This window comes from Pseudonocardia sp. MH-G8, from assembly GCF_002262885.1.
Taxonomy (GTDB): Bacteria; Actinomycetota; Actinomycetes; order Mycobacteriales; family Pseudonocardiaceae; genus Pseudonocardia.
Genome location: NZ_NKYF01000011.1, coordinates 1 through 57,040, shown reverse-complemented (window position 1 = coordinate 57,040; position 57,040 = coordinate 1). Strand labels below are relative to the sequence as shown.

The 57,040-nt window shown below is 72.3% G+C and carries 49 protein-coding genes and 1 pseudogene (1 of these 50 cut by a window edge); 22 read left to right on the top strand and 28 right to left on the bottom strand.

Annotation, left to right across the window (positions count from 1 at the left end):
* Positions 1-665, bottom strand: partial view of a DUF4352 domain-containing protein gene (locus CFP66_RS24090; protein WP_094927420.1) — the 5' portion only. It extends 121 nt beyond the left edge of the window; the window shows 665 of its 786 coding nt (coding positions 1-665); the start codon lies at positions 663-665; the stop codon falls past the left edge of the window.
* A gap of 171 nt (positions 666-836) precedes the next feature.
* Between CFP66_RS24090 and CFP66_RS24085 the strand changes: the two genes are divergently transcribed.
* Positions 837-3,047 carry a DEAD/DEAH box helicase gene (locus CFP66_RS24085; RefSeq protein WP_094927419.1) on the top strand — a complete coding sequence of 737 codons (2,211 nt, stop codon included), beginning with the start codon at positions 837-839 and terminating at the stop codon, positions 3,045-3,047.
* Positions 3,048-3,209: 162 nt separating this feature from the next.
* On the opposite strand, the gene CFP66_RS24080 is transcribed toward CFP66_RS24085, so the two are convergent.
* A complete protein-coding gene (locus CFP66_RS24080; protein WP_143517366.1) occupies positions 3,210-3,827 on the bottom strand; it encodes a hypothetical protein in 618 nt (205 codons plus the stop codon).
* Between the two features lie 1,251 nt (positions 3,828-5,078).
* Positions 5,079-5,507 (bottom strand): hypothetical protein, encoded by a 429-nt coding sequence (locus tag CFP66_RS24075; RefSeq protein WP_094927417.1) that lies wholly within the window; start codon positions 5,505-5,507, stop codon positions 5,079-5,081.
* A 70-nt stretch (positions 5,508-5,577) separates the two neighbouring features.
* Between CFP66_RS24075 and CFP66_RS24070 the strand changes: the two genes are divergently transcribed.
* From CFP66_RS24070 to CFP66_RS24060, 3 genes are all read left to right on the top strand, one after another.
* Positions 5,578-5,880: a hypothetical protein gene (locus tag CFP66_RS24070; protein ID WP_094927416.1), complete on the top strand. Its 303-nt coding sequence runs from the start codon at positions 5,578-5,580 to the stop codon at positions 5,878-5,880.
* Positions 5,881-5,981: 101 nt separating this feature from the next.
* On the top strand, positions 5,982-6,587 hold the full coding sequence (locus CFP66_RS24065) for a DUF3558 domain-containing protein (protein ID WP_094927415.1): 606 nt from the start codon (positions 5,982-5,984) through the stop codon (positions 6,585-6,587).
* Between the two features lie 109 nt (positions 6,588-6,696).
* Positions 6,697-7,038 (top strand): hypothetical protein, encoded by a 342-nt coding sequence (locus CFP66_RS24060; protein ID WP_094927414.1) that lies wholly within the window; start codon positions 6,697-6,699, stop codon positions 7,036-7,038.
* 31 nt (positions 7,039-7,069) lie between these two features.
* On the opposite strand, the gene CFP66_RS49990 is transcribed toward CFP66_RS24060, so the two are convergent.
* From CFP66_RS49990 to CFP66_RS24045, 4 genes are read right to left on the bottom strand one after another with little or no spacing between them, the layout of a single operon-like run.
* Positions 7,070-7,201, bottom strand: coding sequence for a hypothetical protein (locus CFP66_RS49990; RefSeq protein WP_255413894.1), 132 nt, complete (start codon positions 7,199-7,201; stop codon positions 7,070-7,072).
* Between the two features lie 40 nt (positions 7,202-7,241).
* Positions 7,242-7,754, bottom strand: a complete 513-nt coding sequence (locus CFP66_RS24055) for a histidine phosphatase family protein (RefSeq protein ID WP_233159670.1) — start codon at positions 7,752-7,754, stop codon at positions 7,242-7,244.
* Positions 7,738-8,673 carry an alpha/beta hydrolase gene (locus CFP66_RS24050; protein WP_094927551.1) on the bottom strand — a complete coding sequence of 312 codons (936 nt, stop codon included), beginning with the start codon at positions 8,671-8,673 and terminating at the stop codon, positions 7,738-7,740. Before CFP66_RS24050 ends, CFP66_RS24055 begins: the two co-directional genes overlap by 17 nt.
* A 5-nt stretch (positions 8,674-8,678) precedes the next feature.
* Positions 8,679-10,397 carry an NAD(P)/FAD-dependent oxidoreductase gene (locus tag CFP66_RS24045; protein WP_255413893.1) on the bottom strand — a complete coding sequence of 573 codons (1,719 nt, stop codon included), beginning with the start codon at positions 10,395-10,397 and terminating at the stop codon, positions 8,679-8,681.
* Positions 10,398-10,703: 306 nt separating this feature from the next.
* On the opposite strand from CFP66_RS24045, the gene CFP66_RS24040 reads away from it, so the two are divergent.
* The 4 genes from CFP66_RS24040 (at position 10,704) to CFP66_RS24025 (ending at position 13,752) form a co-directional block, all read left to right on the top strand.
* Positions 10,704-11,621 (top strand): HNH endonuclease, encoded by a 918-nt coding sequence (locus CFP66_RS24040; protein WP_094927412.1) that lies wholly within the window; start codon positions 10,704-10,706, stop codon positions 11,619-11,621.
* A 392-nt stretch (positions 11,622-12,013) separates the two neighbouring features.
* Positions 12,014-12,610 (top strand): DUF3558 domain-containing protein, encoded by a 597-nt coding sequence (locus CFP66_RS24035; RefSeq protein ID WP_158228192.1) that lies wholly within the window; start codon positions 12,014-12,016, stop codon positions 12,608-12,610.
* Between the two features lie 115 nt (positions 12,611-12,725).
* Entirely contained in the window at positions 12,726-13,061 is a 336-nt protein-coding gene (locus tag CFP66_RS24030; RefSeq protein WP_094927410.1) for a hypothetical protein, read from the top strand.
* A 55-nt stretch (positions 13,062-13,116) separates the two neighbouring features.
* The gene (locus CFP66_RS24025) at positions 13,117-13,752 is read left to right on the top strand and encodes a cytochrome P450 (RefSeq protein WP_233159668.1); all 636 of its coding nucleotides are present in this window, start codon (positions 13,117-13,119) and stop codon (positions 13,750-13,752) included.
* Between the two features lie 36 nt (positions 13,753-13,788).
* Here CFP66_RS24025 and CFP66_RS24020 read toward each other — a convergent pair whose 3' ends face one another.
* Entirely contained in the window at positions 13,789-14,418 is a 630-nt protein-coding gene (locus tag CFP66_RS24020) for a MerR family transcriptional regulator (RefSeq protein WP_233159691.1), read from the bottom strand.
* 175 nt (positions 14,419-14,593) lie between these two features.
* Between CFP66_RS24020 and CFP66_RS24015 the strand changes: the two genes are divergently transcribed.
* The 6 genes from CFP66_RS24015 (at position 14,594) to CFP66_RS23990 (ending at position 24,538) form a co-directional block, all read left to right on the top strand.
* Positions 14,594-16,231, top strand: coding sequence for an FAD-dependent monooxygenase (locus CFP66_RS24015; protein WP_158228191.1), 1,638 nt, complete (start codon positions 14,594-14,596; stop codon positions 16,229-16,231).
* Positions 16,232-16,299: 68 nt separating this feature from the next.
* Complete coding sequence (locus CFP66_RS24010; RefSeq protein ID WP_094927408.1) at positions 16,300-17,697, top strand: MFS transporter; 1,398 nt, start codon at positions 16,300-16,302, stop codon at positions 17,695-17,697.
* Between the two features lie 62 nt (positions 17,698-17,759).
* Entirely contained in the window at positions 17,760-20,099 is a 2,340-nt protein-coding gene (locus CFP66_RS24005; protein ID WP_094927407.1) for an MMPL family transporter, read from the top strand.
* Positions 20,100-20,112: 13 nt separating this feature from the next.
* A complete protein-coding gene (locus CFP66_RS24000; RefSeq protein WP_094927406.1) occupies positions 20,113-21,153 on the top strand; it encodes an NAD-dependent epimerase/dehydratase family protein in 1,041 nt (346 codons plus the stop codon).
* Positions 21,154-21,183: 30 nt separating this feature from the next.
* Positions 21,184-22,209: a cyclase family protein gene (locus tag CFP66_RS23995; protein WP_094927405.1), complete on the top strand. Its 1,026-nt coding sequence runs from the start codon at positions 21,184-21,186 to the stop codon at positions 22,207-22,209.
* 106 nt (positions 22,210-22,315) lie between these two features.
* The gene (locus CFP66_RS23990) at positions 22,316-24,538 is read left to right on the top strand and encodes an MMPL family transporter (protein WP_094927404.1); all 2,223 of its coding nucleotides are present in this window, start codon (positions 22,316-22,318) and stop codon (positions 24,536-24,538) included.
* Between the two features lie 151 nt (positions 24,539-24,689).
* On the opposite strand, the gene CFP66_RS23985 is transcribed toward CFP66_RS23990, so the two are convergent.
* From CFP66_RS23985 to CFP66_RS23975, 3 genes are read right to left on the bottom strand one after another with little or no spacing between them, the layout of a single operon-like run.
* The gene (locus CFP66_RS23985; protein WP_094927403.1) at positions 24,690-25,394 is read right to left on the bottom strand and encodes an SDR family NAD(P)-dependent oxidoreductase; all 705 of its coding nucleotides are present in this window, start codon (positions 25,392-25,394) and stop codon (positions 24,690-24,692) included.
* Positions 25,391-26,032 (bottom strand): HAD family phosphatase, encoded by a 642-nt coding sequence (locus CFP66_RS23980; protein WP_094927402.1) that lies wholly within the window; start codon positions 26,030-26,032, stop codon positions 25,391-25,393. Before CFP66_RS23980 ends, CFP66_RS23985 begins: the two co-directional genes overlap by 4 nt.
* Entirely contained in the window at positions 26,029-26,988 is a 960-nt protein-coding gene (locus CFP66_RS23975) for an AfsA-related hotdog domain-containing protein (protein WP_158228190.1), read from the bottom strand. The genes CFP66_RS23980 and CFP66_RS23975 overlap by 4 nt, the downstream gene beginning before the upstream one ends.
* A 207-nt stretch (positions 26,989-27,195) precedes the next feature.
* Between CFP66_RS23975 and CFP66_RS23970 the strand changes: the two genes are divergently transcribed.
* Genes CFP66_RS23970 through CFP66_RS23960 form a run of 3 tightly spaced genes read left to right on the top strand, consistent with a single transcriptional unit; the run spans position 27,196 to position 29,793 of the window.
* A complete protein-coding gene (locus tag CFP66_RS23970; RefSeq protein ID WP_094927549.1) occupies positions 27,196-27,483 on the top strand; it encodes an acyl carrier protein in 288 nt (95 codons plus the stop codon).
* On the top strand, positions 27,476-28,693 hold the full coding sequence (locus CFP66_RS23965; protein ID WP_094927400.1) for a beta-ketoacyl synthase: 1,218 nt from the start codon (positions 27,476-27,478) through the stop codon (positions 28,691-28,693). Before CFP66_RS23970 ends, CFP66_RS23965 begins: the two co-directional genes overlap by 8 nt.
* The gene (locus tag CFP66_RS23960) at positions 28,690-29,793 is read left to right on the top strand and encodes a beta-ketoacyl synthase N-terminal-like domain-containing protein (RefSeq protein ID WP_094927399.1); all 1,104 of its coding nucleotides are present in this window, start codon (positions 28,690-28,692) and stop codon (positions 29,791-29,793) included. Before CFP66_RS23965 ends, CFP66_RS23960 begins: the two co-directional genes overlap by 4 nt.
* Before the next feature lie 17 nt (positions 29,794-29,810).
* Here the strand turns inward: CFP66_RS23960 and CFP66_RS23955 are convergent, their stop codons facing one another.
* A complete protein-coding gene (locus CFP66_RS23955) occupies positions 29,811-32,558 on the bottom strand; it encodes an AAA family ATPase (protein ID WP_158228189.1) in 2,748 nt (915 codons plus the stop codon).
* 284 nt (positions 32,559-32,842) lie between these two features.
* Here CFP66_RS23955 and CFP66_RS23950 point away from each other — a divergent pair, with 284 nt between their 5' ends.
* Together CFP66_RS23950 and CFP66_RS23945 are read left to right on the top strand one after the other, a co-directional pair.
* Positions 32,843-33,754 carry a sensor histidine kinase gene (locus CFP66_RS23950; protein WP_158228188.1) on the top strand — a complete coding sequence of 304 codons (912 nt, stop codon included), beginning with the start codon at positions 32,843-32,845 and terminating at the stop codon, positions 33,752-33,754.
* Positions 33,751-34,437 carry a response regulator transcription factor gene (locus tag CFP66_RS23945; protein ID WP_094927397.1) on the top strand — a complete coding sequence of 229 codons (687 nt, stop codon included), beginning with the start codon at positions 33,751-33,753 and terminating at the stop codon, positions 34,435-34,437. The genes CFP66_RS23950 and CFP66_RS23945 overlap by 4 nt, the downstream gene beginning before the upstream one ends.
* Positions 34,438-34,488: 51 nt before the next feature.
* Here the strand turns inward: CFP66_RS23945 and CFP66_RS49315 are convergent.
* The 3 genes and pseudogenes from CFP66_RS49315 to CFP66_RS23930 form a co-directional block, all read right to left on the bottom strand.
* Positions 34,489-35,181, bottom strand: a pseudogene (locus CFP66_RS49315) (thioesterase II family protein); the annotation flags it as partial.
* A complete protein-coding gene (locus CFP66_RS23935; RefSeq protein WP_094927396.1) occupies positions 35,178-35,624 on the bottom strand; it encodes a MaoC/PaaZ C-terminal domain-containing protein in 447 nt (148 codons plus the stop codon). The gene CFP66_RS23935 and the pseudogene CFP66_RS49315, both read right to left, overlap by 4 nt.
* Positions 35,621-36,070 (bottom strand): MaoC family dehydratase N-terminal domain-containing protein, encoded by a 450-nt coding sequence (locus tag CFP66_RS23930; RefSeq protein ID WP_094927395.1) that lies wholly within the window; start codon positions 36,068-36,070, stop codon positions 35,621-35,623. Before CFP66_RS23930 ends, CFP66_RS23935 begins: the two co-directional genes overlap by 4 nt.
* Positions 36,071-36,280: 210 nt before the next feature.
* Between CFP66_RS23930 and CFP66_RS23925 the strand changes: the two genes are divergently transcribed.
* Positions 36,281-37,051 (top strand): BTAD domain-containing putative transcriptional regulator, encoded by a 771-nt coding sequence (locus tag CFP66_RS23925; RefSeq protein WP_094927394.1) that lies wholly within the window; start codon positions 36,281-36,283, stop codon positions 37,049-37,051.
* Positions 37,052-37,099: 48 nt separating this feature from the next.
* Here CFP66_RS23925 and CFP66_RS23920 read toward each other — a convergent pair whose 3' ends face one another.
* Positions 37,100-37,294, bottom strand: coding sequence for an acyl-CoA carboxylase epsilon subunit (locus tag CFP66_RS23920; protein ID WP_094927393.1), 195 nt, complete (start codon positions 37,292-37,294; stop codon positions 37,100-37,102).
* A gap of 5 nt (positions 37,295-37,299) precedes the next feature.
* Complete coding sequence (locus tag CFP66_RS23915) at positions 37,300-38,934, bottom strand: acyl-CoA carboxylase subunit beta (protein ID WP_094927392.1); 1,635 nt, start codon at positions 38,932-38,934, stop codon at positions 37,300-37,302.
* Positions 38,935-39,065: 131 nt separating this feature from the next.
* Here CFP66_RS23915 and CFP66_RS23910 point away from each other — a divergent pair, with 131 nt between their 5' ends.
* Positions 39,066-40,172 carry a TIGR03617 family F420-dependent LLM class oxidoreductase gene (locus CFP66_RS23910; RefSeq protein WP_094927391.1) on the top strand — a complete coding sequence of 369 codons (1,107 nt, stop codon included), beginning with the start codon at positions 39,066-39,068 and terminating at the stop codon, positions 40,170-40,172.
* On the opposite strand, the gene CFP66_RS23905 is transcribed toward CFP66_RS23910, so the two are convergent.
* Genes CFP66_RS23905 through CFP66_RS23880 form a run of 6 tightly spaced genes read right to left on the bottom strand, consistent with a single transcriptional unit; the run spans position 40,150 to position 46,549 of the window.
* On the bottom strand, positions 40,150-41,316 hold the full coding sequence (locus tag CFP66_RS23905; RefSeq protein WP_094927390.1) for a mandelate racemase/muconate lactonizing enzyme family protein: 1,167 nt from the start codon (positions 41,314-41,316) through the stop codon (positions 40,150-40,152). The genes CFP66_RS23910 and CFP66_RS23905 overlap by 23 nt on opposite strands.
* Positions 41,313-42,392 (bottom strand): tartrate dehydrogenase, encoded by a 1,080-nt coding sequence (locus CFP66_RS23900; protein WP_094927389.1) that lies wholly within the window; start codon positions 42,390-42,392, stop codon positions 41,313-41,315. Before CFP66_RS23900 ends, CFP66_RS23905 begins: the two co-directional genes overlap by 4 nt.
* A gap of 20 nt (positions 42,393-42,412) precedes the next feature.
* Complete coding sequence (locus CFP66_RS23895) at positions 42,413-42,880, bottom strand: tripartite tricarboxylate transporter TctB family protein (RefSeq protein ID WP_094927388.1); 468 nt, start codon at positions 42,878-42,880, stop codon at positions 42,413-42,415.
* 1 nt (position 42,881) lies between these two features.
* The gene (locus tag CFP66_RS23890) at positions 42,882-44,414 is read right to left on the bottom strand and encodes a tripartite tricarboxylate transporter permease (protein ID WP_094927387.1); all 1,533 of its coding nucleotides are present in this window, start codon (positions 44,412-44,414) and stop codon (positions 42,882-42,884) included.
* Between the two features lie 28 nt (positions 44,415-44,442).
* Entirely contained in the window at positions 44,443-45,417 is a 975-nt protein-coding gene (locus CFP66_RS23885; protein ID WP_094927386.1) for a tripartite tricarboxylate transporter substrate binding protein, read from the bottom strand.
* A 34-nt stretch (positions 45,418-45,451) separates the two neighbouring features.
* Positions 45,452-46,549, bottom strand: coding sequence for a tartrate dehydrogenase (locus CFP66_RS23880; protein WP_094927547.1), 1,098 nt, complete (start codon positions 46,547-46,549; stop codon positions 45,452-45,454).
* Positions 46,550-46,734: 185 nt separating this feature from the next.
* On the opposite strand from CFP66_RS23880, the gene CFP66_RS23875 reads away from it, so the two are divergent.
* Positions 46,735-47,634 (top strand): LysR family transcriptional regulator, encoded by a 900-nt coding sequence (locus CFP66_RS23875; RefSeq protein ID WP_094927385.1) that lies wholly within the window; start codon positions 46,735-46,737, stop codon positions 47,632-47,634.
* 135 nt (positions 47,635-47,769) lie between these two features.
* Here CFP66_RS23875 and CFP66_RS23870 read toward each other — a convergent pair whose 3' ends face one another.
* The 5 genes from CFP66_RS23870 to CFP66_RS23850 all read right to left on the bottom strand — a co-directional run bounded on the left by CFP66_RS23870 (position 47,770) and on the right by CFP66_RS23850 (position 56,682).
* The gene (locus CFP66_RS23870) at positions 47,770-48,330 is read right to left on the bottom strand and encodes a pyridoxamine 5'-phosphate oxidase family protein (RefSeq protein ID WP_094927384.1); all 561 of its coding nucleotides are present in this window, start codon (positions 48,328-48,330) and stop codon (positions 47,770-47,772) included.
* 102 nt (positions 48,331-48,432) lie between these two features.
* Entirely contained in the window at positions 48,433-49,632 is a 1,200-nt protein-coding gene (locus tag CFP66_RS23865; RefSeq protein ID WP_233159666.1) for a TIGR02679 family protein, read from the bottom strand.
* Positions 49,633-49,742: 110 nt separating this feature from the next.
* Complete coding sequence (locus CFP66_RS23860) at positions 49,743-53,954, bottom strand: TIGR02680 family protein (RefSeq protein WP_094927383.1); 4,212 nt, start codon at positions 53,952-53,954, stop codon at positions 49,743-49,745.
* Positions 53,951-55,144, bottom strand: a complete 1,194-nt coding sequence (locus tag CFP66_RS23855) for a TIGR02678 family protein (protein WP_094927382.1) — start codon at positions 55,142-55,144, stop codon at positions 53,951-53,953. The genes CFP66_RS23860 and CFP66_RS23855 overlap by 4 nt, the downstream gene beginning before the upstream one ends.
* A complete protein-coding gene (locus CFP66_RS23850) occupies positions 55,141-56,682 on the bottom strand; it encodes a TIGR02677 family protein (protein ID WP_233159665.1) in 1,542 nt (513 codons plus the stop codon). The genes CFP66_RS23855 and CFP66_RS23850 overlap by 4 nt, the downstream gene beginning before the upstream one ends.
* Positions 56,683-57,040 lie beyond the last annotated feature (358 nt).

The following is a 57,040-nucleotide window of genomic DNA, read 5'->3' as shown; positions in this document are numbered from 1 at the left end:
TTGATCTCGGTGTAGAACGATTCGCTGTCCGGCACGTTCATCATCGCCGCCGAGCTGTCGGCCTCGAACTCGCGGCCCTGCGCGTCGAGCAGCGTCTGGTGCGCTCCCAAGAACGTCGCCGCCTCGGTGCCGATGTTCCTCACGGTGACGTGCACCAGCACGAACTCGCCCTGCGCCTCGGTGCGCAGGAAGCTCTCACCCAGCGCCTGGACGCCGCTCTTCACGTCGGTGACGGCGAAGGTGAACGCGCCGTCCTGCACCTCGTCGCCGACGCCGGCAGGCGTGGCCCCAGCGGAATCAGGCCGGGCGGCGTACTCCGTCGCCGCCCTCGGAGCACTGGTCTCCACGTCCGAGACCGCCGCGCTGAACGCCGCCGCGTACAGGATGCAGATCAGGAGGCCGATCACCGCGCAGACGAGGCCGGCGACCGCCAGGCTGCTGTTGGTCGCTCGACCGCTGCGGGCCCGGGAGAGGCCGATGCCCGCGAACACCAGTGCCAGCAGGACCAGCGGCCAGGCGATCACGCCGATCAGCGGGATGAACGAGAACAGCAAGCCGATGAGACCGAGCACGAAGCCCGCCGTCCCGAAGCCGTTCTGCGGCGGCGGGGGCGGCGGGTAGTACCCGGGGCCGGGCGGCGGGTACTGGGGCATGTACTGGGTCACGGGGCGCCTTCCGCATCGTTCGAACTGCTCGAGCACCCACCTCGCTCGCTCTCGTCCGTTCGTTAACGATCTTTCCGTTGCATCGTTCGGGTAGTCGGTCCGGCACCCTGTGACGTTCCTGGCGGCGCTGACGACCAACGGGGTGGATCACGACGGAACGGGAGCGACCGGGTGCAGGACGAACGCGAGGCCGCGCGGGGCAAGGTTGGTGCCGCGGCCAGGGCGACGATCGCCGCGGTCCGCGACTTCGCCGAGCGCGCGAGCGCCCTGCTCAGCGCGCCGCAGGTCCTCCGCGACAGCGCGCGGCACCAGATCGAGATCCTCAACGGCGACCAGGTCGCCGCCCGCCTGCGCGAGATGCCGCTCGCGGCGCTCAAGGAGGTCGCCGGGCGGGGTGTGCGGTTCGGGGCGTTGGAGCAGCACGGGTTCCGGACCGTCGCCGACGTCCTGAAGGCCCCGGACCACCGGCTCCAGCAACTGCCGGGCGTCGGGCAGACGACGGTGGTGGAGGTCCGGCGCGCGGCGCGCACCGTCGCCGTGCAGGTGCACCGCGACGCCCGGTTCCGCTTCGATCCTGATCGTCGCGATCCCGCCCAGACCCAGCTTCTCGCCACCCTCGCCGCGGTGCGGGCGGCGGACGCCGCGGTGGCCGGCCTCAGCGGGCCCCTCCAGTCGTTCCGCGCCGAGGTCGGACCGCTGGTGGCGGACGCGGAGCGCGCCGGCAGCCGGATGTCGATGTGGTTCTCGCGGCGGTCGAAGAAGGACTCGGCGCTCGACGCGCTCGCGCGGCTCGACGCACTCCTCGCCGCCCCGCAGACCCGGGCACTGCAGCAGACCGTGCACGTCCGCGAGCAGGCGGTCGACCCGCGCAGCTACGAGTCGCGCCGGCTCTGGCAGGACTACGAGTCCGAGGCGGCGTCGGTCAACGCGGTGCTGTCGACGGTCGGCGGCACGGGCACTGCCGAGGACGAGGAGGCGGCGGGAGGGTTCGTCCCGGAGGAGCTGCGGCAGCGCATCAACGCCGTCCCGCTCGACACGTCGAAGCTGACCTCGACCCTGCGCGGCTACCAGGTCTTCGGCGCGCAGTACGCCATCCACCAGGAGCGCTCGATCCTCGGCGACGAGATGGGCCTCGGCAAGACCATCCAGGCGCTCGCCGTGCTCGCGCACCTCGCCGCGAAGGGGCAGCGGCGGTTCCTCGTCGTGTGCCCGGCGAGCGTGCAGATCAACTGGCTGAACGAGACGGCGAAGCACAGCGAGCTCGTTGCACACAGCCTGCACGGCGCAGACCGGGACGCCGTCGGCCGCCGCTGGCTGCGGGAGGGCGGCATCGCCGTCACGACGTTCGGGACGCTGGCGCGACTGCCGGCCGACGTGCGCGACGCGGACGTCGCGATGCTCGTCGTCGATGAGGCGCACTTAGTGAAGAACCCGGACGCGGCACGTTCGCAGGCGGTCGCGGCGGCCGTCCGACGCTCGCAGCGCACGCTGTTCCTGACCGGCACGCCGATGGAGAACCGGGTCGAGGAGTTCCGCACGCTCGTCAACTACCTGCAGCCGAGGGTGGCGCGCAGCGTGAACGCTGCGGATGCGGTCGCCGGCGCGAAGGCGTTCCGGCGCGCCGTGGCGCCGGTCTACCTGCGACGCAACCAGGCCGACGTGCTGACGGAGCTGCCGGACAAGATCGAGACCGAGTCGTGGGTGCAGCTCAGCGACACCGACGCGGCGCGGTACGAGTCGGCAGTCTCCAAGCGCAACCTGATGGGGATGCGGCAGGCGCCGTTCAGCACGGTCAGCTCGGCGAAGCTCGAGCGCTGCACGGACATCGTCGAGGAGGCCGCGCAGGACGGGATGAAGGTGGTGGTCTTCTCCTACTTCCTCGACACGCTGCGGCTGGTGCACGAGGCGGTCGGCGACGCGGTCGTCGGCACGATCACCGGGGCGGTGCCGCCGCCCGTGCGGCAGGGGATCGTGGACGAGTTCACGAAGAGCGCCGGGCACGCGGTCCTGCTCGGGCAGATCGAGGCCGGCGGGGTCGGGATCAACATGCAGGCGGCGTCGGTGGTGATCCTCACCGAGCCGCAGTGGAAGCCGAGCACGGAGGAGCAGGCGATCGCGCGGGCGCACCGGATGGGGCAGGTGCGCACGGTGCAGGTCCACCGGCTGCTGGCCAAGGACTGCATCGACGAGCGGATCCGGGAGATCCAGCAGGGCAAGCGGCTGCTGTTCGACGCGTTCGCGCGCAAGAGCGAGGCCAAGGACGCCGACCGGCGGGCGGTGGACGCGTCGGAGCATCGGCCGGAGGTGCTCGACGACGAGTCGGTGCCGGTGAGGCAGCGGGTGCTGGCGGCGGAGCGGCATCGACTGGGGCTCGTTGGGTGACTGAGCTCAACCTTGGGGCGTCGGCCTCGTTGGAAACATGCGCGGTTGGCGGCGGAGTGATGTGAGGATGGCTGGCTATGTGATCAGGTCGAAGTTGAATTGCTGGTGAGGTGCAGCGGCTGGTGATCTGCTGGGCCCCGAGAGGGAGCGGTGTAGTAGGAATTAATCGTCGATGATCGGCCAGGGTGCGCGGATGAGAAATTCAGACAGCGCCGACCGCACCTTGGCGGCAGTCTCCTCGCGTGAAGCCGGGTCGTCCTCGTAACGTTCGGTGAGTGTCGTCATCGATGCGATGAGATCGAAGGGATCGGCGGGCTCGTGGAAGGCCTCGGCTGCGATGTGTCGAGCGGCGCGATAGGGCGTTTGAAATCCCTCCGCGAGCGAGTTGGCCTCGTTCCAGCAGAGCAAATGGAATGGCCAGCCAGGGCTCGCTTCGCCAAGGATCGTCATTGGTAGGATCCACAGGAGCGGCTGGCGAGCATCCTCCTGTTGTTCGAACGTCACCTCAGTGGCGTCACGTTCGGCCAGATCTCCTATGAGAGGGCGGAGCTGCTCGACGCACGCGAAGGAACGTGTCTCGAAGTCGCTGCCGGTTCGTACTTGTAGGGGGTCGCTCAGGAGGGCGGTGACCTCGCGGTATCGGCGCAACACGGTCGTCATCGGGTGGTCGTGGTGCTGCTGCCGGGCGGAGAGGTTCACGAAGCTGGTGAGGTGCACTCGCAAAGCGCGGTCAGGCCATGAGTGCACGACGTTCCACTCCTGGTTCTGGAGCTCCTGCACGCGTTGGCGTACACCTGCTGGGCGCATACGCAGGACTATAGACCGTTCGCGCACCCGGTCCAATCGTTGCTCACCGAGGTGTAGATCGTTGCGATGTCGCCTGTCGCATCGTTGACCACGACTTCAGCTCGCTTGCTCGTGCCGCTGTATTGGTAGATGAGTCGGGTGTTGCCGGGGTCTCCCTTGCGGGGGAACCCGTAGCTCACGGTCTTGTCGACGCAGCGCATGAAGTCTGGAAGGTTCTCTTATGGATCGTGTGCTGGTCTGTCCTCGTCGTCGAGGAGCATATGTCTCAATGAGCTGCACCTCCATTGTCGTTGGTCGCCCGTCCGCACGTTCACCCAGCCCATCAGGACCTCACTCGGCCCCTGCTGGTACTCCATGCATGAATCCATGCGCGATTGAAGCTTCGCGGGGTCGAAAGAGAAGCCCGGCATTGGATCAGCGGTGGCTGTTGACGTTGCGGCGACTGCGCCGAGCGTGAGGCTGAGGAGAGTGAGTGAGATGAGTCGAAGTCGAGTGCGCATCACGGGTCTCCATCGAAGTGAGGGTGAGTGCTCCACGTTCTTGTGGCTGGGCCGCCGGTACTCGCGTCATGCATCGACCGGTCTGGAATCGGACGCGACTCGAACGTAGGGATGTGGTCCGGCGCGCGGACCCGTTCCGTGTCGGGTCACCTGATCGGACTAGTGTCCAATCAGCTCGCGGGGGCAAGGCTCAGGAGCTCGATGAGAACGCGACTGTCCGAGGAAGTCCGAGCCGGCCGCGGATTCCGTAGGGGAGTCAACGGCCGACGCTGGTCCGCCGAACGTGACGTTTCGGGCCGGCCCGACGGCTGAAAGAGCAGATCTCGACCGGGTTCGATGAAGATCAAGAGAAACCCCGGCCTTGACCGCACCACTCCTCGAAGGCGTCTACGAGTAAATGCACACCGCAGGTCTCGCCGCGGCGCTTGCCCAGTTCGCCGATCTCATCCCGCGCTTCGCCGCGTCGAGGAGGTGGACCCGCCGCACCTCCTGGCCCGCCGCGTCGCCCCGGTCGTGAGGCGCGCGCTGCACGGGGAGTGACTCGGGCCGCACGCTCGCCCTCGTCAACGACCTCCTGACTTGGGTTGACGAGCACAACCATTCGGTGCCCGTGGGGCAGCGAGTGCTGGCGGCGGAGCGGCATCGGCTGGGTCTGGCGACTGAGATGTGATCACCACGCGAACGGAGAGCTCACCCTCGAAACTCGTTCGCCGATCGACCGCGACTACGTGGCCGTCCACGGGCGCACCACCGCCAACCGCCTGCTGATCGGTGTGCTGCGCGCCGCTTCCCAGCTCTCTCGTGGCCCTGCAAGGGTGTGCTCGACGTGTTGAACCAGGAACGACGTCACGGCGATGTTGTCGGACAGGTTCATGTCGAGGTCGCGCGTGTCGAGTGGCATCAGGTAGACGGTGTCGTCGCCGGTGCCGTCGTCCCAGGTGAAGGTGACGACGAGCGTGGAGCCCACGGCGGCTGCGTCGATCAGCTGGAGGCTGCGCAGGGGCTCCTCCATCTGGGAACGGGGAAGCACCACTGCCCGGGACCCTTCGGGCGACTCGACGATGGTCGGCTCCGTGACTCCGGTGTCCAGCGCAGAGGGCGAGTAGGTCTCCCTGATGAGGGCCGCAAGCTGGGCGACCTGGGCGTTGTCCACCGTGCGCAACCTATGGTCTCGCGGCTTCGCGGTTGCCCCCGTAGCCGATACGTTACGTAGGGGTGGCTCGATGGGTGAGCAGGTCGAAGTGGGCGTGCTGGTGAAGTGGACGCCTGACAGCGAGATCGTGAGGAAGGCTGTTCCGCTGCGTCCGGATCATCCCGGCATCGTCGTGGACGTCGGGCCGCGACATGTCCTGGTCGACTGGGTTCGTCGACAGCACACGCCTGCCGAGCAGGGCGTCTTCGAATCCGAGTGGCTCACGCTGATCGATCTCGCTGAGTTCGAGCGGCTCGCGCGCCGCGTGCACGAACTGGACGTCGCTGAGGGCGGCGACCTGGCGGTGGACGAGCGCTTTCGGGACGCGCTCTGACGTCGACCGCGCAGGGGGCCGGGCGTCCCGCGTTCTGCGGCGCCGCCCAGGGCGTCACGGGCTCGTCCGAATGGTGACCACAGCGTCACGGTGTCGCTACGGTGCTCCTCGTGCGACGGGTGCGCGGCGCGGTGCTGACGGTGTTGCTGTGCGTACTGGCTTCGGCGTGTGGGGCCGGAGACGCGGGAGGCCCCGTGCCGGAGACGACGACAGGAGCTCCGCCCAGCGGCTCTGTCGAGTTGCCGCCGCGGCCGCGCGAGATCCGGCTGGACGGGGTGGACCCCTGCGCATTGCTGACGGAGCGGCAGCGGGCGGAACTGGGCCTGGACGCGCGGCCGCTGTTGTCGCGGGCACCCGTGGGTTTGTACGAGGGGGCCGAGGTGCCGCTGTGCACGATCGGTGGGTTCGAGCCACGGGCGGTGACCGTCGGTCTGAGCCTTGTGACGAATGTGGGGATCGAGCGGTTCACCTCTGGTGAGTTGGCGGCGGAGATCCGGCCGATCACCGTGGCAGGGTTTCCGGCCGTGGTGGCGGTGCCGACCCGGCTCACGGACTACTGCACGGTGATCGTCGATGCGGCTTCGGGGCAGCTGCTGGACGTGCAATTCGCGACGGGCGGGCGGCAGCCGCCGATTCCGCAGCCGCAGCTGTGCAGGGACGCGGAGACCGTCGCAGGAGAGGTGATGACGACCCTGCTCGACCGTTGATCAGGAGCGGAGCGTTCACGATCGCACACGATCTCGCTGCTTGGGCCTCCGATTCGACGTGGCGAGGCTACCGTCGGATCGTCTCCGGTGATGTTCCGAGGAGGGGGCCATGCCCGGCCAGTTCCCATCCGCCGCCCTGCGGATCGAGCCGTCCGCGATCCCGACTGTGCGTGCGGCCGTCGACGACTCACTTGCCGAGCTCAAGCAGCACCTCGTCAGGCTCCGCCAAGACGCCTATATCCGCGAGCCCTGGCTCGGTGACCCGGTGAGCGCCGAGGTCGCGACCTCCTACAACCTGCGTGTGATGGACGCAGCAGACGGGCCGTACGCGGCGATGGTCGCGCTGGAGGCCGAGCTGATGAAGATCCGCGACTCGTTGCGGCTGATGGAAGATCACTACCGGCGCACCGATGGCGAGAACGCAGCGTTGTGGGGGGCGGGTTTGGCTTGATGCGGGGGCGACCGTCGAGTCCGCGAGTGGTTCACGTATCGGCGCCGAGTGCATAGCCCAGTTTCCGCAGCGCCGCGCGCACCTTTGCCTCACCGGCCACGGCGATGAGCAGGTGCCGGTCGCCGATGCGAGTGCAGTGGGCGCGCAGGGTCCGGTCCTTCACGCGGCGCGCAACTGACTCACAATCCGTGGTTGGTCATCTGTCACGACCCGCGCGGCGTTGCCTGATCGACCACGACTGCCCGGCCCGACGCGATGTCCGCCCAGGAGCCGCCGAACCCGACGACCGCGATCGCCGACGTCTTCATCTCCAACTCCTCACCGGTCAGCGCGGCGACGAGTTCGGCGACCCCGGGGTTGTGACTCACGAGGAGCGCTGTGCCCACGTCGTCCGGCAGCGCGCGCACGACCGCGAGCAGCGTGTCGACCGACGCCGCGTACACCCGGTCGTCGAAGACCGCGGCGGGCGGCCCGGTGAGCTCGCCCGCGAGCAGCCGCCACGTCTGGCGGGTGCGGGTCGCGGGCGAGCAGACCACGGCGTCGAGGTGGCCGATCCGATCCCGGATCCACCGTCCGGCGGCGGGGGCATCCCGCCTGCGGCGCGCGTTCAGCGGCCGTTCCGGGTCGGGCACGCCGTCCGGCCACGCGGACTTCGCGTGCCGGACGATCACGAGCCGGCGGGAGTCCCGGCGTTCCCGGTCATCCGAGATGGGCACGCAGCTCCTCTCCCATCTCGGTGATCAGGGTGCGGCCGTCCCCGAGCACACCGGCCATCCAGAAGAAGCCGTGGATGACGCCGGGGTACGGCTTGGCGCTCACCTTCACACCGGCCTGCTGCAGCCGTTCGGCGTACGCCTTGCCCTCGTCGCGCAGCGGGTCGAACTCGGCGGTGATGACCATCGCCGGGGGCAGGCCGCTGAGATCGGAGGCGTGCAGCGGCGCGGCGTAGGGGTTCGTCCCGTCCTCCGGCGATCGGAGGTAGTGGTCCCAGAACCACTCCATGCTGCCTCGCGTCAGCAGGTAGCCGTCGGCGTTGTCGCGGTAGGACGCGAACGTCGTGCCGCGAGCCGGCGCCGTCACCGGGTAGATCAGCAGCTGGTAGGCCAGCCGTGGCCCGCCGCGGTCCCTGGCCATCAGGGTGACTGCGGCCGCGAGGTTCCCACCGGCGCTGTCGCCGCCGACGCCCACCTCGGCCGGGTCGGCACCCAGCTCGCCGGCGTGCTCGGTGAGCCAGCTCGTGGCTGCGTAGCAGTCCTCGACGGGGCCCGGGAACTTCGTCTCCGGGCTGAGCCGGTACTGCGTCGACGCGACGACGCACCGCGAGGCGTTGGCGAGCGCCCGGCACGGCTTGTCGACGACCTCGATGTTCCCGACCACCCAGCCACCGCCGTGGAAGTAGATCAACAGCGGCAACGCCGTGCCCGGTTCCGGGTGGTACACGCGGACGGGGAGCTCTCCGGCCGGGCCGGGAACGAGGATGTCCCGGATCTCCCCGACCGGCTCGGGCTCGCCCTGCAGGTCCCGGAACGCTGCGACCGCGTCCCGTGCCTGAGGCACACTCATCTGGTCGAACGGCGGCACTCCCTGAGCCTCGAACTGCTCGAGGAGGGCCTGCACGTCGGGCTTCAGCGGCATCTCGTTCACCCCACGATCTGCTGTGTCGGCTCGGCCGACGGGCGCGCCTGTGGAGGAGATCCGGCCTCCGCCGCCTCGCCGCGCCTGCCCAGGGCGAACCCTTCGTAGCCGTTCGCGGCGATGCGGTCACACACCTCCCGGTAGGTCCCGAGGCCCCCGAGGTAGGGGTAGAGCGTGCGGCGCTTGCCCGGGATGTTCGCCCCCACCCACCAGGAGTTGGCCCTCGGCAGGAGCGTCGCGTCGCCGACCTCGGTGTGGTGGGCGACCCAGCCGTCCTCTGCCTCGGGCAACGGCTCGATCCGCTCGAGGTCGTGCTCGCGCATGTACCGGACGCAGTCGGCGACCCAGTCGACGTGCTGCTCGATCGCGGCGGTCATGTTCGTGAGGACCGACGGGCTCTGCGGGCCGGTGAGCGTGAACAGGTTCGGGAAACCGTGGGTCGCCAGCCCGAGGTAGGTCTGGGGCCCGTCCGCCCACTTCTCGGTGAGCGGCACCCCGCCGCGACCGTGGATGCCCATCGCGAACAACGCGCCGGTCATCGCGTCGAAACCGGTCGCGTAGACGATGCTGTCGACCTCGTACTCGGCGTCGCGCGTCCGCACCCCGGTGGGGGTGATCGCCTCGATCGGCGAGCGCCGTACGTCGACCAGCTCCACGTCCTCCCGGTTGAAGGCCTCGTAGTAGCCGTGCTCGAGCGGCGGGCGCTTCGTGAAGAACGGGTGGTCCTTGGGCGCGAGCAGCTCGGCGACGTCGGGGTCGCGCACGGTCTCCCGGATCTTGGATCGGATGAACTCCGAGGCCGTCTCGTTCGACTGCTCGTCGAGCAGGATGTCGTTGAAGGTCTCCGCGCCGATCCGGAAGCCGCCCTTCCCCCAGGCGTCCTCGTAGACGCGCCGACGCTCCTCCGGGCTGACCTCCATCGCCGAGCGCTCCGGGACGTCGTAGGGCAACCCCAGGTTCGACTCCCGCATCCGTTGCCAGAGCTCCTTGTAGCTCTCCTTCGTCTTGCGCACGTACTCCTCGTCGAGCGGCCGGTTCCAGCCCGGGATGTCGTAGTTGGGGGTGCGCTGGAACACGTACATGTGGGAGACCTGCTCGGCGATCTCGGGCACGATCTGCACCGAGGTCGCGCCGGTCCCGATCACCGCCACCCGCTGCCCGGTGAAGTCGACGCCCTCGTGCGGCCACTCGCCGGTGTGGTACGACGCGCCCTCGAAGCTCTCGCGGCCCGGGAACTCGGGCAGGTTGGTGACCGAGAGGCAGCCGACCGCGGTGATCAGAAACTGCGCCGTGGTCCGACCGCCGTCGTCCGTGCGGATCTCCCAGCGGTCCGTCGCCTCGTCGTAGGCCGCCTCGCTCACGCGGGTGTCGAACCGGATGTCCTTGCGCAGGTCGAACCGGTCGGCGACGTGCCGGAGGTAGCTGAGGATCTCGGGCTGCGCCGCGTAGCGCTCGCTCCAGGTCCAGTCCTCGAGCAGTTCCTCGGAGAAGTGGTCCGAGAACACGTAGTAGATGCTCTCGCTGTCACAACGTGCGCCGGGGTAGCGGTTCCAGTACCAGGTGCCCCCGACGTCGCCCGCGGCGTCGAACACCCGCACCGAGAGGCCGAGCTCGCGCAGGCGGTGCAGCATGTACAAACCGGAGAACCCTGCCCCGACGACGACCGCATCGAACTCGTCGACCCGAGGCTCCGAAGCTTGCGTGGAATTCGACGTACCGGTCACACCCGACTCCCTTGTCCGACGAACCTGTGCGGGCCACGCGCGACGGGCTGCAGTGCCGTGCTGCGGGCCCGTCCTCAGGATGGGCCACCGCGGCCGTCCTCGCGAGCGATGCGGCGAATCCATCCGAACGGGGGCCAGGGAGTCCGTATCGCGAACGGTTCCAGGGCATGAGGCCGTTCGAGTGATCTTGGCGGCGCGGGGTGACGTCGCCCGCACGCGCAGCGATCTTGTACCTGGGCGGCGCAACGTCGTCCGCGGCAGTGTGGGCGGGGAGCGCGTTGGGCGTGACGACTGGGTCGGCGCAGCATGCCGGCCGGTGAGGACGACTTCGACTCGCGCTTGCGGCGCGAGGCGATCCGCTGGCTGACCGTCCGCACCCACGACGGCGAGACCCCGATCTCGTGGCAGGAGCTGCAGGATTTCGAGCTGGACGGCAAGCCGTTCAGGCTCATGGACGCCCAGCGCGGGATCCGCAAGCCGAAGGAGCTGACCTCCGCGCTGTCGATCCGGACCGTCTACAGCGCGGACGGTGCGGCCCGGCCCTACGACGACGAGGTCGGGCCGGACGGCCTGCTCCGCTACAAGTGGCGCGGCGACGACCCGAACCACGCCGAGAACCGGGCGCTGCGCGAGGTGATGCGCCAGGGTGCGCCGCTGATCTGGTTCGTCGGGATTGCGCAGGGGGTCTACAAGCCGATCTACCCGGTGTACCTGCTGTGGGAGGAGCCGGAGCAGCAGCAGTTCGTGATCGACCCCGAGGTCGCTCGCGGCCTCGTGTCACCCGGTCGTCCCGTCGAGGAGCAGCTGCGTCGCTACATCATCAGCGAGACCAAGCGGCGATTGCACCAGCCGGTGTTCCGCGCGACGGTGCTGCGCGCCTACGAGACGCGGTGTGCGGTCTGCGCGTTGCGGCACGCGCAGCTGCTCGACGCGGCCCACATCGTCGCGGACCGGGAGGAGGGCGGCATCGCCGCCGTGCGGAACGGGCTGGCGCTGTGCAAGATCCACCACGCCGCGTATGACAGCTCGGTGCTCGGCATCCGCCCCGACCTTGTCGTCGAGATCCGGGCGGACCTGCTGGAGGAGATCGACGGTCCGATGCTCGAGCACGGGCTGAAGGGTCGGCACGGGCAGTCCTTGATGGCGCTTCCGCGAGCGCGGGCGGAACAGCCGGACCGGGAGCTGCTGGAGCAGCGCTACGCGGCCTTCCGCGCTGCCGGTTGAGTGGAGCGGATCGGCTGGCTGAGGCGTGACGCGGGCGTCCGGCCGTCGTCGGTCACCGAGTCGGACTTGCCGGCGGCGGTCACGAGGCGGGGCGAGTGTCTCCTCCCGGCCAACGTCTGCCCGCTGCAGGACGGTAGGCAAACAGCCGAGGCACCCAGATGCGAGAGCTGCTGGTGCCACACGGTGTCTTGATCGACGGTTCGGCGCGAAAACGGGTCGAATCCGCCCGGAAACGCGCCGAACCGCCGATCATCGAGGACGTGCTTGTGCCGGTCGTGACTGCTGACGTCCGTGAAGCCGGGGAGTGCCCTGGCGGCGGGCGGACCTCCCACCACGAACGGCCTCCACGCATCCGGTGACCACAACGTGATCGGGCCGCTACCGTGCTGCTCGTGAGACGGGTGGGGGGCGCGGTGTTGGCCGTGGTGGTGGCCGTGCTGGCTGCGGCGTGCGCGGTCGGAGGCGCAGGCCCGTCGGTGCCGCCGACGTCCGCGGAGGCCCGGCCGGACGGCGTGGCCGAGTTGCCGCCACGGCCGCGGGAGGTGCGGTTGGACGGGGTGGATCCGTGCTCGCTGTTGACGGAGGAGCAGCGGGCGGAGCTGGGGTTGGATGCTCAGCCGCTGTCCTCACAGGCCCCGGTGGGTCTGTACGACGGGGTCGAGGTGCCGCTCTGCACCATTGGCGGGTTCGAGCCGCGGGCGGTGACGGCCGGGGTGAGTCTCGTGACGAGCGTGGGCATCGAGCGATACTCGTCCGGCGACCTGGCGGCGGAGATCCGGCCATCCATCGTGCATGGCTTCCCGGCCGTGGTGGTAGTTCCGACGCGATTCACCGAGTACTGCACTGTGATCGTGGACGTTGCGGCGGGGCAACTGATCGACGTCCAGTTCCGGGACGGAGGGCGCCGACCGCCGATCCCGCAGCTGCAGCTGTGCCGGGACGCGGAGATCGTCGCGGCCGCGGTGATGACGACCCTGCTCGACCGCTGAGTGGCTTCATCCGCGGGAGACGTTCACGATCGCACACGATCTGCTCGGTTCGGGCGCAGATGTGTCGCGGCATGCCTACGGTCACAGCGACCCGGTGTCGGTCCGAGGAGGGTGAATGCCCGGCCAGTTCCCGCCCACCACCATGCGGATCGAGCCGTACGCGATCCCGGCAGTACGCGCGGCGTTCGATGATGCGCTCGGCGAGCTCAGACAGCACCTCGTCAGGCTCGGTCAGGAGGCCTACATTCGCGAGCCGTGGCTCGGCGACCCGGTGAGCGCCGAGGTCGCCAACTCCTACAACCTCCGCGTGATGGACGCAGCCGACGGGCCGTACGCGGCGATGATCGCCTTCGAGGCCGAGCTCGTGAGGATCCGCGACTCCCTGCAGCTGATGGAAGATCACTACCGCCGCACCGAGGGCGAGAACGCCGCGCTGTGGGGTCGGGCCTGACGGAAGTAGCGAGGTGATCTGCTGCTGGCTGCGTCGTGCGCAGGGTGCCGCGCGCGTGCCGGAACTCTCGGCCTGGGTCAACGCGCAGTGCGAGAGGGACGTGCTGTCATCCGACGGATTCGGCGCCTCGATCTGGGCGGCGGCCGACCGTGGAGACATCACGCCCGAGATGGCACCGCTCATCGTCCGGTCCCTGCTCACGGCCGGGGTGGACACGACCATCCATGGCCTCTCCGCCGTCCTGCACGCCTTCGCCACGAATGCCGATCAGTGGCAGCGGTTGCGCGAGCAGCCGCACCTGGCTCGGGTCGCGTTCGACGAGGCGGTGCGCTGGGAGTCCCCGGTGCAGATCTTCTTCCGGACCGCGACCACCGACGTCCGGATCGGCGAGCACGTCGTCCCCGACGGCAAGAAGATCCTCATGTTCCTCGGTAGCGCCAACCGTGACCCCCGGCGCTGGACCGACCCCGACGACTTCGACCTCGGTCGTGACCCCTCTGGCCATGTGGGCTTCGGTATGGGCATCCATCAATGCGTCGGCCAGCACGTCGCCCGGCTCGAGGCGGAAGCCGTGCTCGCGGCGCTGATCCGACGCGTACGTGCGATCGAGCTCATCGGACCGACGCGCCGGCACCACAACAACACCCTCCGGGGGTGGGAGAGCATGCCGGTCCGGGCACATCGCGCCTGATCAAGTTCGATGGTCGACTCAGCCCAGAACGCCGGGTCATGCGGAGGTCGCCGTGTGCACGACCTCCGCCTCCTGGGCCAGCCGGCGCAGCGCGGCCAGCAGGGCGTCGGCCAGTACCGCGAACGTCACCACGCCCTCGGCGCGGTCCTCGATCGACGGGCGTTCCCACATCGCCGTCACCTCGGCGCTCGCCAGGTGTTCGGCGGCGTCGGCGTAGCGGTCGAGCAGGTCGAGCACGTCGTGCTGGCCCAGGCGGTGCAGGGTGGAGAGCGCTTCGACCAGGCTCGTGCGCGCGGGGTTGTCGCCGCGCAGGCTCCAGCCGCGCCGTTCGAGCAGCTCGTCCACCTGCGCCTGCGCGGCCCGCCACGCCTCGTCGTGCTCCGGCTCGCGCTCGCGGCGCTGGGTGAGCGCGTACTGCACCTTGCCCAGTTGGTCGAGCGTGCCCATCTCGACGGCGTCGAGGTGCCCCAGCACGGTGCTGGTGGCCACGATCGACAGGCCGCCGACATCGACGAGCGCGCGGATCAGCTTGAGCCGCCGGGCGTGCTCCTCGCCGTACTGCGCCTGGTTGGGGCTCGTGCGCTCACCCGAGGGGAGCAGACCCTCGCGCAAGTAGAACTTGATCGTCGGGATGGGGACGCCCGTGCGACTGCTCAACTCCGCCATCCGCACGGTGACCTCCTCGTCTGAATGGATAGCTGCACTACCAGCTGTGCCGAGGGTAGCACCGGTCCATGCGTCCGCCCGGTGCGTGCGATCGGCTTCGTCCCGGTTTCGCTCCTGCTTCGATCGGTCGCTGCGAGCGTGTGGGCGTCGCGGACCCCACGGACAGGAGCTATCGATGCCCGTCGCACTCCCGGTACTCGTCGTCGGAGCCGGTCCCACCGGTCTCGCCCTCGCCACCGAGCTGCGCCGGGCGGGCGTCGCGTGCCGGGTGGTCGACCGCGCCGCCGATCGCCCGGCGCACCAGGCCCGCGCGCTCACCGTGTGGCCCGGTGCGCTCGATGTGCTCGACCGGCACGGGATCGCCACCGACGTGGTCGCCGCCGGACTGACGCTGGCGGCCACCAAGTTCTTCTCCGACGGCAAGCTGCTCGCGACGGTCCGGTTCGGCGGCGGCCGGCCGGTTCCGGTGTGCGAGCCGCAGCCGGCGCTCGAGCGCATCCAGCGGGCGCGCCTCGCCGAGCTGGGAGTGGAGGTCGAGTGGGGCACGGAACTGATCGGGTTGCGCGACACCGGCGACGCCGTGGACGTCGTGCTCGACGGCCCCTCCGGGCAGGAGTTGGTGACCGCGGCCTGGGTGGCCGGGTGCGACGGCGCGAACAGTCGGGTGCGCGACCTCGCGGGCATCCGGTTCGCGGGCAAGACCTACCCGCGCAGCTTCATCCTCGGTGACGGCGACATCGTCGGCGACCTGCCGCGCGACGAGGTGCACTACACGCTGCACGGCGACGGCGTGCTGGTGGTCGTGCCACTGCCCGGCGGCGGGCTGCGCGTCTTCGCCGACGTCACCCGGATGCCCGGTGCCGAGGACGTGGACCCGGACGCTCCGCTGAGCACGGAGCAGTTGCAGACCCTGGCCGACCAGCGCGCGCCGTATCCGCTCCAGGTGCGTGACCTGATCTGGAGCACCCGCTTCCAGGTGCACCTGCGCCGCGCCGAGCGCTACCGGGCGGGCCGCGTCCTGCTCGCGGGGGACGCCGCGCACATCCACAGCCCCGCGGGAGGGCAGGGCATGAACACCGGCATCCAGGACGGTGCCGGCCTCGGCTGGCGGCTGGCGCTGATCACGCGCGGGGTGGCCGCCGAGGATCGCCTGCTCGCCGGGTACGAGGCCGAGCGCGCCCCGGTGGCGAAGCAGGTGATGCGTTCGTCGGACCAGCAGACCCGGTTGTGGGGGATGCGGTCGGTGCTCGTCCGCCGGATCCGCGACCGGGTGCTCGCCCGGATGGGGCGCACCGGTTTCCTGGAGCAGAAGGTCATGCCGGCCATGGCGCAGGACGATCTCGACTACAGCGCGAGCCCGGGGGTGGGCTCGAACGGTGGGCGCCGGGCACTGGGGGTCGGGGTCGCCGACGTCGAGGTGCGGCCCGTGGGTGCCGTCTCGCCGGTGTCGCTGCGCAGCCTGCTGACCGGGCCGGCGCACACGCTGCTGCTCTGGGCGGACCCCGCTGACCTGGCTCCGGTGCGGGCCGTACTGGACGCCGCCGCGCCGCTGGGTGACCGCCTGCAGGTGCGGGTGCTCGTCCCGTCCGCCGCGGCTCCGGCACTGACCGAGGGCACCGCGGTGGCCGCGGCCGCGGTCGTGGTGCCCGACGGGCACGCGCCGCACGGCCCGCTGGCCGGCTGCCGGTCCGTGCTCGTACGACCGGACGGTTACGTCGCCGGCGCGGCCCCCGGCCTGGACGTCACCGGGTTGCTGGCCCCGCTGCTCCCGGCTCCGGTCCCGGCGCCCGCCGCCGGGCCGGTGGGGCCTTGACGTCCTGCCGGGAACGGGCAACGATGGATAGTGGATCAATTCACTATCCATTCTGACTCGGGTGGGGCATGTCCGGCACCAGAGCGGTCGCCACGTTCGCCGTCACCGGGTGTACAGCGTTCATGGCGGCATTGGACAACCTCGTGGTGGCCACGGCGCTGCCCACGATCAGATCCGACCTCGGCGCGAGCCTCGAAGAGCTCGAATGGACGGTCAACGCCTACACGCTGGCGTTCGCGGTCTTCCTGCTCACGGCCGCCGCCGTCGGTGACCGGTACGGCCGGAAACCCACCTTCCTCGCCGGCCTCGTCCTGTTCACCGCGGCGTCGGCCGGTGCGGCGCTCGCCACGGCCACCGAGGTGCTGGTCGCGGCGCGGGCGGCACAGGGTCTGGGTGCGGCGGTGCTGCTCCCGCTCGGGCTGACGCTGGTGGTCGACGCGGTGCCGGCGGCCCGGCGCGGTATGGCGATCGCCGGGTTGAGTGCCATGTCCGGGCTGGGCATCGCGCTCGGCCCCTTCGTCGGCGGGGCTGTCGTGCAGGGCGGGAGCTGGGAGTGGATCTTCTGGCTGAACGTCCCGATCGGCCTCGTCCTGCTGCCCGTCGCCGCGTTGGTGCTCGTGCCGGGGCCGCCGACCACCGCCCGGCTCGACGGACGGGCCGTCGTGCTCGTCACCGCCGGGTTGCTGGGCGTCGCCTACGGCCTCGTGCGCACGGGCTCCGTCGGCTGGGTACATCCGGAGGTCGTCGGCGCGGTGGTGGTGGGGCTGGCCCTGCTCGCCGCATTCGGGCACCGCCAGTACCGATCGACAGCGCCTCTCGTCCCGCCCCACCTGCTCGCCCGCCGCGGGTTCGCCCTCGCGGGTGTCGTGGCCCTGTTCGCCCAAGGTGGGATGTTCGGCACCGTCTTCCTGCTCACGCAGTTCATGCAGGACGTGCTCGGCTTCGCGCCGTTCGAGGCCGGCCTGCGGACGTTGCCGTGGACGCTCGCGCCCGTGGCGGTCGCGCCGCTGGCCGCGCTGCTCGCCGACCGGGCGGGCACGCGCGCGGCGATGGCGGTGAGCACCGCGCTGCAGGCGGTCGCGCTCGGCTGGTTCGCCCTGGTCGTGGCGCCGGACGTGCCGTACGTGGCACTCGTGCCGCCGATGCTGGTCGCGGGCAGCGGGATGGGTCTGTTCTTCGCGCTCACGGCCCGGCAGGCGCTCGAGTGGGTGGCTCCGGCGGAGCACGGGATCGCCTCCGGCGTCAACAACGCCCTGCGCCAGACGGGGACGGTGCTCGGCGTGGCGGTGCTCGCCTCGGTGTTCGCCGCGAACGGTGGCTACGCGGGTGCCGTGCAGTTCGTCGCCGGGTTGCGTGCCGCGCTGTGGGTCGGGGCCCTCGCCGTCGCCGTCGCGTTCGTGGCCGACCTGCTCGTGCCACGGCCGGTCCGCCCGGATCCGGTCGTCGGCTCCTCGATGTCCGTTTGACGGACGGCTGCCACGGTCGGGACCAGGCGGATCGCCTCCGGAGGGGAAGGGGCTCGGAACCGATGTTCGCGCTGCTCACTCGGCTACTCGGGCACCCGCGGCTGGTGCTGGTCGCCACGCTGGTCGCCACGGTCGGCCTCGTCGTCCTCGGCGGGGGCGGCGCGCAGCTGCTCAACGGCGGTACGACCGATCCCGGCTCGGAGTCGGCCGCAGCGGCCACCCGGCTGGACGAGGCGTTCCCGCAGAGCCGGCCCAACGTGGTGCTCGTGGTGCGCCCGAACGCTGGAACCGGTGTGGATGATCCGGCCGTCGCGGCGGCCGGCCGGGCGATCGCCGACCACCTGGCAGGCGAGCCCGGTGTCGTCGGCGTCGAGTCGTACTGGGACGAGCAGGCACCCGAGCTGCGCGGGGACACCGACCTCGAACAGCCTGCCGGGCTCGTGCTCGCCCGGATCCCCGGGGAGGAGACCGCGGCCGATGCGGCCTACCAGCGGGCCGTGCCGGTGGCGATCGCCGCGGGCGGTGCCGCGGTGACCGTCGAGGCGACCGGGCCGATCGCCGTCCGGCTGGAGATGCAGGCCACCATCTCGCAGGACCTGGTCGGTGCCGAGATGGTCGTGCTGCCGGTTGTCTTGCTGGTGCTGGTGCTCGCGTTCGGCAGCGCCGTGGCCGCGCTGCTGCCGCTGGCGGTCGGCATGATCGCGATCCTCGGCACGTCCACGGTGCTGGCGTTGCTGTCCCGCGTCACCGAGGTGTCGATCTTCTCGCAGAACCTCACCACGGCGCTCGGCCTCGGGCTCGCGATCGACTACGCGATCATCGTGGTTCGTCGCTTCCGCGAGGAGCTGCACGCCGGCGCGACGCCCCGCGTCGCTGCGGCCACGACGGTGGCGACGGCCGGGCGCACCGTGCTCTTCTCCGCCGTGACGGTGGCCGTGGCGCTCGCGGTCATGCTCGTATTCCCGCTCTACTTCCTGCGGTCGTTCGCGTACTCCGGCGTCGCGGTCGTGGCCTTCGCCGTGGTGTCGGTGCTCGTCACGGTGCCCGCGGCGCTGGTCCTGCTCGGGCACCGGGTGGACGCCCTCGACCTGCGCAGGCTCTTGCGTCGCCGCCACGCCCCCGCGGGCGACTCGCGCTGGTACCGCTGGAGTTGGGCCGTCATGCGCCGCCCGCGGCTGGTCACGGCGGTGACGGTGGTGGTGCTGCTGGTGTTCGCGGTGCCGTTCCTCGGCGTGCAGTTCGGGGCGCCCGACGAACGGCAACTGCGGCCCGGCGCTCCCGCCCGCGTCGCCACCGAGGCGCTGCAGGGAGAGTTCGGCGACGTGCCCGACTGGGTGGTCGACGTCGTCGTCGACGGCTACCGCCACGACCCGGCCGCGGCCGAGGCGGCGGGCGGGGTCAACGCGCTCGGTGAGGCCGTCGGCGACGCCGCGAGCTCCGACGATCCGCGGATCGCGGCCTTGGCCTCCTATGCGAAGCAGCTCTCCGAGGTCGACGGCGTCTACGGCGTGCTCACCCCGGTCGGGCCGTTCCAGTACGGCTGGCAGGTCGCGGGCCCCGTCGAGGGCGACGACGAGCGCGTCTCGGGCGGCGTGACCTACCTGCAAGTGGTGCCCGAGACGGGCATCGACCAGGCCTCGGCGCAGGCCCAGCAGATCGTGCGTGACGTCCGGGCGCTCGAGGCGCCGTTCCCGGCGCTCGTGGGCGGCGGCGCGGCCGAGCAGGTGGACTCGCAGGCCGCGATCGGAGAGCGGCTACCGCTCGCCGTTGCGATCATCCTGGTCGTCACGCTGGTGCTGATCTTCCTGCTCACCGGCAGCGTGGTGCTGCCGGTGCAGACCGTGCTGGTCAACGCGCTGAGCCTCATCGTCATGTTCGGCGCGGCGGTGTGGATCTTCCAGGACGGGGCGCTGAGCGGCGTGCTCGGCTTCACCCCGCTCGGGTTCCTCGAGCTCTCGCTGCCGGTGCTGATGTTCTGCCTCGCGTTCGGCCTGTCCATGGACTACGGCGTGTTCATGCTCTCCCGGGTCAAGGAGGAGCACGACCGCGGGCGGGAGCACCGCGAGGCCGTGGCGCTCGGCATGGCCCGTACCGGCGGGCTGATCACCGCGGCCGCCGTGATCCTGTCGATCGTCCTGTTCGCGATGGGCGCCGCGCGCGTGACCAACATCCAGCTCCTCGGCGTCGGGGTGGGGCTCGCCGTGCTCGTCGACGCCACGATCGTGCGCTGCCTGCTCGTTCCGGCGGTGCTCGCCTGGACCGGTCCGGCCACGTGGTGGGCGCCCGCCCCGCTGCGCCGCTTCCACCGCCGCTTCGGCCTGCACGACGGCGGCCCACCGACCGCAGACCCCGCAGGCGAGGGCACCGCACCGGCGCCTCGCAAACCCGTAGCCGCCGGCTGACCGGAGGAGTTCGATGACCGCAACGGAAGCAGCTGTCCCGCGTCGCACGGTGGTGACCGGTGCCTCAGGACTGCTCGGCAGCAACGTCGTGCGCACCTTGCTCGACGGCGGCGGCGAGGTGGTGGCGGTCGTGCGTGACCCCGCTCGCGCCGCCACCCTGCTGCCGCGCTCGCCGGATCTGCACATCGTGCACGGCGACGTCACCGACGTGGCTGCGCTGGTCGAGGCGGGGGTGTTCGCCGGAGCCGAGGCCCTCGTGCACACCGCTGCCTACTTCCGCGAGTACTACGAGCCCGGTGCGGACCCCGCCCTGCTGCACCGGACGAACGTCGGTGCGGTCGGCGTGCTGTTGCGTGCCGCGGAGTGGGCCGGGCTCTCGTCCGCCGTGCACGTCAGCTCCATCGGGGTGCTCGGGCCGTCGGGCCCGGGCCGCCCGGCCACCGAGTCGACACCCCTGGACCGGAGCGCGACCGAGAACCGCTACTACCTCAGCAAGATCGATTCCGAGCAGGTGGTCGCCGAGTTCCGGGACTCCGTTCGCCGGATGCGCGTGTCCACCGTGCTGCCGGGGTGGATGTGGGGCCCGGGCGACGCCGGCCCGACGTCGGCAGGGAGGCTGTTCCTCGCGATCGCCGAAGGCCGGATGCCGCGGGTGCCCGCCGCCGCCAACCACGTCGTGGACGCCCGGGACGTCGCGCAGGCCTGCGTGCGAGCCGCCGTCGCAGGGAACGGCCGCTACATCGTGGCCGGCGTCAAGCGGCCGCTGCCACAGGTCGCCGCGGCCGCCGCGCGGGCGGTCGGGGTGGCGCCGCCGCGCCCGGTGCCCCCGCGGGTCGCGCTGGCCGTGATCGGCCTGATGGAGCGGCGCGCCCGCAGACGTGGCCTGCCGCCCGCCGCCACGCGCCAGGGCGTTCTGGCCCTGATCGAGGGCCATCGCCGACACATCGATGGGGGCCGGGCCACCAGGGAGCTCGGGATCGGCTTCCGCGACCTGGACGACACCATGCGCGCCACCGCCGCCTGGTACCGCGACCGCGGGATGGTGCCGGCCTGAGGGTCGGCGCGTCCGCAGAGGGGGACGGACATGTGCTCACCGAACACGATCCTCGCCGCGCTCGATGGCGCCGACACGGGCCCGGGATGCGGCTGCGACCACATCGGTCACACCGGTAGCGCCGATCGCACCGACGCCGACCACGGCGGGCCCGCAGGCCCGTCGCCCGGCGCCGCTGTCCTGCGGGCCGACGCCGACGTGCCCGAGGCGCCGAGCCTGGGCGGGATCGGCCGCCGGCGGATGCTGCGGGCCGCGCTGGGCGGGATGCTCGGGCTCGCCGGCGCCGCGGTGGTGCCCGCCGCGGCCGCCGCCCAGCCCGTCGTCACCCAGCCCGTCACGCCTGCCGCCGCGCGCCGGACGATCGGATTCGACCGGGTGGTCGACCTGACCCACCCGCTCAGCCCCGATTTCCCGGTGTTCGAGGTGTTCGTCCGGCCGCCCGAGGTGCGGCAGTGGCGCAACCTGGACGAGCACGGCTTCAACACCAACGAGTGGCGGTTCAACGAGCACACGGGCACCCACATCGACGTGCCGGCGCACGCGCAGAACGGTGCGGTCACCGTCGACCAGCTGCCGCTGGAGAACTTCATCGCGCCGCTCGCGGTGGTGCGGTACGCCGACCGGGCCGACCGGGACAACACCACCGAGCTGACCGTGGCCGACATCGAGGCGTGGGAGCGGCGCAACGGGCGCCTGCCCCGAGGCGCGTTCGTGGCGGCCGACGCCTCCTGGTACCGCCGCGTCGACACGCCCGCCTTCCTCAACCTGGACGTCGCAGCGGAAACGCTGAGCTTTCCCGGCGTGAGCCCGGAGGCGGCCGACTTCCTCGTCACGCAGCGCTCGGTCGTCGGGTTCGGCACCGACACGATCAGCCTCGACCACAGCAGTCGGCTCTTCCCGCTGGTCCATCGCATGCTCCTCACCACGGGGCGCTATGGGCTGGAGGCGTTGGCGAATCTCGACGAGGTTCCCGACGCAGGCGCCACCCTGGTGCTCGGTGTGCCCAAGCTGCGCGGCGGGTTCGGTGCGCCTGTCCGGGCGATGGCGCTGTTCTGAGCTGTCCGATTCATCCCCTCCGGCCCCGTTGCCGGGGTCCGGTCGGTATGGATAGCATCTATACCGATAGCACAACGATCCACTATCCGCAGTCGAGGGAGTAGTCATGTTCGCCGCACTCGGCAGGACGGCCGCACGGCGGCGATGGACGGTGGTGGTCGGCACCATCCTGTTCGTCGCACTGGCGGGAATTTGGGGGGCGGGCGCCTTCGGTGCCTTCGGCGGAGGAGCCGGCTTCGACGACCCGAACAGTGAGTCGGCCGAAGCCAACGAGATCCTCGCCGGCCCGCTCGGCCGCTACGCCACCGATGTCGTTGTCATGTACACCAGTCCGGACTCCACCGTGGACGACCCGGCCTTCGAGGCCGCGGTCACCGAGTCCGCGTCGCGCGTGCCAGCCTCGTCCTACACGCGGCTGGAGACGTACTGGACCACCGGATCTCCCGACTTCGTCTCGGCCGACCAGCGGTCCACGTACGTGGCGATCCAGCTCGCGGGGCCCACGGAGGAGGAGAACGTCGTCCTGTACCAGGAGACGATCGAGGATCGGCTCGCGGTGGAGGGCTACGAGGTGCGCTACGGCGGGCTGGTGCCGGTCAACGAGCAGGTCAACGCGCTCACCGGGCAGGACCTCGTGCGCGCCGAGATGGTCTCGATCCCGATCCTGCTGGTCCTCCTCGTGATCATCTTCCGCAGCCTGGTGGCCGCGGCGATCCCGCTCGTGGTGGGCACGGTCGTGGCCGTCGGCTCGCTCGCCGTGCTGCGGGTGGTCGGGATGTTCTACCCGGTGTCCACGTTCTCGATCAACGTCGTCACGTTGCTGGGGCTCGGCCTCGCGATCGACTACGGCCTGCTGGTCGTCAACCGCTTCCGCGAGGAACTCGCCGCGGGCCGCACGGTCGACGAGGCCGTGGAACGCACGATGGGCTCCGCGGGCCGCACGGTCACCTTCTCCGGTGTCGCCATCGCCCTCACCCTGATCGGGCTCGTGATCTTCCCGTCGCGCTTCCTGCTCTCGATGGCCTTCGCGATCGTCAGCGTGGTGCTGTTCGGCGTGGTCGCGGTGCTGCTGCTGCTCCCGGCACTGCTCCGGTTCGCCGGGCCGCGGATCAACGCGCTGCGCCTGCCGCTGCCGCGGTTCGGCCGCCGCGACGCCGAGACGGTTCCCGTGCACGAGGGCCGTTGGTACCGCACGGCCAAGGCGATCATGCGACGGCCGGTGGCCGTCACCGTCGGCCTCACCCTGCTGTTGCTCGCGGCCGGCACGCCGCTGCTGGGCGCGCAGTGGGGTCGCCCGTCGGACTGGGTGCTGCCCGCCGGCACCGACAGCCGCGTCGTCGACGACATGCTCGACAACGAGTTCGTCCGCGACCCCACCGCCGTCGTCACGGCCGTGGTGCAGCTGCCGGGGCCCGCCGACGGCCCGCAGTCCACCGCGGCGCTCGAGGAGTTCGCGTCCCGGCTCGACCAGGTGCCCGGCGTGGACGGGGCAGCGATCACCGGCACCGAGGGGGACCTCGCCCGGCTCACCCTCGGCTACGGCATGGACCCGCAGTCCGACGAGGCCGCCGCGATGGTCGCGGGACTCCGTGCGGAGGCGCCCCCGGAGGGTGCGACCGTCCGCTTCACCAACTACCCGGTGTCGTTGGTCGACATGCTGTCGATGCTCGGAGAGCGGCTGCCCTGGCTCGCGCTCTACATCTCGGTGATCTCGTTCGTCGTGCTCTTCATGGCGTTCGGGTCGGTGCTGATCCCGCTGCAGTCGCTGTTGCTCAACGTGCTCTCGCTGTCAGCGGCCTTCGGCACGATCGCGCTGATCTTCCAGTTCGGCTTCCTGTCCGGCGTCCTCGGCTTCGTGCCGGAGGGCTTCATGGACGCCAACATGCCGATGCTGATCCTCGTGATCATTTTCGGGCTGGCCATGGACTACCAGGTGTTCACGCTCTCCCGCATCCGGGAGAGCTGGCAGGCCACCGGCGATCCGGTCGAGTCGGTGGCGATCGGCATCCAGCAGTCCGCCCGGATCATCAGCAGCGCCGCACTGCTGTTCGTGGTGGTGGTCGGCGGGTTCGTGCTCTCGAACATCACGTTCATGATGATGGTGGGCGTCGGCCTGGTGATCGCCGTCGTCGTCGACGCCACGATCGTCCGCGGACTGCTCGTGCCGGCCACGATGCGGCTGCTGGGGGACCGGGCCTGGTGGGCCCCCGCGCCACTGGCCCGCTGGTGGCGGCGTTGGGGCGTGCCGGAGTCGCACGACGGCCCGCCGCCCGCCGCCGGTGAGGTGGACCGGCACCGCGCGGGCCGGGTGCCGGCCTCGGTCGACTGACGGAAGCGGACTCCCGGCCCCGATCCGATCGGGGCCGGGGCCGGGCCGGCGGCGGCGTCACCCCCTCACGCCGCCGCCGGTCCACCGACTGCGATCCGGACAGCAACAGGGCCCGGCGGGATATCCCGCCGGGCCCTGTTCGTCTGCTCTGTCAGTGGCCCATCGCCGCGCCGCCGCTCACCGGGAGCAGCGCGCCGGTGACGTAGCTGGCGCCCTCGCCGGCCAGGAACTGGACGGCCGGCGGGAGCTCCTCGAGCCGGCCCGGGCGACGCATGGCGGTGTTGGCCATCGCGTGGGCGCGGGGCGCCTCGCCGACGTGCGCGACGAGCTCGGTCTCGATCAGGCCGGGCGTCACGACGTTGACCGTGATGTTGCGCTTGCCCAGCTCCCACGCCAGCGAGCGGGCCAGCCCGACGAGCGCCGACTTGGACGCGGCGTAGTTGGAGACCCCCGGGCTGCCCCACATGCCCACGGCCGAGCCGATGAAGATGATCCGGCCCCAGCGGGCCCTCACCATGTCGGGCACCACGGCCTTGGTCACGCGCATGGCGCCGAGGAAGTTGGTGTCGACCACGGACACGAACTCCTCCTCGTCCATGCCCAGGAAGAGGCCGTCCTTGGTGATGCCGGCGTTGTTCACCAGTACCTGCACCGGGCCCTGTTGGGCGGCGACCTCGGCGACCGCGCGCTGCACCGACGCCGAGTCGGTCACGTCGCAGCGCACACCGAACAGCCCGGCGGGCGGTTCCCCGGTGCGGTGGGTGATGGCCACCTTGTCGCCGTCGTCGGCGAACGCTCTGGCGATCGCGAGGCCGATGCCGCGGTTGCCGCCGGTGACGAGGACAGAACGGGTCATGTCGGCTCCTTCTGCAGGGTGTGCGGGACGAGGGTGTCGAGCTCGGCGACCGCTGCGGCCGTGTCGGTGAAGTGGATGGCGGTCCAGCCGGCCGCGCGGGCGCCCGCGCAGTTGCCGGCGAGGTCGTCGACGAAGACCGTCTCGTCCGGGCGGGTGCCGGAGCGCTCCAGCGCCAGCGCGAAGATCTCCGGGCTCGGCTTGCGCATCCCCACCTGGAACGACAGCACCACGCCGTCGAAGTGGCCGGGGCCGACCATCCGGCGCCAGTGGGTGTCCCAGGCGGGGACCATGTTGGAGAGCATCCCGACGAACACGCCGCTCGCGCGGAGCGCATCGAGCCGCGCCAGCCAGGCGTGGTTGGTCTCGCGCCCGTCGAACCAGGAGTCGGCCATCGTCGTGGGCGCCTCGGCCATGCCGAGCTCGTCGGCGATCTCGCGCAGCCACTCCTGCTCGCTGACGAGCGGCGTGTCCAGCGGGAGCATCACGTCGTCGGTGCCGTAGCGGGCGGTCACGGTCGCCGCGGCCGCGCCGACGTCGACCGGGTCGAGCCGGTGCCTGCGGCAGAAGGCCATCAGCGTGTGCTCGATCGGCGGGGTGAGCACCCCTCCGAAGTCGGTCCACACGGCGCGGACGGTCATCGCACTCCTCCTTGTCGGGGCTGCTGCTGTCGCACCGTGATCGTGATGCTCGTGACCTCGGTGCCGTCCTGGGTGAAGCTGACGGGGATCTCCGTCGTCGCCGGTCCGGTGGCCGGCGTGGTGGCGACGGTGGGCCGGTCCAGCTCCGCGAACCGCGGGAACCGGGCGGTGATCGCCACCACCTCGGTGTCGGGCCGGCCGACGGCGAGCAACGCCAGCTGCCGGGCGGCCTCGGTGAGCACCGCTCCCGGCAGGTGGTCGTAGACGTGGTCGAACAGGCTGCGGTTGCCGAACCGCGGTGCCACCAGTGCGCGGTGGCCGTCCGGCCCGCACGCGTGCTGCGCCAGCACCACGTTGGCCGGGTTGCTGCGCCCCACGGACGCGGGTGCCACGGCCTGCCGGTGGGCGGCGTCGGGCATCTCGGCCGTCGTCGGGGCGGGCCCCTCGCGGACGATGGCACGCACTGCCGCGTGCTGCTCGCGGGTCATCACGAGCACGTCCAGCCGGTGGGTGCCGACGAGGGCGCCGTCGAGCTCGAACTCCTGCAGCACGTGCCCGGAGCGCGACCTGCGCCCGCCGGGCTTGCGCGTCCCGTACGTGCCGGTGATGACGAGCCGGATCGGCCGCTCGGCGGCGGCGATCAGGTCGGGGCGGGTGATCACGAGCGTCGACTCGCTGATCAGCATCGTGTCGGTCAGCGGGATCGCGACGAGGTGCCCGCCGTAGATCCCGGCCTGGCGGGCCCCCTCGAGCAGGAGCAGCGGGTCGAGCTGCCCGCCGGTGTGGTCGCCGAAGTAGCCGTGGCTCGGGGGGAGCTGCACGGCCACCCGTACCTGCTTCTCGGCGATCTGCAGTGCGTCGGTCACGAACACCTCGGCGACGGCGGCCCGGTGCACCATCTGCCGGGCGATCGTGCGGTCGTAGGTGAGCTGGGCGGTCGTGGGCTGCACGCTCATGCTCCGTGCTCCTCCTCTTCGACTGGCACATCCGACCGGACGTTCGCAGCGTGGCGTGGAACGGGAATGAAAGGGGCGTCGATTCGGCCGGGGCATGCGTCGAAATGCGCACCGCCGGTTACGTCCTTGGCGCCGCGTTCTTGCGCCGGTGCGTGGTGCACTCCCACGATTTCGCTCGTCAACCCGTCGGGACGAAGGGGTAGCAGGATGAGCGAGAATGCGGTCACGACCGGCCCGGTGCAGGAGAAGGCCCTCGAGATCATCGCGCAGGAGCTGGAGCTGGAGGCGTCCGAGTTCACGCTCACCGGCCATTTCGTGGACGACTACGACGCCGACTCGCTGGCCCTCATCGCGGTGGTGGCGCGGGTCGAGAAGGAGCTGGGGATCATGATCCCCAAGACCGAGCTCATGAAGATGATCAACCTGGAGGCCGTCTTCGGTCTCCTCGACACCTACGACGGCGCGCCGGTGCAGGAGGTGACCGGTCGTGCATGAGCGGCGCAGGGTGGCGGTGACCGGACTGGGCACCGTGAGCTGCGTGGGGATCGGCATCGACGCCTTCACCTCCGCGATCAGGGAGGGGCGGGTGGGGTCGTCGGAGATCACCTCCTTCGACACGACGGGCTTCCCGGCCACGCTGGCCTGCGAGGTGCGCGGCTTCGAGCCGCGCGACGTCCTCGAGCGGGTCGAGCCCGATCACTGGGGCCCGAGCGCCGTCTTCGCCGCGGCGGCGGGCAGGCTCGCCGTGCAGGACGGGGGCCTCGACCCCGCGTCGCTCGCAGACCGGCGCGCCGGGACCGTGATGGGCACGACGTGCGGCGAAGCGCCGGTGATCCAGCAGCTCACCGACCAGTGGGTCGCCGACGGGCTCAAGAACATCGACGCCGACCTCGTCACGAAGGTGCCGGCGAACCGGATCGCCACCGCCGTGAACCACGAGCTGGGGCTCACCGGTCCGGCGCAGACCGTGCCGTCGGCGTGCTCCGCGAGCAACTTCGCGCTCGGCTACGCCTACGACCTGATCGTGTCCGGTGAGGCGGACCTGATGGTGGCCGGTGGGGCCGACGCGGTGAACCGGTCGACGCACGCCGGTTTCCTGCAGCTCGGGGCGCTCGCCACGGACGTCTGCCGCCCCTTCGACGTCGATCGTTCCGGCATCCTCACAGGTGAGGGCGGTGTGGCGCTGCTGCTCGAGCCCTACGACGTGGCGCAGGCCCGCGGTGCGCGGATCTACGCCGAGCTGCTGGGGTACGGCGCGAACTGCGACGCCAGGCACATGGTCAACCCCGACGCCGACAGCATCGCGGCGTGCATCCGGCTCGCGCAGGCCTCGGCCGGGGTGGCGCCCGAGCAGGTCGACTACGTGTGCGCGCATGGCACCGGCACCCCCACGAACGACGCCACCGAGGTCGCGGCCATGCGTCAGGTGTTCCCGGACCGGCTGCCGCCGATCAGCTCGATCAAGTCGATGATCGGGCACACGATGGGCGCGGCGAGCGGGTTCGGCGCGGCCATCTGCTGCAAGGCCCTCGAGGAGGGATTCCTGCCGCCGACGGCCAACCTGCGCACGCTCGACCCCGCGCTCGGCGCGGGCGTCGACCCGGTGCCGGGGGTGGCCCGCGCGGCCACACCGTCGGTCGTGCAGAACCACGGGTTCGCCTTCGGCGGCAACAACGCCATCACGATGTTCGGGCGGGCGTCATGACCGCGGTGACCGCGACGTCCGCGCCGACCGACCTCCCCGAGGTGGCCCCGCTGGTGATCACCGCGACCGGAGTGGTGTCGGCGGCCGGGTTCGGCGCAGGCCCGCTGCGCGACGTGCTCGCCGGCACGTCCGCGCCGCACGACGAGCCCGTCGACCCGGACGCCGCCGAGCACCCGGCCCGCTCGGTCCGCACCGTCGCGCGGTTCGACCGGGCGGCGCTGCTCGGCCGCAAGGGCACCCGCAACCTCGACCGGCTCACCCAGCTCGGGCTGCTCGCCGCGGACCAGGCCATCGCAGGCCTGCCCGGTGGTCTCGGCGGGGCCCGGCTCGACCGTACCGGCGTGGTGGTCGGCACCACCGCAGGCAGCATCGCGACGGCCACCGACGTCGGGCGTGACACGATCGTGCACGAGAAGCCGTACATGGTGAATCCGGCGACGTTCCCGAACACGGTGATGAACGCCTGCAGCGGGCAGATCGCGATCCGGCACGGGCTGCTGGGCGTGAACGCCGCCGTCTCCGGTGGTGCGCTGTCGTGGTTGCTCGCCGTGCGGTACGCGCGCACCGCGCTGAGCAGCGGCCGGGCCGACCGGCTGCTCGTCGGTGCGGTGGAGGAGGTCACGGCCCGCACGGCGTGGGCGTGGCACCTCACCGGGCTGCTCGCACCGGATGCCCCGCTCGGCGAGGGCGCTGCATTCTTCGTGGTGGCTCCCGCTGGGGGTGGCACCCCGGTCGCCGAGCTGCTGGGCTGCGAGGTCGGCTACTTCGGCGGCGCGGGCCCCGGCCTGTACGGCGGGCTGCGGCGCACCATCGCGGCCGCCGTGGCGCGCAGCGGGCTGACCGCGGCCGACATCGACGTCGTGGTGCCGGGCGCCACCGCGCACACCCGACTCGCCCGGATGGAACGCAGGGCGCTCGGGACCGAGCTGGGTGTGCTACCGCCGACCCTCGACGTGCTGCCGGCCGTGGGCGAGGCGTACAGCGCGAGCGGTGCCCTGCAGCTCGCGGCCCTGCTCGCGACGGGTGGCGGGAACCGGGTCGCCCTGCTCACCTCGGTGGGTGAGGACGGCGGGGCGGGAGCGATGGTGGTGCGCTGCTGAGGCGGCGCACCCAGCTCTCAGGCGTTGGCCGCATCGGCGTCCTCCACATCGTCGAACTCGACGTTGCGCAGCTGGGAGCGGGTGGAGATGCCGAGCTTCGGGAACAGCTTGTACAGGTGGTAACCCACCGTGCGCGGGCTGATGAACAGCAGCGCGGCGATCTCCTTGTTGGACAGGCCGTCGGCGGCCAGCCGCGCCACCTGCAGCTCCTGAGCGGTGAGGAGGGTGGCGACGGGGCGGTCGTCGCGCGGTGATGCACCCAGGCCACCGGCCCCGCGCAGCTGGGAGCGCGCGATCTCGGCCCAGCGCCGGGCGCCTTGCCCGTCGAACAGCTCCACCGCGAGCCGCAGCGGTGGGCGGGCCTCGGCCCTGCGCCGGTCCCGGCGCAGGGCCTCGCCGCGCAGGAGCGCCGTGCGGGCCAGGTCGAAGGGCCGGTGACCGCCGGACGCGGCCTTCCCGGCGAGCGAGAACAGCCGGTGGGCCTCCTCGTCGTCGTCGACGACGAGCGCCTGGCACCGGTACATGTGCGATTCCGCCCACGGCAGCGTGGACCGCAGGGCCCAGTCCGTGAACTCCGCCGTGATCCGCCGCGCCGGCCCGAGCTGCTCGGCGCGCACGGCGGCCTCGACGAGGTCCGAGGCGGCCAGGCGCGCGATCAGCTCGTGGCAGAACGGGGTGCCCGGTTCGGTGAGCAGCAGGAGCCGGTCGAAAGCCTCGCGCGGGTCGCCCTCGGCGAGCGCGGCGAGTGCGACGGCCCAGCTCGCGTGGGCGGCCGCCGCCCGTGCCCTCGTGGCTGTCCCGGTCGTGAGCGACTGTGCGGCCAGCGTCCGGCACGCGGCGTGGTCGCCGCGGATCGCGGCGATCCGGGCCAGGTGGGCGAGCGCGAGCGCAGACCCCGCTTGCTGGCCGGTGTCGCGGGTGAACTGCAGTACCTCCTCGGCGGACGCCGCCGCCTCGTCGTAGTGGCCGAGGTGGATGTCGACATCGGCGAGCCAGAGGAGGTTCATCGTGAGCGTGCCGAACATGCCGGCGCCGCGCTGCCACGCGCAGACCGACACCCCGAACTCCCGGGTGAGCACCGGGTGCGGGCCGAGCGCGCCGAGCGCCATCACCAGCACCTCCCGCATGCCGGAGTGCTCGCTCAGCTCGGCCGGCATGTCCGCCATCATCTGGGCCGGTTCGGCCGTGTCCGCGGGAAGCCGCCCGTCGAGGGCGAGCCCGAGGCGTTCACCGATCCGGCCGGCAGGCCCGCCCAGCCGGGCGACGGTCGCGGCGGCCCGGCGCCCGCCGCCGAGCTCCCCGGCGTCGAGGGCCGCGGCCACGGCGAGCACGAGCAGCAGTGCGGCGTCGACCGGCGTGGAGGGCAGCAGATCGCCTGCGACCCGCTCGAGGCGGGTGAACGCGGTGACCGGGTCGCCACCGGTGATCTCGAGCAGCCCGCGGAGCCGGGCGAGCCGCGCCTCGGTCTGCGGCTCGCTGACCGTGGACAGCCGGGCCGACAGCTCGCGGGCGAAATCGATCTGCCCGGAGCGCCACGCCGCGAGCGCTGCAGCCGTGGTGCGCTGCAGGCGCGGCAGGCCGCAGGCGCTGAGCCGGGCCGCCCAGTGCATCACCGCGGCCTCCGTGGCACTCGCCGGATGAGCGAGCGCGATCCGTTCCAGCGCCCGGGCCAGCGCTTCGTCCGGGCCCTGGGCGGCGATGGCACGGTGGCGGGTGGCGGTGTCCGCGTCGTGCGGGTCGATGGCGGCGGCGAGGGCGCCGTGCGCGGCCAGCCGCTCGAGGTACGGGGCGTCCTGGTAGATCGCCGCTCGCAGGAGCGGGTGCCGGAACGCGATGCGGGTGGGTCGGACCGCCACCGCGCCCGCCCGCTCGGCCGGGGCGAGGGCGTCGGCGCCGAGGCCGAGACCGCGCGCGGCGTCGAACACGGCGCTGATGGGACCGTCCTCCCCGGCCGCGGCGGCGACGACGAGGAAGGCGCGGGTGGGCGCGGGGAGTCCGGCCACCTGCCGGAGGAATGCGGCGCGCTGCCGGTCGCCGAGCGGCACCGAGACGCGGCCCGCGAGGTCCTCGATCCGGTCGGCGGGTGATGCCGCGCGGGCCAGTTGGATCAGCGCATGCGGATTGCCGCCGGTGGCCGCGATCGCGGCCGCGCGGACGGGCGAAGGTGGTGCCCAGCCGTGGTCGGCGAGCAGTGCGGCAGCCGCGTCCTCGTCCAGACCGCGGAGGGCGAGCCGGCGGAGACCGGCTTCGGCGAGCGCCGCTTTCGGTGGGCTCTCCGCGCTCAGGAGCGCGGCCACGGGCAGGGCCACGAGCCTGCGGGCGGCGTACCGGAGCGCTGCGACGGACGCGCGGTCCAGCAGTTGCAGGTCGTCCACGACGAGCAGCAGCGGGCGCCGGGTCGCGGTGCGGCCGAGCACCGCGGTCACGGCGGCCCCGACGGGCAGCGTGGGCGTCGGCCCCGCACCCAGACCGACCGCGTTGCCCAGGGCGGCGGCCTGCGGGGCCGGGAGGTGCTCCAACTCCGCCAGGACCGGGGCCAGCAGCTGCGCCAGGCCGCTGAACGGCAGGTCGCTCTCGCCCGGGACGCCGTCCGCGCGCAGCACGGACATGTCGGCCGACGCGTCCTCGGCGGCCTCCGCGAGGAGGCTCGAGCGGCCGGCACCGGGCGGACCCGTGACGAGCAGGGCACCTCCCGACCCGTTCCGTGCCGCCTCCACGAGCTCCCGCATCGCCTCACGCTCGGCCTTGCGGCCATGCAACGTCATCACGATTCCCCGATCTGGTCGAAATGACTGATAGCCAGCGTAATGGCCTGATGGATGCTCAGAGTACGAGTTCGTCACAGTGAGCGGATTTCCACAGGAGACGTACGTTTCCGTAGGGCTACGCAGAGATGAACACAGGATCTTTTCTTGAGGTCGGGATGCCCCCTTCGGGGGAGGGGCTGTCCGGCACGACCTCGGGATGCGGATCCATAGGGGGGCAGCAGATGACAATGACATGTACCTCGAGCCGGCTGGGAAGAGCCGCCGGTTCCCGTGCCGCGAGGGTGCCGCCGCTGCTCGAGCGGGTCTTCGACCGGCTCGACGAGCACCTGTGCCACCTCGTGGAACCCGGACAGCTCGACGGGTTGCACGGCCGTCTGGTCGCCGCGTTCGTCGGATGCGCCACGACCGTCCGGACCCGAGGCCATGCCTCCGGCGAGCTCCTGTTCGCCGCGCTCATGGCCGAGTTCGCGGTCGCCGTCGACGACCACCCCGAACGCGTGCGCGTGCTTGCCGCAGGTGCGGAGGCACTGCACCGGGCGCTGAAGGACGAGAGCGTCCCGTCCGCCGACGGGTGGACCGCCGGTGTCGACGAGCGCCGGGACCTGGCCCGCGAGGTGCACGACTGGGTCGGCAGCGGCGTCGCCCTCGCGCTCTACCAGCTGGACCTGTTCGCTGTCGCGGCAGCGCGTGGCGAGCCCACCTCCGCCGATCGGGTGTCGGATGCGCGTCGCACGCTCGAGGAGCTCCAGCAGTGCACGCGGCGACTGGTGTCCCAGCTGCAGGACCGCAGCTGGGTCACGGGGCTCGAGGTCGACATCCAGGAGTTCGCGTCCAGGGCGAACGTGCTCGGGGCCCGCACCACCGTCGTGGTGCGCGGTGACGAGGAGTCGCTCGCGCCGCGCGTGCGCGACGAGGTGTTCGCCGTGCTCCGCGAGGCACTGCGCAACGCGTACACCCACGCCTGCGCGGAGCAGGTCACCGCGGTCGTGGACATCACACCGCAGGCCGTGCGGGCGAGCGTCGACGACGACGGCGTCGGGTTGGGCACCCGGCCGAGGACCGGGCGCGGCGGCGGGTTGGCCGTGATGCGGGAGCGGGCGCAGGCTCTCGGCGGCACGCTCGAGATCACCGCGACCCGGCCCCGGGGCACCCGGGTGGACCTGCACGTCGACCTCACCGGGAGTGCCAGTTGACCGCGTTCCGAGAACCCAGGACCGTGCGCATCCTGCTCGCGGACGACCACACGCTGCTGCGCGAGGCGATGCGTGAGCTGCTGGGGTTCGAGTCGGACTTCGAGGTCGTCGGAGAGGCCTGCGAGGGCGCCGAGGCCGTCGAGCTGGCCGGCCGGCTGCGCCCGGACGTCGTGCTCCTGGACGTGGAGATGCCGCACAACGTGCCGACCGAGACCGTTCGCGGCATCCGTGGGGTGTCGCCCGGCTCGCGGGTGATCATGCTGACGATGCACGACGCCCCGCAGCTCGTGCGGGACATGGTCGAGTGCGGGGTGGCCGGGTACCTGCACAAGTCGATCGGGCGGCAGGCGCTGACGGCGGCCATCCGCGGCGCCCTGGAGTCGGGCGGTGGGCGCCGTCTCGTCATGTCCGTGACGCACGGGTCGCTGATGGCCGAGCGGAGCACGTCGAGGCTCATCTCACCCCGGGAGCGGCAGATCCTCGTGCTCGTGGCGGCCGCGTTCAGCAACCGCCAGATCGCCACCCGGCTCTCGATCACCGAGGCCACGGTGAAGCGGCACCTGCGCAACGCGTTCGAGAAGTTGGGTGCGGTCTCGCGCATCGATGCGGTGAACCGGGCCGCGGCCGCGGGCCTCATCCACGCCCCGTCGCTGCGCGGCTCCGACGATCCACGCTCGGCCTGAGCCGGTGGTGGCCGCGCGCACGTCGGCGACGACCGCGGCCACCACGTCGTCCCGGGCGCTCTGCACGTAGAAGTGGTCGCCGGGGAACTCCCGCACGCCCCCGAATCGCTCGGTGTGCACGGCCCACCGCCGCATCGCCCCCGGGCGCGCCACCGGGTCGTCCCGTCCGCAGAACGCGGTGAGCGCCACGGGGAGCACGTCGACCGACGTGGGCCGCCAGCTCTCGGCGACCTCCAGGTCGGCGCGCAGCAGCGGCTCGATCCGGGACCACAGATCGTCGTCGTGCAGCATGCCGGCGGGCAGGCCGCCGATGCGGTGCAGGACCGTGCGCAGGGTGCCCGGGGCGAGGCGGTGCAGGGCCGGCGTGCGGTCCCGTCCGGGTGCGCGCGGACCGGGATGAGCGGACGCCCCGAACCAGACCGGCAGCGGGAGGCCGCGGGCCTGCAGCTCCGTGCAGAGCGCGAACCCGACGACCGCACCCATGCTGTGCCCGAACATCGCGTACGGGCGGTCGGTGAGCGGGGCGAGCTCGGCCACGAGGTGCTCCACGAGCCGCGGCATCGTGCGCAGGGGCGGCACGTCCGCGGCGTACCCGCGGCCCGGCGCGTCCAGCAGGCACGCCTCCCAGCCCGCGGGCAGCAGCCGGGACCACCGGCGGAACGGCAGGTGAGAGCCGCCCGCGTGGTGCAGCACCACCAGGCGCACCAGCGGGGCCGCCACGGGGCGCGGCCGGACGATCGTCATGGGGCGAGCTCGACGATCGCGGCGGTGCGCGCCAGCACCTTGACGCCGCCGCAGCGCACGTCCAGCTCGACGCGTACGGCCGGCGTCGCGAGCAACTCGGCGACCCGGCCGGTGACGACGATCCTGGTGCCCTCCTCGCCGCGCGGCACGGGCACCGGGCGGGCGAACCGGGTGCGGAACGAGCGCACGGCGCCGCCACCGGCCCACGCGGTGAGCGCGGCGCCCGCCACCCCCATCGTGTACATGCCGTGAGCGATCACGTCCGGCAGTCCGGCCGCGCGGGCCGCGGCTTCGTCCCAGTGGATCGTGTTGAGGTCGCCGGACGCGGCCGCGTAGCGCACCAGGTCCTGGCGGACCACCACCTGTACGTACTCGGGCAGCTCGGTCCCCACCTCGACGTCGGCGTACGAGGGGCGGGTGGACGCCCCGACGGCGGCGGTCACCGGGTCACCGGCCCGCTGTAGACCACAGCGCTGTTCGTCGTGCACACGTGCTCGCCGTCGGTCGTGCGCACGTCGGATTCGAGGGCGAGCAACCGGCGCCCGTCGACCTCCCGGGAGGAGACCCCGCTCGTCACGACGAGCCGGTCCCCGGCCCGCACCGGGCGCGAGTAGACGACGGACTGGTCCCGGTGCAGGACGTCGGCGATGTCGATGTCGCCGAAGGCGTCGGCGGCCGCCTGCACCTCGCTGCGCATCGTCAGGGAGACGACGAACGTCGGCGGTGCGATCACGTCGGGGTGCCCCTGGGCGCGCGCCGCGTCCGGGTCGCGGTACACCGGGTCGGGTTCGCCGACGGCCGCCGCGAACGCCCGGATCGCCTCGCGGCCGACCTCGTAGGGGTCCGACACCGGTGCGAGCCGGCTCGCGAACGTGGGCCCCACCCGCATGGCATGCTCCTTCGTCCGGTGGCTTCTCACGACTTCTCCACCGGACGCTACGGACCCGCCCGCCCGCGCACCCTTCTCCTTCCGGAGCAGGGGGGACGGTCGATGGGCGCACCCGGTGGCACTTCGTGGGTAGCGGCGTTGTGGGGCGCCCGCCGGCCCCGGTAGACCCCTTGACGTGGGTAGCGGCCGGGATCAGCGGGAGTGGCGGGAATGACGACCTATCACGTACTGGGACCACTGGCCGTGCGCGACGGCGACGTCGACCGCACGCCGCGCGGGCCGAAGATCGGCAAGGTGCTCGCGCTGCTGCTCCTGCGCGCGGGCGAGGTCGTGAGCGTGCGGACCCTCACGGAGGAGCTGTGGGACGAGCGGCCCCCGCGCACCGCCGTGACCACCATCCGCACCCACGTCTACCACCTGCGCAAGGCGCTCGCCGCCACCGAGGAGGGAGCGGGCGCGCTCCGCACCGAGCCCACCGGTTACCGCCTCTCGCACCTGCCCGGTCTGTTCGACGCCGACCAGTTCATGCGCGCCACCGAGCACGGCCACACGCTGCTGCGGCGCGAGCAGCCGGCCGAGGCCGCCACCGTGCTGCGCGCCGCCCTGGGCACGTGGCGGGGCTCCGCGCTCGCCGGGATCGAGGCCGGCCCGGTGCTGACCCGCCACGTGGAGCACCTGGAGGAGCTGCGCGTGCGCGCTCTCGAGCTGCGCATCGAGGCCGACATGGCCATCGGGCGGCACCGCCAGCTCGTGCCGGAGCTGCGCGGGCTCGTCGCCGCGCACCCGCTCAACGAGTGGTTCCACGCCCGCCTGATCGACGCTTTGCACCGCAGCGGCCGGCGCAGCGACGCCCTGGCGGCCTACGGGGCCGTGCGCCGCCTGCTCGACCGCGAGCTGGGCCTGGAGCCGTCGGTGGACCTGCGCCGGGTGCAGCAGGAGGTGCTGACCTCGGACAGGTCGCGCTTCGTCGTGGCGTCCTGACGGCAGCCGGGAGAGCCACCCCCGCACGCCCGCTGATCGGCTCCTCGGTCAGCGGGCGTTCCACGCGCCGGCGCCGCGGTATCGGGCCGGGCGGGTCCAGGGGGCGGGCGGCGGCGGGAGCTCCTCCACCGGCGCGCCGGAGTTCCGCAGCGCGGCGAGCACGGCGACCAGGGCCGCCAGCTCGACGTCGTCGGGCCGGCCGCGCAGCACCACCACGTCCGCGCGGCCCTCGCTCCCGGCCATCCCGCTCACACCGGCGGGTTGCCGTGCTTGCGGTAGGCCAGCGGCGTCTGCTTCGCCTGCAGGGTCTGCACGGCGTCGGCGAGCAGTGCGCGGGTCCTCCGGGGGTCGATCACGTCGTCCACCAGCCCGCGCTCGGCGGCGTAGTAGGGGTGCATCAGCTGCTCCCGGTACTCCGCGATCTTCTCCACCCGGGTCCGGGCCGGGTCGTCGGAGGCCGCGATCGCCTTGCGGAAGATCACGTTGGCCGCACCCTCCGCGCCCATCACAGCGATCTCGTTGATCGGCCAGGCGAACGACAGGTCGGCGCCGATCGAGCGCGAGTCCATCACGATGTAAGAGCCCCCGTACGCCTTGCGCAGGATCACCTGCAACCGCGGCACCGTGGCCGCGCAGTAGGCGTAGAGCAGCTTCGCGCCGTGCCGGATCGCGCCGCGGTGTTCCTGATCCGTGCCGGGCAGGAACCCGGGCACGTCCACGAGGGTGACCAGGGGAATGTTGAACGCGTCGCAAGTCTGCACGAACCTCGCGGCCTTCTCGGACGCGTCGATGTCGAGCACGCCGGCGAACACCAACGGCTGGTTGGCGACGATCCCGACCACGCGCCCGCCGATCCGGGCGAGCGCGCAGATGATGTTCTGCGCCCAGTGCTCGTGCAGCTCGAGGTAGTCGCCGTCGTCGACGATCTCCTCGACGACCTCGCGCATGTCGTAGGGCCGGGTCGGATCGGCGGGCACGATGTCGAGCAGCGCCTCGCAGTCCCGGTCGACCGGGTCCGCGGTCGGCGCGGACGGCGGCAGCTGCTGGTTGTTCGACGGCAGCAGCGTCACGAGGTGGCGTGCGTCGGCGAGGCAGCTGCGTTCGTCGTCGTAGGCGAACGTTGCCACGCCCGAGCCGCGCGAATGCACGTCGGCCCCGCCGAGCTCCTCGTGCGTGACTTTCTCCCCGGTGACGGCCTGCACGACGTCCGGGCCGGTCAGGAACATCTGCGAGGTGCCGCGCACCATGAACACGAAGTCGGTGAGCGCGGGGGAGTACACGGCCCCGCCCGCGCACGGCCCGAGCATCACGCTGATCTGCGGGATCACACCGGACGCGCGCACGTTGCGCTGGAAGATCCCGCCGTAGCCCGCGAGCCCGGTCACGCCTTCCTGGATCCGGGCGCCTGCGCCGTCGTTGAGGCTGATCACGGGCGCGCCCGCGGCCTCGGCCAGGTCCAGGATCTTGTGAATCTTCGCGGCGTGCGCCTCGCCGAGCGAGCCGCCGAACACGCGGAAGTCGCTGCCGTGCACGAAGACCTTGCGACCCTCGATCGTGCCCCAGCCCGTGACGATCCCGTCGCCGTGCGGGCGCTTGTCCTCCATGCCGAACCCGCTCGCCCGGTGCCGCCGCAGCCCTTCCAGCTCGACGAACGAGCCCGGGTCGAGCAGCTCCTCGATGCGCTCGTGAACCGTCAGCTTGCCGCGGGCGTGCTGCGCCTCGGTGGCCCGCGCGCCAGGTCCGGACCGGGCAGCGGCGCGCAGGTCGTGCAGTTCGGCGGTGCGCGAGCGCGTCGTGGGCTCGTCGTCACCGGGCAGCGGCACCTCCCGCAGGTGGCGCGGTGCTGCGGGGACGGGGACGGGTGTTCTCAAGGCCTCGGTCATGACCGCTCCTTCCTGATACTCCCGCCGACGCTGACAGAGCGGCTTGGAAGGGCGGTGGAGCGGCGATGGAAGAGGGCATGGCCCATTGGTGACATGGTCGCCACCCGCCGCTGCGTGCTGTCATCGACGCCATGACGGCGATGGCCCCGCACCCGGACGCGCTCGCACTCGGCTACCACACGGTCGCGATCTCCCCGACCGCGCTGGCCACGGTGGCGACCGAGGTGGAGGAGCTCGGCATCGACTCGGTCTGGATGGCCGAGACCAAGCACGACCCGTTCGTCGGGCTCGCCGTGGCCGCCGCCCGCACCAGCCGGGTGAGCGTCAATACCGGTCTCGCGGTCGCCTTCGCCCGCAACCCGATGACGGTCGCGGTGGCGGCGAACGACCTGCAGTTGCTGTCGGGCGGACGGTTCGGCCTCGGGCTCGGCTCCCAGATGAAGACCCACATCACGCGCCGCTTCGGGATGCCGTGGTCCCGTCCGGCGGCCCGGATGCGCGAGTTCGTGCTGGCCGTCCAGGCGATCTGGCGGGCGTTCGAGACAGGGGAGCGGCTGCGTTTCCGCGGAGAGTTCTACCGGCACACGCTGATGGACTCGTTCTTCGATCCCGGCCCCAACCCGTTCGGCAACCCGCCGATCATGCTGGCGGGGGTCGGCGAGCGGATGACACAGGTGGCCGGCGAGGTGGCCGACGGCTACCTCGCCCACACCATCGCCACCCGCCGCTACCTGGAGCAGACCGCGCTGCCCCTGCTGCGGCGGGGACGCGCGGCGGCGGGGAAGACGATGGCCGGGTTCACCCTGCACGTGACCCCGATCGTGGTCTCCGGGGCCACCGAGGAGGAGTTCGTCGCCTCGAGGAGGTTCGCGGCCGAGCAGATCGCCAAGTACGCGGCGATCCCGACCTACGCGGGGATCCTGGAGGCCGAGGGCCTCGGCGCGGTGCGTGACGAGATGCAGCAGCTCGCCGCGCAGGGGCGGTGGGCGGAGATGCCCGCACTCGTCGACGACACCGTCCTCGACGCCTTCGCCGTGGTGGGCGAGCCGGCCGACATCGGCGTGAAGCTGCAGGAGCGCTTCGGGCACCTCGCCACCAGCATCGCGCTCTACCAGTACTCGGGTGGCAACCCGCGCGACCTGGTGCCCGCCTACACCCGCTTCCGCGCCGCCCGATCGTCACCGCCCCACGACGGCGAGGCACTGGTGAACGGGTTCAGCCGGCCAGCTCGGCCATGAGCGCGTACAGGTCCGCCTTGCCCTCGAACCCGAGGCCCGGCAGGTCCGGCATCGTGATGTACCCGTCCTCGACCGTGACGCCGTCGGGGAAGCCGCCGAAGGGCTGGAAGAGGTCCGGGTAGGACTCGTTCCCACCCAGGCCCAGGCCCGCGGCGATGTTGAGCGACATCTGGTGCCCGCCGTGGGGGATGCAGCGGGTCGGCGACCAGTCGTTCTCCCGGAGCATGTCGAGGGTGCGCAGGTACTCGACGAGCCCGTAGCTCAGCGCGCAGTCGAACTGCAGCCAGTCCTTGTCCCGCCGCAGCCCGCCGTAGCGGACGAGGTTGCGGGCGTCCTGCATCGAGAACAGGTCCTCTCCCGTCGCGAGCGGCGGGGCGTAGGCGGCGGCGACCTCGGCCTGGAGCTCGAAGTCGAGCGGGTCGCCCGGCTCCTCGTACCAGAACAGGTCGTACGGGGCGAGCGCCTCGGCGTAGCGCAGGGCGGTGTCCCGGTCGAACCGGCCGTTGGCGTCCACGGCGAGACGCTGGCCGGGCCCCAGCACGTCGAGGACGGCCTCGATCCGCCGCCGGTCACCGTCGAGGTCGGCGCCACCGATCTTCTGCTTCACGACCGTGTACCCGCGGTCGGTGTAGCTGCGCATCTCGTCCTGCAGCGCCGTGAGGTCCTGGCCCGGGTAGTAGTACCCGCCCGCGGCGTAGACGAAGATCCGCCGGTCGGGCTCACCGTTGCCGTACCGCTGCGCGAGCAGCTGGAACAGGGGCTTGCCCTCGATCTTCGCGACGGCGTCCCACAACGCCATGTCGATCGTGCCGACGGCGACGGAGCGCTCGCCGTGCCCGCCGGGCTTCTCGTTGGTCATCATCGCCGCCCACACGGCGGCGGGGTCGAGGTTGGCGCCGGTGTCGTCGAGCAGGGCCGACGGGTCGGCCTCCAGCACCCGCGGGATGAAGCGCTCGCGCATCATCGCGCCCTGGCCGTAGCGGCCGTTGGAGTTGAACCCGAACCCGACCACCGGCCTGCCGTCCCGGACGACGTCGGTGACGACGGCGACGAGGCTGAGCGTCATGCGGCTGAAGTCGATGTAGGCGTTGCGGATGGGGGAGCTGATCGGGAACGTCCGCTCGCGGATATCGACGATCTTCATCGGGCCGCCACCTCCTGATCGAGGGCCTTGAGGAGTTCGGCGGTCATCTCCTGGGTCGACGCGGTCCCGCCCAGGTCGCGGGTACGCACCCCGGTCTCGGCGAGGACGTGGGAGACCGCGCCGATCACCGCGGCGGCGGCGTCGGCGTGGCCGAGGTGCTCGAGCATCATCGCCCCGGCCCAGACCTGGCCGATCGGGTTGGCCCGCCCGGTGCCGGCGATGTCGGGGGCGGAGCCGTGGACGGGCTCAAACATCGACGGGAACTCGCGCTCGGGGTTGAGGTTGGCCGACGGCGCGAACCCGATGCTGCCGATGATCGCCGCCCCGAGGTCGGTGAGGATGTCTCCGAAGAGGTTCGAGGCGACGACCACGTCGAACCGGGTGGGGTCGAGGACGAACAGGGCCGCGAGGGCGTCGATGTGGTACTCGCTCGTCTTCACGTCGGGGTGCGCGGCGCCGAGCTCGCGGAAGATCTCGTCCCAGAACGGCATCGAGTGGATGATCCCGTTGGACTTCGTCGCCGAGGCGAGCCGGCCCTTCCGGCTCCGGGCGAGGTCGAAGGCGTAGCGCATCACCCTTTCGACCCCGCGGCGGGTGAAGACCGCCTGCTGCATCGCCGCCTCGTCCGGGGTGCCGCGGGAGATGCGGCCGCCGACCTCGGAGTACTCGCCCTCGTTGTTCTCCCGGACGACGACGAAGTCGAGGCCACCCGCGGGCACCGCACGCAGCGGGCTCTCGATGCCGGGCAGGAGGGTGACGGGCCGGAGGTTGACGTACTGGCGGAAGGTCCGGCGGATCGGGATGAGCAGCCCCCACAGGGAGACGTGGTCGGGCACCCCCGGGTAACCGACGGCGCCGAGGAAGATCTGGTCGTGCTCGCGCAGGACGTCGAGCCCGTCCTCGGGCATCATCCGCCCGGTGCGGGCGTAGTACTCGCACGACCACTCGAGTTCGGTCCACTCGAGCCGGATCCCGAAGTGGCTCCCGGCGCGCTCGAGGACCTCCACGGCGGCGGGCACGACCTCGCTGCCGATGCCGTCGCCGGGGATGGTGGCGATCCGGTACCTCGTGTCCAATGTATGTCTCCTCGTTCTGCTCAGAACTCGAGGTCGGGCAGGCGGACGTAGAGCACCTCGGTGAAGATCAGGTAGAAGGCGGTGACGACGACGACCGCGACGACGGCGTCGAGGAGGGCGCCGCGCAGCGTCGGCCGTTCGGTGCGCATGAGCACCGCCATGAGGATGAAGAAGACGATCCCGCCGACGAGGTAGCCCAGGTACGGCAGGGTCGCGACCCATGCGGTGAGCAGCGCGACGGCGAGCACGAGCCCGCGCACCGGCAACCCCTCCTCCACCTCGGTGCCGCGCCCGACCGGCCGGCGCAGCAGCCCGAAGGCGAGGAGAACGAGCCCGAGGGCCCCCAGGGCGAGGATGACCGGGTCGGCGAACGTCCCCCCGTACTCGGTCGTGTAGCTGCGCTGGGACCAGAAGAGGGCGGCGACGGCGACGGTCAGGACGGCGACGGCAACGTTGATCTTGTCGTCGAGCGTGGCGGGTCCGGCCATGTCAGTCCTTCCTCAGCGTCTCGGCGGGGACGGCGGCGGCCCGACGGGACCGCCACGCCCGCACGAACGGCCAGGCCAGCGAGACCACCGTGAGGACGATGAGGACGAGGCTGAGCGGGCGGTTGAAGAACGTCAGCCACGGCTGCGGCTCGCCCTGCGCGGTGAGCATTCCCTGCACGAGCCCGGTCTCGGCGATCGAGCCGAGGATGAGCCCGAGGACGATCGGCGCGGCGCTGATGCCCGCGAGGGACAGGAAGTAGGCGAGGACGCCGAGGACCAGCATGATGACGACGTCGACGACGGAGGTGCGCACCGCGTACGCGCCGACGATCGTCAGCACCGTGATGCCGGGTGCGAGGTACCGGGCCGGCATCGCGACGACGCCGCGCTGGAGGGCCCGCCCGCCGATGAGGCCGACCGGCACCATCATGACCGCGGAGACGGCCAGCGCGATGATGAAGGTGTAGACGAGGTCGCCGGAGGCGGTGAAGAGCTCCGCACCGGGGCGCAGCCCGTGCAGGAGCAGGACGCCGATGATGATGGCGTCCGGCGGGGTGCCGGGCACGCCGAGCGTCAGGGTCGGGATCATCCCGCCGCCGACCGTGGCGTTGTTGGCGGACTCGGCGGCGACGACGCCGTCGAGCTCGCCCTTGCCGTAGGTCTCGGGGTGCTTCGAGGACCGCTTCGCCTCGTTGTAGGCCACGAGGTTGGCGATGCTGCCACCCGCGCCGGGCAGGATGCCGACGACCGTGCCGATGGCGCTCGAGCGGACGAGGTTCACCGGCCTCGAGAAGATCAGCCGGACCATCGGCCACAGCTTCTCGCGCTCCTCGCGCTCGGCGATCAAGTGCGCCTCGCGACCCTTGCGGGCGACGAGCCGGATGACCTCGGGGATCGTGAAGAGCCCGACCATGGCGGGCACGAGCGGCACGCCGCCCTGGAGCATCGACTCGCCGAAGGTGAACCGGACCTCGCCGCCGACCGGGGCGATGCCGACGGTGGCGAGCAGGAGGCCGAACACGCCGCCGATGAGGCCCTTGACCAGCGACCCCGAGGCCATCGAGATGATGATCGTCAGGCCGAAGATCGCGATCCAGAAGTACTCCTGGGGACCGAACCGCAGCGAGAACTCGGCGAGCGGCGGCGCCAGGAAGATGAGGGCGACGACGCCGATGAGGCCGCCGACGAGCGAGCCCATCGTCGCGCCGACGACCGCCAGCTCGCTCTTGCCCTTCTTCGTCATCTGGTAGCCCTCGAGGGCTGTCGCCACCGACGACGGTGTTCCTGGCGCGTTCACGAGGATGGCGGTGAACGACCCGCCGTAGATGGCGCCCATGTAGAAGGCGCCCAGGAGCACGAGGGCCCGGGTGGGCTCCATGACGAAGGTGAACGGGACGAGCAGCGCCAGCCCCATCGTCGCGCTGAGGCCGGGCATGGCACCGATGGCCATGCCCGCGGCGGTGCCGACGAGCACGAGCAGCAGCATCGACGGCGCGAGGTTCGCGAGGAGGCCGCCGCCGAGGAGGTCGAGCATGGGACTTCCCTTCCGCGGTCGAGAGCCGTCAGAGCATGCCGAGGCGCTCGAAGAGGCCCTGGTAGACCGCCTTGCGCTCCTGCGTGAACGCCGTGGCTTCCGCGGGGCCCATGTTCTCCAGGACGAACAGCTGTTCCTTGAACTGCTCGACGACCGCGGGGTCTTCGTTGATCTTCGCGAACGTGGCGGCGAGCTTCTCGACGATGACGTCCGGGGTCTCCGGCGGGACGGCGACGCCGCGGTAGGCGCCCTCGACGAGGTCGATGCCCTGCTGGGTGAAGGTCGGGTGGGCCTCGAGGCCCACCATCGGCTCCTCGGTGGCGATGCCGAGGACCCGGATCTGGTCACCGAGCTGGCCGATCATCGGGGTGTAGGTCATGAGCGCGTCGACGTGCCCACCGAGCAGCGCCGGCACCGCGGCGCCCGTCCCGGAGAACGGCGTGTAGGTCGTCTCGATGCCCGCCTCGTCGTTGAGCAGGAGGGTGCCGATGTGATTGGCGCTGAAGTCGCCCGAGCCGCCGACCGAGATCGCGCCGGGGTTCGCCTTCGCCGCGGCGATGAAGTCGTCGAGCGTCCGGTACTCGCTGTCTGCGGGAACGGCGAGGATGTTCGGCGTCGACTGGAAGATGTAGACCTGCTTGAGCTCCTCGGTCTCGTAACCGGCGTCCTCGCGCATCATCGGCTGGAGGATGATGTGCGGCAGGTTGTGGCCCATGATCGTGTAGCCGTCGGGCTCCGTGCGGGTCAGCTCCGACCACGCGAGCGCGCCACCGGCGCCCGGCTGGTAGGAGACCGACACCTCGGTGCCGAGCGCCTCCTGCAGCGGCGCCTGCTGCAGGCGCGCGGTGATGTCGGACTCGCCGCCGGCGTCGAAGCCGAGGACGTAGTCGACCGGACGCTCGGGATAGGCGGCGGGATCGTCGCTACCGCCGATGCCACCGCAGGCGGTGACCATGGCGCTGACGATGAGGACGGGTAGTGCGGTCTTGGCGAATCGCTTCATCGGATCCTCCGTTGGATCGGTGCGACGCGTGGGGTTATCGGGCGACGGCGGGTTCGCGCAGGGCCGCGACCAGCGCCGATGTGACGTCCTCGGTGGTGGCCGACCCGCCGAGGTCCTTCGTCAGGGTGCCCGCGGCGGTGGTGGCGTCGATCGCGGCGCGCACGGCGTCGGCGGCCTCGGGACGGCCGAGGTGGTCGAGCATCAGCGCGCCGCTGGCGACGGCGCCGATCGGGTTGGCGACACCGCGACCGGCGATGTCGGGAGCCGAGCCGTGGACGGGCTCGAACATCGAGGGGTAGCGCCGCTCGGGGTTGAGGTTGGCGCTGGCGGCGATCCCGAGGCTGCCGGCGAGGGCGCTGCCGAGGTCGGACAGGATGTCGGCGTTGAGGTTCGAGGCGACCACCACGGACAGGCTCTCCGGGTCGAGGACGAACCGGGCGGCCATCGCGTCGACGAGCACGGACTCCGTCTCGACGTCCGGGTAGTCGGCGGCCACGCGGCGGAAGACGTCGTCCCACAGGACCATGCCGTACTGCTGGGCGTTGGACTTCGTCACGCTCGCGACCTTCTTGCGGTCACGGGTGCGGGCCAGCTCGAACGAGAACCGCATGATCCGCTCGCAGCCCGTCTCGGTGAACAGCGAGCTCTGGACGGCGACCTCGCCGCCCTCGCGGGCGGAGAAGTTGCGCCCCCCGAGCCCGGCGTACTCGCCCTCGCTGTTCTCGCGGACGACCACCCAGTCCAGCTCGGCCGAGTCGGCCTTGCGCAGCGGGGAGGTCACCCCGGGGTGGAAGACGACCGGGCGGACGTTCGCCCACTGGTCGAAGCCCTGGCAGATCGCCAGGCGCAGGCCCCAGAGGCTCACGTGGTCGGGCACGCCGGGCCAGCCGACGGCGCCGAAGTAGATCGCGTCGAAGCCCTCGAGGGTCTCCAGGCCGTCCTCGGGCATCATCCGGCCGGTCTCGCCGAAGTAGCTCGAGCCCCAGGGGAACTCGGTCCACTCGAACGCGAAGTCCCCGCCGGCGCTGCGGGCGGCCGCGTCGAGGACGGCGCGCCCGGCGTCGACGACCTCGCGGCCGACACCGTCGCCCGGGATCGTCGCGATGCGGTAGGTGCGTGCGGTGCTGGGCATCGTGTCTCCGGTTCGGGTGGGACGGTCCGGAACGGAGTGAACCGCCGGCGGCACGGCGGCGTCCAAGACCAACATCCGATAGCATTGATAAGCCATGCTTATTCGACGGTGCCCACAGTGTGCGTGTCGTCCGAAACGGACGGCGAATCCATAGGTTGCGCCCCATCGACCGGTAGCGTGCCGCTGTGGACGTCCGGCAGCTCCAGTACTTCCTCGCCGTCGTCGACGAAGGCGGTGTCCACCCTGCCGCGGAGAAGCTCTTCGTCGCGCAGCCGTCGGTCTCGCAGGCACTGCACTCGCTCCAGCGCGACCTCGGCGCCGAGCTGTTCACCCGGACCGGCCGCCGGCTGCAGCTGACCGCCGCGGGCGAGGCGCTCATCGCCCCGGCCCGCCAGGTCCTGCACTGGATGGAGCTCTCCCGGGCCCACGTCGAGGCGGTCAACGGGCTGCGGACCGGGCGCCTGCTCATCGCGACGATGCCGTCGCAGGCGGTCGACCCGCTGCCGGCCGTCATCGACCGGTTCGTGCGCAGGTACCCGATGGTGCAGATCTCGATCCGCGCGGCCGGGACCCCGCAGACGGTGATGTCGCTCGTGCGCTCCGGCGGCGTCGAACTCGGGATCATGGCCGTGACGGCCACGCCGGACGCCCAGGACCTCGTCGTGCACCCGCTGACCAGGCAGGGCTTCATCGTCGTCTCCTGCCGGGAGGCGAACCTGCCCGCACGCGGCCCGCTGACCTACGACCGGCTCGAGGGCCAGCGGCTCATCATCGGCCAGCCGGGCACCGGGATGCGTCGGGTGGCGGACCAGGTCATCGCGGCGAACCGGTCGACGATCGCCGTCGTGGAGACCGAGCACCGGGAGGCGGTCCTGCCGATGGTGCTGAACGGCACCGGGATAGCGATCATGGCCGAGGCGTGGCGGGCGCTGGCCCGGGAGGCCGGCCTCGTCGTCCACGACCTCGTCACCGACGAGCGGCTCGAGGCCTCCGTCGTCCACCGCGACGTCGACCTCTCTCCCGCAGCCCGGGCGTTCCTGCTCTTCGCGGCGCCCGCGGCCGCGACGCAGCAGCCCAGCAGCTGACCGCAGTTCGCGATCAAGTCCCCCTACCCGTCCACCCAGGACCCCCGCTACGTGGCGAACCTGCAGCGCAACGCGCGGGGACTTCGCGATGTGGCTGGACATGTACACGCCGTCGTTGAGGCTGACCTGACGGCGTCAGCCGCCCGCGGTCGGTGCGGCGAGGTCGAACCGCGTCGCACCGTAGGGCTCCGCCGTGCCCATCGCGAACACCGTGGATGCGACGACGCGGTAGACGTGCCAGGGCGGCGGTCCCGCCGAGGGCGCGCTGAACTCGGCCGTGATGCCGTCGTCGGTGGCACTCGCCGGCCAGCCGTGGTCGGCGTAGGCCTGAGCGACCGTCCGGAGCCGGTCGGTGTCGACGACCCGCTCCGCCGTCCCCTCCACGACCAGGTCGAAGGGCTGCGTGGCGATGCCGACCACGCAGCGGGGGTCGCGGGCGATGTTGCGGGACTTGCGCGTGCCCGGCCCCGAGGTGAAGTACCAGACCCCGTCGACGCTGATGACGCCGAGCGGCCGCACGTGCGGCGAACCGTCCGGGTTCGTCGTGGTGAGCCAGTGCGTGTGGCGCCCCGGCCCGCCCGTGCCGGGCGCCTGGGTCTGCTGCTCGGTCAGCGCCTCCTCGACCCGCGACCATGCGATGGCCGGGGTGCCGTACCCGTCGAGGTTGCGCTCGGACGTCGGTTGCTGGGTGGGCATCGTGATCCTCCTTCGTGCGGGACCGGCCGGCCTGCACTGAGGAAGAGACCGCGACGGCGGCCAGGACTCATCGCTGGGCCCAGCCGGCTCGCGCCGAGCGGCTCACCGGCGCGTTGCCGTGGCGGATCCGGCGGGGTCGACGAGGTCGTGGAGGAGGTCGTCGAGCACGCCTTCCTCCTCCACCGCACGTCCGACCTGCCGCATCGCCGCGTCGAGGTCGGTGTCCCAGCCGCAGGTCGTGGGCTCACCGGCGAGCGGGCGCCCTTCGCCGAGGGCGGCCGCCCGCCGGTAGGCGTCGGCGTCGAACCGCCAGGGCACTGCGGGCAGCCGGCCGAACACGAGGTTGCCGATGCGCAGCCCGCCCCAGTCGAAATCGCCGTGGTAGCGCAGGCCCGCGCCCTGCCCGGCCAGGCTGCGCAGCAACGTCATGACCGCGACCCCGGGCTGGCCGCCGACGCACACCAGTGGCCCGGCGGCCGGTCCCAGCCGCTCGGCGGCCTCCGCCACGACGACCGGGTTCTCGCAGATCGACACGGTGGCACCGCTCGCCGGCAGTTGGGGTGGCTGCCGGAGCTGGCGCAACGTCAGCACCACCGGTTCGCCGGCCTCGCGGAGCTCGGCGAGCACCCGGCCGGTCGGGGTGCCGGTGGCGGTGGGCAGGTTCAGCACCAGGACGGTGCTGGACAGCTCGTCGCGCACCAGCCCGACCGACGCCCAGACCTCCCGCCGCCATGGCGCCCCCGCCCCCTCGCCGACCGCGCCGAGCGCGCGGGCGGCGCCGAACACGAGGCCGGTGAGCGGACGGTCGGTGTCGAGGGCGTGTGCGGAACCCAGGATCCGTTCGGCGAACCGGCCCACCGGTTCCGGCTCCGTGGGAAGGGCGGCGAGCACGGCCGCAAGCCGGGTGAGCAGTTCGCGGGCGGTGTCCGGGTCGCGGGCGACGCGCCGGACCGCGCCCGTCTCGCGCAGGCCGCGCGCCCACTCGTGCAGCTCCGGACGGTCGGCGACCGCGGTGTGCAGTGGCCCGAACGCCCTGCTCCACGCCGCTTCGGCCGCTGCGGCGACCTCGGCGCGGTTGTGGACCGGACCCGTGAGCGCGACGACGCCGTCCGCCAGCCCGCCGGGATGCGCTCCCGAGCGCCGCAGCAGCGCGTCGACGTCCTCCAGCCGGACGCTGACGGTGGCGCCGCCGCGTGGGCGGCGGCCGAGGAGCCGCGCCATGGCGTCGCGCTGCTCCGCAGTGGCGGCCGACAGCGTGACGGTGCCCGAGATCGGTTCGCCGCGCTCGAGGCGACGGCGCACGCGATCGCGGAGCCAGCCGAGCTCCGCACCGCCGAGCAGCCGGTGCAGGCGGTCGTCGGCCGGCTTCGGGTCAGCGGTGTTCGGATCGGCGGTGTTCGGATCGGCTGGGTTCAGAACAGCGCCACCTCCTCGTCCTGGGCCTGCGGGAGGGACGGGGCGCCGGTGGTCACGGCCACCGGACGCGGCGCACGGGTGCGCTGCTCGCCGTCCCAACGCCAGTTGGTGACGAGCACCGCGGCCACACCGTCGGTGCGCGCCAGCTGGGCGATCGCGAGGCCGGGCACCTCGGGGTAGCAGCCCCACTCGCGTTCGCTGGTCATCACGACGTCGAGGTCGAACGCCGCGAGCAGCCCGAGGTACTTCGCGCGTGCGTGGTCGTCGACGCCCGCGAACGCCTCGTCGAGGGTGACCAGCCGCGGCGCGTGCCGGTTGCCCGCCGAGGCGTAGTGCGCAGAAGCCGCCGCGAACAGCGGCACGCTCGCCGCGAGCACCCGTTCACCGCCCGACGCCGGCCCCGTGGCGGGGCGCCACTGGCCGTTCTGGTGGCGCTCGATCACGAACCGGTGCCAGCCGCGGTAGTCCAGCGCCGTGGTGAGGTGCTCCAGCCAGGTGCCGGTCTCGTCGCGGGCCCGGATCTCGGCGATCCGGTCCTGCAGGAACCCGCCGACGGCCGCGCGATCCTCGCCCGACCAGGCATCCGAGCTCTGCCGCAGCAACCGCCGCCGCGCCTCGGCGAGACCGGCCGGGCCGTCCTCGCGGGGCCGCCACTCCAGCCGCAGCCGCATCCCGGTGCTGGTGGGCCGCTCGGCGAGCTCGACGTTCATCCGCTGCACCTGGCGCTCGGCCTCGGCGATCAACTCCTGCAAGGTGCTCGCCACCTCGTTGACCAGGTGGTTCTCCAAGATCTCCCGCTCGCGCTCGTCGAGCAGCCGCTGCCGGTCGGCGACCTCGCGGCCCAGCGCATCGGCGAGCTCCGGGACGGTGGCCGGCCGGCCCCGGAACACGACCTCGACGACGATGCCGTCCTCCAGCAGCTGCGCCGAGGCCGTGTTGCCCTGCCGCGCGAGAGTGTCGGTGAGCGTCTTGAGCTCGTCGGTGACGCGGCGCTGCGCGCGATCCCACGCGGTGTCGTCGGCCGTGGTCGCGTCCAGCTCCTGATCGATCTGGCGGGCCAGCCGGACGGTGGGGTCCGGCGCCCAGCTTCCGTCCGGATCGGGGACGGCGAGATCCGGAAGGGCCACTGCGATCAGCCCCGTGGCGGCGAACCGGCGCATCGCCTCGGCGGCGTCCGCGCGCTCGGTGGTGGCGTTCTCGAGCTCCGTACCGGCCGCCTCCCGCAGCCCGTCGGCCCGGCCCTGGTCGTTGACCGCGCGCAGGCGCGCCTGGTTCGCGGTCTTCTGGGCATCGGAGTTCGTGGCGATCAGCTCGGCGACCCGCGCCAGCTTCGCGTGCAGCTCCTTCACCGTGTCGCCGAGCGTCTCCTCCAGCGTGGCGTGCGCCTCGGCGCTGCGCCGGGCCTCGCGCCCGGCCTCGGCCGTGCGTGCGGCAGCCTCCTGACGCGCCGACTCGGCGGCCGCCAGCTCGGCGGCGGTGTCCTGCTCGTTCTCGCGGGCGGCGGCGAGCGCCTGGACAGCGGGCCAGAGCCCGGCCAGCGCGACCCGGTACTGCGTGAGGCCGGTGCGCACCGCGGCGAGCGCCCGACGGTCGGCCGGCAACGCGACGTCCGCGGCGCCGGCGACGAGCGCCTCCCGCGCGGCGTCGGCGCCCGTGGTGGCCTCGGCGAGCAGCTCGTCGGCGGCGCGACGCTCGCGCACCAGGTCTGCATCCTGGCGGGCAAGCGCAGCGACGTGCGCGTGCGCCTCCCGCAGCGCCGTGTCGGCCGGTAGCCCGTCGATCTCCTCGGCGAGCCTCCTGCGCCGCTGCGCGAGCACCCGCTGCTCCTCGACGATGGCAGCCTGCTCGGCGGCCGCCTGCTCGGCGTCGACGCGGAGGGCGGTGAGCCGGGCGCGGCGAGCGGCCTCGCGTGCCCCGCGCCCGACGTACTGAGCGGCGGACTTGCTCCAGGCGCCGGTGAGGACCCCGACCCGGTACCGGCCGCCGGTGTCGACCCACGAGCCCGGTCCGTGGCCGAGCCCGACCGCCGCGAGCACCGCGGCGACGGCCTGCTCCGGCACGGCCGCGGCGCGCGCGTCGGCCGGATCGGCCGCCGGGCGCAGGACGGTGGCCAGCGCGGTGGGCGGGTGCGGCGCGTGCGGCTCGGGAGCGAGCAGGACGTCGCCGGTGAGGTCGCGCAGGGACCCGTCCGGGTCGAGCCGGGCGTCGAGCATCCCTGACGCCTCGAGGGCCGCCTCCAGCCCGGCCCGCTCGACGTCGGGCACGTCGTCGACGAAATCGACGAGCTGCCACAGCGGTGCACCCGGACGGTCGGCCCGGACGTCCGGGTCGCGGGTGTGCGGGGGCGGCGGGACACCGTGCTCGCCCGCTTCCAGGCGCTCGATCTCGGCCGTGATCTCGGCGGCCCGGGTGGCGGTCTCGTCCCCGCGCCGTTCGAGCCGGGCGCCGATCCGTGCGAGCTCCTCGGTGGCGGAGCGCCCGGCGGGATCGACCGCGGCCCGGGCCGGGTTCGGGCCGTCCAGCGTGCCGGTCCACGGCTCGAGCGCGGCGAGCACACCCTCGACGTCGGGCAGGGTGAGCTCGGCGGCCGCCTCGAGATGGGCGCGCACCGCTGCGCACAGGTCGACGCCTCGCGTGTCGACGTCGGCGCTCGCGTCGGCGCGCCGCTCGGCCAGCGCAGCCTGTGCCGAGGCGAGGCGCTCGACCGCCTCGCGGGCTCCGAGCAGTGCCCGGGTGGCCTCGGCCTCGCCGGCGAGCAGGCCCTCGACGTGAGCGACTGCGCGTTCTTGCCGGACGATCAGCTCGTGGGCGGTCTGGCGCAGGCTGCGCACCTGCCGCTCGCTCGCGGCCCCCGCCCCCTGGCCGCCGGTGGCCGCATCCCGTGGCGGGGGGAGTGCCTCGGGGGCGGATGCCGGCGCGGCCGGGCCGTGCTCGGAGCCGGTCGGCAACCGGAGATCGATCTCGGCGGCGTGCTGCGGCCCGATTCCGGCGGCCTCGGCCGCCGCGGTGGTGCTGCCGCGGAGCTCCCCGAGCTCGCCGGCGGCACCGCGAGCACGGGCCGAGGCACTGTCGCGCCGGTCGCGCCGGCTCGCCACCGTGTCCACCGCGTGTCGCTCGTGCCGCGCTGCGGCGTCCGCGTCACCGCGCCGCCGATGAGCCTCCTCGGCGAGGCGCTCCAGCTCGTCAGCGGTCTTCATCTCCGGGCTCGTGCGCAACGACCGATCGCGCGCCTGCAGCCGCTCGGCCTCGGCGCCCCGCTCGTCCAGCTCAACCTGTGCCGCCCTGGCGGCCGCGTCGGCCACCCGGTACGCCTCGTCGGCCGAGTTGAGCGACTCCCGGGCGCTGCGGTAGCGCTGCTCGGCCTGCCGCGGCCGCTCGGCGCGGCGGCGGGCGGCCACCGCGGCGTAGCGCCGGTAGTGGCCGAGGAACCCCTGCGCCGACCCGTGCGCCTCGACCATCGCGGCGAGCTCGTCGCGGTCCTCCTCCAGGCTGCGGAAGGCCTCGGCGACGTCGGCGACCACCGCCTGGTCCAGCGGGGGGAGCGCCTCGGTGAGTGCATCCGACAGCGCCTTCTCGCTCGGCCGCTTCGACAGCTGCGGCTGCCGCAGCTGCACCAGCAGGTCGACCAGCGCCCCGTAGCGCTGCTCGCCGAGCCCGAACAGCGCCTCGTCGATCGCGCGCCGGTAGTCCTGGCGGCGGTCGTACACGTGCCCGTGATCGGCCAGCGCATCGGTGAGGCGTTCGCGGGTGAGCGCGGTACGGGTGGCGTCGACCAGGTGCAGTTGCGTGCCGACCCGCTGGTCGGTGACGAAGAACCAGTGGCGCGCGATCCCCCTCCCGGCCACGGCCTTGAGCCCGCAGCCGATCGTGCGGAACTCCGTGCCGCCGTCCTCGGTGCGCCGGCCGAACTCGAGCCACGAGTAGCCGAGCCGCTCCGGGTGCGGGTGCTCCCCGCCGAGGAGCAGGTTCCACTCCATCCGCTTCTTCGTGTCGGCGTCGGGCTCCACGCGGTGCGGCGACAGGTCGGCGTCGAGCAGGAACGGCAGCAGCAGCGCCAGCACCTTCGACTTGCCGGTGCCGTTGTTGCCGCGCAGCAGCAACCGACCGTCGTGGAACCAGAACTCCTCGACGTCGTAGTAGAAGAGGTCGACGAGGCCGGCGCGCAACGGCTGCCAGCGGTCGCGGCCGGGTTCGGGGAGGGTGGTCATCGCTTGGCCTCCTGGACCTGCGGCTCGCCGATGGCGTAGCGCGCCAGCGCGGGCAGTGCGTGCACCTCGTCGCCGGCCCGCCGGACCAGGCGCAGCGCCTCCAGCCGGCGCAGCGCCTTCTCGGTGAGTTCGACCTCGGCCCCGGCAGCGGTGGCGTCCCGGCGCCAGTAGGTGGCGTGGGCAAGGGCCTGGGCGCGGACGTGCTCGTGCAGGGCGGGAAGCGGCACCGGGCCGTCGGCGCCGGCGAGGTGCTCGGCGAGCAGCAGGGTGGCGTGGCCCTCGGTGCCGGTCTCGGGCATCCGGACGTCGGTGAGGTCGTCGAGCGGGTCGACCATCGCGATTCCCTCCGCCCGCACCTCTGCGACCAGCCCGGTGAGCTCGGCGATCCGGCTGGTGATCGCATGCCGCTGGCTGGTGAGGTACGCGAGCTCGGATTCGTCGAGATCGGCGTGGTAGACGACCGGCTCGTCGAGCAGCATGCGGGTGAGGCGGTGGCGGAGCTGCTGATTGCGCAGGTCGTCGGTGGTGGCGGGCAGCTCCTCGGTGAGCGCCGCGAGCCGCTCCTCGTGGGCCGCCGCCGCGATCGTGGACGGACCTCGCGGGCTCGCGAGCAGGGCGGCGAGCACCCGACGTTCCACGTCGTAGAGCGCGTCGCCGTCGTGGCGCACGAACGCGTCCTCGTCGCCGGCCACCCGGGCGAGCACACCCAGGTCCAGCAGCAGCCGCACCACAGAGACCAGGTCGGTGCGCTCCTCGCGCCGCTCCAGCGCGAACGTGACCCCGGCGGCCGTCAGGTCCGGATCGGCGGCCGCGAGCACGATCTGCTCGGCGAGCCGCCCGAGCGTGATCTGCGCATCGGCGCGCTCGAGCACGGCGAGCGCCAGGCAGGCGAGCACGTAGCGGCGGCGGGAGAACACGCTGTGGTTGCGGGGGTCGCGCGCGGGATGGGTGGCGTCGCCGGTGTCGGGCACGGTCTTGGCCAGCCGGGCCACCTCGCTGTCGACGACGAGCCGCCAGCCCGTGTTGCGGTCGAACCACGCGCGGAGCTCGCTCGCGTGCCGGCGGACGAGCACGACCAGCTCGGCGTCGGGGCCGTGGGCGCGCAGCACCGGGCGGCGCAGCAGCGCCCGCGCGGCCTTCGTCAGCTCGGACCGGCGGCCCGCGGTGACGGCGTCGAGAGCGCTGCTCATGCCGTCAGCTCCGCGCGTTCCGTCGTGAGGTCGACGATGTGGACCAGGTGGTCGGGACCGCGGAACACGCCGATCGGGGTGTGGATGGCGACCTCGCGAGCCTGGTCGAGCACCGTGAGCCGCACCGCCATCGACCCGTCGGACGTCGTGGTCGCCACCTCGCGACGGCCGGGGGTGAGGGCGGTGAGCGCATCGCCGAGCAGGCCGAGGTACAGCCGGAACGGCTCCTGGTCGAGCGTCTCGATGTCGGAGAGCCGGATCGGGCGACCGGTGGTCAGCGCCGCCCGCGCCTCGGCGAGCTCGGCGGCCTCCTTCGCGGCCAGCTCCGCGAGGTGCCGGCGCTGTTCGGACCGGTCGGCGACGCGCGAGGGCCTGCCGCGCCGCTCGTAGCTGCCGGTGCGGCGCAGCCGGGGGCTGATCTCCAACGGGGGCGCGGTGCCCCAGGGCGTGTTCGCCGGCACCGGTTCGTCCTCGCGGGCGGCGAGCGTGTCGGCGTCGATCGTCAGGTGCCGGGCGGGCGAGAGCCCGAACGCGTTGCGCCACAGCCGGTGCATCGCCGCGTCGTCGGGAGCCTGGGCGAACCAGAGCGCGAGCGTGCGGAAGTCGGCCGACCGGTCGGAGCGCCCCGTGCGCCGATCGTTGAGCGCGGCGACCACGTGCAACAGCTGCGGGATGGCGGCCCGGGCCTGCGAGCGCAGGAGCTTGGCCTGGCTGGGGTGTTGCGGCGCGGAGACGAACCACGCCCGGAACCCGGCCCAGCGCTCCCGCCACAACCCCGCGCGGCGGGCGAACTCGGCCTCGCGTGGATCGTCGCCATTGTCGTGGCCCGCGCCCGGAGCGGCGTCGGACGCCTCCCGGCGCGCTGCCGTGTCGAGCAACCCCTCGACCCCCGCCTCCTCGATCCGCGCGACCAACCCGGCGATCTCCGCTCCGGTGGCCACCAGATCGGTGATGAAGCGCTGCAGGTAGTCGATCAGGCGGTCCTTGTAGGCGCGGAACGCGTCGGCGTCGGCGTCGTGCAGGTCGATCGAACGCTGCAGCGACCCCATGAACGCCTGCGCGTTGGCTGCCAGGTCGGTGAAGCGGTCGACCAGCGCCCGCAGCAACAGGTGCACCTTCGCCGGATCCGGGTCGGGCGCGGCCGCCAGTTCCAGCAACGCCCGCAGCTGGGTGGCGATGTCCGTGAGCGCGACGGCCTGCAGGGCGCCGCGGCGGCCGAGCGCGTGGTCGTAGACGGCCAGTGCCTCCTCGGCGGCCTCGCCCTCGCGGGTGAGCTGGTACAGGAAGCGGGCGCGGTGGAAGTCCTCGACGGTCGTGACGCGGCTCGTGTCGGGATCGGATCGCAGGTTGCCCCAGCTCTCCAGCGCCACCAGCGCGTCGGCGACCGCGACGAGATCGGGTGCGCCGCCCAGCGCCGCGTGGACGTCCTCGGGACGCAGGTGCACGGTGAAGCGACGCTTGGCGGCGACGAAGGCGAGCATGACCTGGCGGTAGAGCTCTGACTTGCCCACCGTCAGGTAGGTGAACGCGCTGTGCACCCGGATCCCTCCTCCCACCCGTCGGCGGCGAGGCTAGAGGGACCCTCCGACAGCTTCCAGGACGGCTCTGCGTCAGTGGGGACAACGAGGGCCGGACCGGCAGGCCGGCCGTCGAGCACCGGACAACCCTCTCGACGGCGGCTTTTGGCCGGTCAACCGGGTTGACCCCCCCGGTGTGAGGGGCTCTGGAGCCATCGCGTAACTTTCTCGTTGTCAGCGAGACACCGGACAGAACGAAGGCTCCCAAAGCTTCGGTCAACAGGGCCCGCTGGCCGCCCCCCTGCACGGGGGACCCCCTGATTCGCAAGGATTTGGCGGGTGTACAGTGTGAGAACAGGCCCCGGAAGGTTGCTTAACG

Coding starts and splice junctions, on each gene's coding strand:
- CFP66_RS24070 (WP_094927416.1), top strand. CDS start 5,578: ATGGGTGAGCAGGTCGAAGTGGGCGTGCTGGTGAAGTGGACGCCTGAC.
- CFP66_RS24060 (WP_094927414.1), top strand. CDS start 6,697: ATGCCCGGCCAGTTCCCATCCGCCGCCCTGCGGATCGAGCCGTCCGCG.
- CFP66_RS24050 (WP_094927551.1), bottom strand. CDS start 8,673: ATGCCGCTGAAGCCCGACGTGCAGGCCCTCCTCGAGCAGTTCGAGGCT.
- CFP66_RS24040 (WP_094927412.1), top strand. CDS start 10,704: ATGCCGGCCGGTGAGGACGACTTCGACTCGCGCTTGCGGCGCGAGGCG.
- CFP66_RS24030 (WP_094927410.1), top strand. CDS start 12,726: ATGCCCGGCCAGTTCCCGCCCACCACCATGCGGATCGAGCCGTACGCG.
- CFP66_RS24020 (WP_233159691.1), bottom strand. CDS start 14,418: ATGGCGGAGTTGAGCAGTCGCACGGGCGTCCCCATCCCGACGATCAAG.
- CFP66_RS24015 (WP_158228191.1), top strand. CDS start 14,594: ATGCCCGTCGCACTCCCGGTACTCGTCGTCGGAGCCGGTCCCACCGGT.
- CFP66_RS24010 (WP_094927408.1), top strand. CDS start 16,300: ATGTCCGGCACCAGAGCGGTCGCCACGTTCGCCGTCACCGGGTGTACA.
- CFP66_RS24005 (WP_094927407.1), top strand. CDS start 17,760: ATGTTCGCGCTGCTCACTCGGCTACTCGGGCACCCGCGGCTGGTGCTG.
- CFP66_RS24000 (WP_094927406.1), top strand. CDS start 20,113: ATGACCGCAACGGAAGCAGCTGTCCCGCGTCGCACGGTGGTGACCGGT.
- CFP66_RS23995 (WP_094927405.1), top strand. CDS start 21,184: ATGTGCTCACCGAACACGATCCTCGCCGCGCTCGATGGCGCCGACACG.
- CFP66_RS23990 (WP_094927404.1), top strand. CDS start 22,316: ATGTTCGCCGCACTCGGCAGGACGGCCGCACGGCGGCGATGGACGGTG.
- CFP66_RS23985 (WP_094927403.1), bottom strand. CDS start 25,394: ATGACCCGTTCTGTCCTCGTCACCGGCGGCAACCGCGGCATCGGCCTC.
- CFP66_RS23980 (WP_094927402.1), bottom strand. CDS start 26,032: ATGACCGTCCGCGCCGTGTGGACCGACTTCGGAGGGGTGCTCACCCCG.
- CFP66_RS23975 (WP_158228190.1), bottom strand. CDS start 26,988: ATGAGCGTGCAGCCCACGACCGCCCAGCTCACCTACGACCGCACGATC.
- CFP66_RS23970 (WP_094927549.1), top strand. CDS start 27,196: ATGAGCGAGAATGCGGTCACGACCGGCCCGGTGCAGGAGAAGGCCCTC.
- CFP66_RS23960 (WP_094927399.1), top strand. CDS start 28,690: ATGACCGCGGTGACCGCGACGTCCGCGCCGACCGACCTCCCCGAGGTG.
- CFP66_RS23955 (WP_158228189.1), bottom strand. CDS start 32,558: ATGACGTTGCATGGCCGCAAGGCCGAGCGTGAGGCGATGCGGGAGCTC.
- CFP66_RS23930 (WP_094927395.1), bottom strand. CDS start 36,070: ATGCGGGTGGGGCCCACGTTCGCGAGCCGGCTCGCACCGGTGTCGGAC.
- CFP66_RS23925 (WP_094927394.1), top strand. CDS start 36,281: ATGACGACCTATCACGTACTGGGACCACTGGCCGTGCGCGACGGCGAC.
- CFP66_RS23920 (WP_094927393.1), bottom strand. CDS start 37,294: ATGGCCGGGAGCGAGGGCCGCGCGGACGTGGTGGTGCTGCGCGGCCGG.
- CFP66_RS23915 (WP_094927392.1), bottom strand. CDS start 38,934: ATGACCGAGGCCTTGAGAACACCCGTCCCCGTCCCCGCAGCACCGCGC.
- CFP66_RS23910 (WP_094927391.1), top strand. CDS start 39,066: ATGACGGCGATGGCCCCGCACCCGGACGCGCTCGCACTCGGCTACCAC.
- CFP66_RS23905 (WP_094927390.1), bottom strand. CDS start 41,316: ATGAAGATCGTCGATATCCGCGAGCGGACGTTCCCGATCAGCTCCCCC.
- CFP66_RS23895 (WP_094927388.1), bottom strand. CDS start 42,880: ATGGCCGGACCCGCCACGCTCGACGACAAGATCAACGTTGCCGTCGCC.
- CFP66_RS23890 (WP_094927387.1), bottom strand. CDS start 44,414: ATGCTCGACCTCCTCGGCGGCGGCCTCCTCGCGAACCTCGCGCCGTCG.
- CFP66_RS23885 (WP_094927386.1), bottom strand. CDS start 45,417: ATGAAGCGATTCGCCAAGACCGCACTACCCGTCCTCATCGTCAGCGCC.
- CFP66_RS23880 (WP_094927547.1), bottom strand. CDS start 46,549: ATGCCCAGCACCGCACGCACCTACCGCATCGCGACGATCCCGGGCGAC.
- CFP66_RS23870 (WP_094927384.1), bottom strand. CDS start 48,330: ATGCCCACCCAGCAACCGACGTCCGAGCGCAACCTCGACGGGTACGGC.
- CFP66_RS23860 (WP_094927383.1), bottom strand. CDS start 53,954: ATGACCACCCTCCCCGAACCCGGCCGCGACCGCTGGCAGCCGTTGCGC.
- CFP66_RS23855 (WP_094927382.1), bottom strand. CDS start 55,144: ATGAGCAGCGCTCTCGACGCCGTCACCGCGGGCCGCCGGTCCGAGCTG.